This is a genomic window from Paenibacillus sp. MAH-35 (assembly GCF_058135425.1).
In genome coordinates this window covers 23,696-81,366 of record NZ_JBYUPU010000013.1, presented here as the reverse complement: position 1 = coordinate 81,366, position 57,671 = coordinate 23,696, and the positions used below count along the sequence as shown (strand labels likewise).

General features: G+C 56.9%; 37 protein-coding genes (1 of these 37 cut by a window edge). 33 read left to right on the top strand and 4 right to left on the bottom strand.

Translation table 11 applies throughout. The annotated features are described in order from the left end of the window. The 8 genes from AC3Y2E_RS16260 to AC3Y2E_RS16225 all read left to right on the top strand — a co-directional run. On the top strand, window positions 1–552 hold the 3' end of the coding sequence (locus AC3Y2E_RS16260) for an ABC transporter substrate-binding protein (protein WP_379212090.1). Its footprint begins 801 nt before the window's first position; the window shows 552 of its 1,353 coding nt (coding positions 802–1,353); its start codon lies off the left edge, out of view; the stop codon is at window positions 550–552. 42 nt (window positions 553–594) lie between these two features. Next, complete coding sequence (locus AC3Y2E_RS16255; protein WP_379212088.1) at window positions 595–2,877, top strand: tail fiber domain-containing protein; 2,283 nt, start codon at window positions 595–597, stop codon at window positions 2,875–2,877. A gap of 204 nt (window positions 2,878–3,081) precedes the next feature. Continuing rightward, window positions 3,082–3,759 (top strand): response regulator transcription factor, encoded by a 678-nt coding sequence (locus AC3Y2E_RS16250; RefSeq protein WP_379212086.1) that lies wholly within the window; start codon window positions 3,082–3,084, stop codon window positions 3,757–3,759. Continuing rightward, window positions 3,756–5,180 (top strand): HAMP domain-containing sensor histidine kinase, encoded by a 1,425-nt coding sequence (locus AC3Y2E_RS16245; protein ID WP_379212083.1) that lies wholly within the window; start codon window positions 3,756–3,758, stop codon window positions 5,178–5,180. Before AC3Y2E_RS16250 ends, AC3Y2E_RS16245 begins: the two co-directional genes overlap by 4 nt. A gap of 605 nt (window positions 5,181–5,785) precedes the next feature. Next, window positions 5,786–6,889: a Fe(3+) ABC transporter substrate-binding protein gene (locus AC3Y2E_RS16240; RefSeq protein WP_379212081.1), complete on the top strand. Its 1,104-nt coding sequence runs from the start codon at window positions 5,786–5,788 to the stop codon at window positions 6,887–6,889. 13 nt (window positions 6,890–6,902) lie between these two features. Further along, window positions 6,903–8,555 carry an ABC transporter permease gene (locus tag AC3Y2E_RS16235; RefSeq protein WP_379212079.1) on the top strand — a complete coding sequence of 551 codons (1,653 nt, stop codon included), beginning with the start codon at window positions 6,903–6,905 and terminating at the stop codon, window positions 8,553–8,555. Continuing rightward, on the top strand, window positions 8,552–9,208 hold the full coding sequence (locus AC3Y2E_RS16230) for an ABC transporter ATP-binding protein (protein ID WP_379212077.1): 657 nt from the start codon (window positions 8,552–8,554) through the stop codon (window positions 9,206–9,208). The genes AC3Y2E_RS16235 and AC3Y2E_RS16230 overlap by 4 nt, the downstream gene beginning before the upstream one ends. Before the next feature lie 782 nt (window positions 9,209–9,990). Beyond that, the gene (locus AC3Y2E_RS16225) at window positions 9,991–10,848 is read left to right on the top strand and encodes an amidohydrolase family protein (protein ID WP_379212074.1); all 858 of its coding nucleotides are present in this window, start codon (window positions 9,991–9,993) and stop codon (window positions 10,846–10,848) included. 186 nt (window positions 10,849–11,034) lie between these two features. On the opposite strand, the gene AC3Y2E_RS16220 is transcribed toward AC3Y2E_RS16225, so the two are convergent. After that, window positions 11,035–11,715 (bottom strand): hypothetical protein, encoded by a 681-nt coding sequence (locus AC3Y2E_RS16220; protein ID WP_379212072.1) that lies wholly within the window; start codon window positions 11,713–11,715, stop codon window positions 11,035–11,037. 739 nt (window positions 11,716–12,454) lie between these two features. Here AC3Y2E_RS16220 and AC3Y2E_RS16215 point away from each other — a divergent pair. From AC3Y2E_RS16215 to AC3Y2E_RS16200, 4 genes are all read left to right on the top strand, one after another. Continuing rightward, entirely contained in the window at window positions 12,455–13,768 is a 1,314-nt protein-coding gene (locus AC3Y2E_RS16215) for an ABC transporter substrate-binding protein (protein ID WP_379212069.1), read from the top strand. Window positions 13,769–13,983: 215 nt separating this feature from the next. Continuing rightward, window positions 13,984–15,369 (top strand): extracellular solute-binding protein, encoded by a 1,386-nt coding sequence (locus tag AC3Y2E_RS16210; protein ID WP_190925642.1) that lies wholly within the window; start codon window positions 13,984–13,986, stop codon window positions 15,367–15,369. Window positions 15,370–15,555: 186 nt separating this feature from the next. After that, a complete protein-coding gene (locus tag AC3Y2E_RS16205) occupies window positions 15,556–18,717 on the top strand; it encodes an ATP-binding protein (protein ID WP_379212066.1) in 3,162 nt (1,053 codons plus the stop codon). Further along, on the top strand, window positions 18,692–19,825 hold the full coding sequence (locus AC3Y2E_RS16200) for a response regulator (protein WP_379212063.1): 1,134 nt from the start codon (window positions 18,692–18,694) through the stop codon (window positions 19,823–19,825). Before AC3Y2E_RS16205 ends, AC3Y2E_RS16200 begins: the two co-directional genes overlap by 26 nt. A 154-nt stretch (window positions 19,826–19,979) precedes the next feature. On the opposite strand, the gene AC3Y2E_RS16195 is transcribed toward AC3Y2E_RS16200, so the two are convergent. Then, window positions 19,980–22,955 (bottom strand): TIM-barrel domain-containing protein, encoded by a 2,976-nt coding sequence (locus AC3Y2E_RS16195; RefSeq protein WP_379212060.1) that lies wholly within the window; start codon window positions 22,953–22,955, stop codon window positions 19,980–19,982. Between the two features lie 171 nt (window positions 22,956–23,126). Here AC3Y2E_RS16195 and AC3Y2E_RS16190 point away from each other — a divergent pair, with 171 nt between their 5' ends. After that, window positions 23,127–24,482: an ABC transporter substrate-binding protein gene (locus AC3Y2E_RS16190; RefSeq protein WP_379212057.1), complete on the top strand. Its 1,356-nt coding sequence runs from the start codon at window positions 23,127–23,129 to the stop codon at window positions 24,480–24,482. A 1,065-nt stretch (window positions 24,483–25,547) separates the two neighbouring features. Here AC3Y2E_RS16190 and AC3Y2E_RS16185 read toward each other — a convergent pair. Together AC3Y2E_RS16185 and AC3Y2E_RS16180 are read right to left on the bottom strand one after the other, a co-directional pair. Then, window positions 25,548–27,917, bottom strand: coding sequence for a glycoside hydrolase family 31 protein (locus AC3Y2E_RS16185; RefSeq protein ID WP_379212055.1), 2,370 nt, complete (start codon window positions 27,915–27,917; stop codon window positions 25,548–25,550). Between the two features lie 307 nt (window positions 27,918–28,224). After that, the gene (locus AC3Y2E_RS16180; protein WP_379212052.1) at window positions 28,225–30,270 is read right to left on the bottom strand and encodes an ABC transporter ATP-binding protein; all 2,046 of its coding nucleotides are present in this window, start codon (window positions 30,268–30,270) and stop codon (window positions 28,225–28,227) included. A gap of 475 nt (window positions 30,271–30,745) precedes the next feature. Here AC3Y2E_RS16180 and AC3Y2E_RS16175 point away from each other — a divergent pair, with 475 nt between their 5' ends. The 20 genes from AC3Y2E_RS16175 to AC3Y2E_RS16080 form a co-directional block, all read left to right on the top strand. Continuing rightward, window positions 30,746–33,952 carry an alpha-mannosidase gene (locus tag AC3Y2E_RS16175; protein WP_379212049.1) on the top strand — a complete coding sequence of 1,069 codons (3,207 nt, stop codon included), beginning with the start codon at window positions 30,746–30,748 and terminating at the stop codon, window positions 33,950–33,952. A 150-nt stretch (window positions 33,953–34,102) separates the two neighbouring features. After that, window positions 34,103–35,191 carry a bifunctional heptose 7-phosphate kinase/heptose 1-phosphate adenyltransferase gene (locus AC3Y2E_RS16170; RefSeq protein WP_379212047.1) on the top strand — a complete coding sequence of 363 codons (1,089 nt, stop codon included), beginning with the start codon at window positions 34,103–34,105 and terminating at the stop codon, window positions 35,189–35,191. 36 nt (window positions 35,192–35,227) lie between these two features. Continuing rightward, window positions 35,228–36,148, top strand: a complete 921-nt coding sequence (locus AC3Y2E_RS16165; RefSeq protein WP_379212045.1) for a dihydrodipicolinate synthase family protein — start codon at window positions 35,228–35,230, stop codon at window positions 36,146–36,148. A gap of 281 nt (window positions 36,149–36,429) precedes the next feature. Beyond that, window positions 36,430–39,411 (top strand): extracellular solute-binding protein, encoded by a 2,982-nt coding sequence (locus AC3Y2E_RS16160; protein WP_379212042.1) that lies wholly within the window; start codon window positions 36,430–36,432, stop codon window positions 39,409–39,411. Next, complete coding sequence (locus AC3Y2E_RS16155) at window positions 39,408–40,370, top strand: carbohydrate ABC transporter permease (RefSeq protein WP_379212040.1); 963 nt, start codon at window positions 39,408–39,410, stop codon at window positions 40,368–40,370. The genes AC3Y2E_RS16160 and AC3Y2E_RS16155 overlap by 4 nt, the downstream gene beginning before the upstream one ends. Before the next feature lie 4 nt (window positions 40,371–40,374). Continuing rightward, a complete protein-coding gene (locus AC3Y2E_RS16150; RefSeq protein WP_379212037.1) occupies window positions 40,375–41,250 on the top strand; it encodes a carbohydrate ABC transporter permease in 876 nt (291 codons plus the stop codon). A gap of 17 nt (window positions 41,251–41,267) precedes the next feature. After that, window positions 41,268–42,761 carry a hypothetical protein gene (locus AC3Y2E_RS16145; RefSeq protein ID WP_379212035.1) on the top strand — a complete coding sequence of 498 codons (1,494 nt, stop codon included), beginning with the start codon at window positions 41,268–41,270 and terminating at the stop codon, window positions 42,759–42,761. Continuing rightward, window positions 42,758–43,372 (top strand): YIP1 family protein, encoded by a 615-nt coding sequence (locus tag AC3Y2E_RS16140; protein WP_379212033.1) that lies wholly within the window; start codon window positions 42,758–42,760, stop codon window positions 43,370–43,372. Before AC3Y2E_RS16145 ends, AC3Y2E_RS16140 begins: the two co-directional genes overlap by 4 nt. A 14-nt stretch (window positions 43,373–43,386) precedes the next feature. Continuing rightward, window positions 43,387–45,714: a DUF5696 domain-containing protein gene (locus AC3Y2E_RS16135; RefSeq protein ID WP_379212031.1), complete on the top strand. Its 2,328-nt coding sequence runs from the start codon at window positions 43,387–43,389 to the stop codon at window positions 45,712–45,714. After that, window positions 45,711–46,589: a carbohydrate ABC transporter permease gene (locus tag AC3Y2E_RS16130; RefSeq protein ID WP_379212028.1), complete on the top strand. Its 879-nt coding sequence runs from the start codon at window positions 45,711–45,713 to the stop codon at window positions 46,587–46,589. The genes AC3Y2E_RS16135 and AC3Y2E_RS16130 overlap by 4 nt, the downstream gene beginning before the upstream one ends. A gap of 5 nt (window positions 46,590–46,594) precedes the next feature. After that, window positions 46,595–47,593: a carbohydrate ABC transporter permease gene (locus AC3Y2E_RS16125; protein WP_190925605.1), complete on the top strand. Its 999-nt coding sequence runs from the start codon at window positions 46,595–46,597 to the stop codon at window positions 47,591–47,593. A gap of 159 nt (window positions 47,594–47,752) precedes the next feature. After that, complete coding sequence (locus AC3Y2E_RS16120) at window positions 47,753–49,057, top strand: ABC transporter substrate-binding protein (RefSeq protein ID WP_190925603.1); 1,305 nt, start codon at window positions 47,753–47,755, stop codon at window positions 49,055–49,057. A gap of 63 nt (window positions 49,058–49,120) precedes the next feature. Then, the gene (locus AC3Y2E_RS16115) at window positions 49,121–50,446 is read left to right on the top strand and encodes an ABC transporter substrate-binding protein (RefSeq protein ID WP_379212025.1); all 1,326 of its coding nucleotides are present in this window, start codon (window positions 49,121–49,123) and stop codon (window positions 50,444–50,446) included. A 24-nt stretch (window positions 50,447–50,470) separates the two neighbouring features. Next, window positions 50,471–51,508, top strand: a complete 1,038-nt coding sequence (locus AC3Y2E_RS16110; RefSeq protein ID WP_379212023.1) for a Gfo/Idh/MocA family protein — start codon at window positions 50,471–50,473, stop codon at window positions 51,506–51,508. Next, entirely contained in the window at window positions 51,508–52,140 is a 633-nt protein-coding gene (locus AC3Y2E_RS16105) for a histidine phosphatase family protein (RefSeq protein WP_379212021.1), read from the top strand. Before AC3Y2E_RS16110 ends, AC3Y2E_RS16105 begins: the two co-directional genes overlap by 1 nt. A 21-nt stretch (window positions 52,141–52,161) precedes the next feature. After that, a complete protein-coding gene (locus AC3Y2E_RS16100; protein ID WP_379212018.1) occupies window positions 52,162–52,992 on the top strand; it encodes a metallophosphoesterase family protein in 831 nt (276 codons plus the stop codon). 653 nt (window positions 52,993–53,645) lie between these two features. Continuing rightward, the gene (locus AC3Y2E_RS16095; protein WP_379212016.1) at window positions 53,646–54,254 is read left to right on the top strand and encodes a histidine phosphatase family protein; all 609 of its coding nucleotides are present in this window, start codon (window positions 53,646–53,648) and stop codon (window positions 54,252–54,254) included. Window positions 54,255–54,901: 647 nt separating this feature from the next. Continuing rightward, a complete protein-coding gene (locus tag AC3Y2E_RS16090) occupies window positions 54,902–55,162 on the top strand; it encodes a hypothetical protein (RefSeq protein ID WP_379212014.1) in 261 nt (86 codons plus the stop codon). A 61-nt stretch (window positions 55,163–55,223) separates the two neighbouring features. Further along, the gene (locus AC3Y2E_RS16085) at window positions 55,224–57,437 is read left to right on the top strand and encodes a ligand-binding sensor domain-containing protein (RefSeq protein WP_379212012.1); all 2,214 of its coding nucleotides are present in this window, start codon (window positions 55,224–55,226) and stop codon (window positions 57,435–57,437) included. A 29-nt stretch (window positions 57,438–57,466) separates the two neighbouring features. Then, the coding region (locus AC3Y2E_RS16080; protein WP_379212010.1) for a hypothetical protein at window positions 57,467–57,671 on the top strand (205 nt) is incomplete at its 3' end.

The following is a 57,671-nucleotide window of genomic DNA, read 5'->3' as shown; positions in this document are numbered from 1 at the left end:
TCGGATATCAAATCGCTCGGCAACGGCATAAAAGATTTTAACCAAACCCAGACGATCGCCATGATCGCCGGCCTGAACTGGCTCAGCTTTATGAACGACGACAAAATCAAGTCGAGCTTCACGAATTGGGATATGGCTTCCTACCCGGTATTCCCGGAGAAGCCGGGGATCGGCACGCAAATTGACATTCACTTGATGCTGCTTGCCAAAACAAGCAAAAACAAAGAAGCCGCTTTACAGGTCATGAGTACGGTCGTCTCCGACGAAGTGCAGCTGGAGCTTGTGCGCGACGGCAAAATATCGGTGCTGAAGGATAAAAAGTTCGAAGACGAGTTCGGCAAAAATCTTGACATCCTGAAAGGGAAAAACGTGCAAGCCGTATTTAAAACCAAGCCGGCCAAGCCGTTCCCGCCGACGGAATTTGCAGGCAGAGCTTTAAACGACATCACCAATCTGATGGGCAAAATCATTAAAGATCAAGTCGACTTGAACACGGCGCTGCGCCAGTTTGACGAGGAGCAGACGAAGAAGTACGCGGAAGGCCGCAAGTAAACCGGTTTAGGCAACACCCACCCGACAAAGGAGTGATTCGGAATGCCTCGTCAGGATGAAGATCAACGTCAGGAGCTGCCGCCAAGCGGCGGCTCCGCCCCATCGATCAGCCGCAGAAAGCTGCTTGCCGCCGCAGGGCTCGGCGGCGCTGCCTTACTGTCCTCGGAGCTGCTGAAGCTGGAGTTCGCAGAAGCGGAAGCGGGCACGGTCGGGGAGGCGGTTTACGGACATAAAGGCAAGCCTTGGGATAACGGCTTGAGGGAGGAGCTGGCGAATAACGCGGACCCTGCGAAGGGAGCAGCGATGGTCGGCTACAAAGGCCGCACCGTGGCGGATAAGCTAAACGAGCTGGCGAGCGCTGCGGATTGGAACGGCGACGCCCAGCTGGCCGCAGACGCAGCCGGCGGACAAGTCTATTTCGTCCCTCCAGGAGCCGATATCACGGTGGACGTACCCTCGCAGTATCCCGATCTGAATGCGGCGCTGCATGGGATCGAGCGCTGGATGATCCCGTCCAGCTCGGTAGTCCGCATCCGTTTGGCCGCAGGTTCCTATGTGATGCCGGGCGCTACCCGGATTACGCATCCGAACGCCGAGCAGATTCAGATAAAAGGGGCGGATGTAACCTTAACCGCCAAAGCGGTCGGCCAGACGAGCGTGACGGGGACGGCGGGGCATTATCTCGTTACGCTCGCTGTGACGAATTCGGCAAGCTTTGCGGCAGGAGACTGGGTGATGATTCGCAAGACGTCCGGAGACGGCAATCATTACGCCCATGCGGGATTTTGGGAAGTCGTGTCGGCAGGCGCCAATCAGATCACGGTCCGCAACCGCTACCGCCAGTCGGCATTTCCGGCGCATACGCTGGTTTCCGCCGATCTTTACAAGATGGGCACGATTCTTAAATACAACGATACCGACGGGATTGTTGTCAGAGGCTCCAGTGTCGGGCTCCTGGAGGATGTGGGAATCGTCGGCAACATGTACGACTACTGGAATGAAGTCAATGTGACCGGGACGGAGAAAGGCACGCACGGCATCTATGTCGGGTCCAACACGATCGTGAGCGGCTCGGCAGCACCGGGAGGAGAAAATCCGCTAGGTATTTCCGGCGGTTCGATTTCGCTCGGAGAGTTCGTATGCGTGAGCCAGTTCGACCAGCAAGGCCTATGCGTTGCCGGAGGCTCGGGCGTGTACGGGAAAGGTGCCGTATCGACGGGAAACGGCAGAAGAGGGTATTACGTCGGCACCTCCGCCGCGATCGAGATCAAGTTCTGCATAGCCGCCGGAAATTATTTGGACGGCGTGATCGCGGACTACGGCGGCTGTTTTAACACGAGCGCGGCCTTTTTTATCGGCAATCGGCTCGTTGGAGGCTTTGCGTTTAACGGCGGATCGCTGGTGGCTCCGAATACGATTTCGGCAGGCAATGCGGCGAACGGATTCGAGGCCAGGGCGGGAGCCCAGCTCAGCGCGGATAGCGCGACGGCTGTGTACAACAGTTTAAACGGAATTCACGGCGAGTACGGAGGGAGAATATCGTGTACGAATGCGACGGCTTCCTATAACGGCCGGGACGGACTTTCGCTTGCGTTCGGAGCTGTGGCAAGGGCGACAAAGGTCAATGCCAGCCAGAATACGCGGTATGGCGTAATGTGCGACGGAGGTTCGACCGCGGTTGTCACCGGTGCGGCTACGTCCGGCAATGGGACGGCGGACCGGCTGGCGAAGCAGCTGTCCATTATTCAGGACGGTGCGTCCTATACCGCCGGTACGATTGACGGTGTATCACGTCTGACGCTTCGCAGCGGGACTTCGACGGCGGACCAGGCGATAACGGGAGGCGGCGACGTATCGGTTTCTTTGAACGGGACACCGAGGTTTCTGTATAAAGCAAACGGCGACCTGCACCCGACGTCGGACGGCGTTCAAAATCTGGGGCAGCCGGCCAGCCGGTTTAACGATATATACGCGGCCAATGCGGTCATCCAAACGTCGGACGAGCGGCTGAAATACGACATTGAAGCTTCCGACCTGGGACTGGATTTCGTTAACCTGCTTACTCCCGCCAAGTACAAGAGGGCGGACGGGCAAAGCGGGCGCGTCCATTACGGATTAGTTGCGCAGGATGTGGAGAGGGTGATCAGCCGGCTCGGGATGACGGATACCGAGTTTGCCGCCTTGACCCGTTCCTTCCCTCAGGACAATGATGGAGGTTCAACAGGCGAACCGGTTTACGGCTTGCGTTATACCGAGTTTATCGCGCCATTGATTAAGGCCGTGCAGGAGCTGACAAAACGAGTTCAGGAGCTGGAGGGGAGATAACCCGTTTTGAAAACAAAGCGCAGCACCCCGATTCGCGTCGTCCGGTCTGCTTCGTCCGGTCGCCGGGCCGCCCGGGCTTTAAGGACGCGGCCCTCACCGCACCTCCGCCAAAGGTTGATGCGCCCGCCGTTTTCTTATACAATAACAGCAGAATGATGATAACTATTCTCACTTATTGAGACGAACCAAAGGCGGAGCTGCGGAATGAAGACCATTTTGCTGATCGAGGACGAGAGGCGTTTATCGAGATTTATCGAGCTGGAGCTGCGCCACGCTTCGTTCGCGGTGACGACGGCTTACGACGGGTCGTCGGGACTGGACCTCGCCTTGAGAGAGGACTGGGACGTCATCCTGCTCGATCTGATGCTGCCCGGTCTGGACGGGATGGAAGTATGCCGGCGAATCCGTGCCGTCAAGAAAACGCCGATCCTTATATTAACAGCCAGAGACAGTGTCACGGACCGGGTATCGGGCCTCGACAGCGGAGCGGACGACTATATTCCGAAGCCGTTCGCGATCGAGGAGCTGCTGGCGCGGATTCGGGTCGTCTTCCGCAGACAGGAGGACAGAGACGAGAACAACAAAGCGCTGCTGTCGTTCCAGGACCTGAGCGTCAATCTGGATTCCCGCGAGGTGCGCAAGGGAGCCGGGAAGATCGAGCTGACGAAGCGGGAATACGATCTGCTCGTTGCGTTTCTCAGAAACGCGGGCCGGGTGCTGACGCGCGAAACGCTGCTCGACATGGTATGGGGATATGAAGCGGCGGTCGATACGAATGTCGTGGATGTGTATGTCCGTTATTTGCGTAACAAGATCGATGCACCGGGGGAAACGAGCTATATTCAGACGCTCCGGGGTACCGGCTACGTGATGCGAAGATGAGAAAATTAACTCGTACCTGGCTGCATCTCCCGATCAAGTGGAAGCTGACTTTATGGTCGTCCTTGCTGTTGTTTTTGCTGTTCGCGGCGTATAACGCCGTTCAGTACGTGTATGTGGAGCAATGGATGATCAAGCGGGAGAAGACCGGCGTCCAGCAGACGATGCGAGCGGCGCTTAACTATTTCCTGGAAAATGAATTCGCCTTCAAGGGGGCCGATCTGGCCCCGATTCGTGGTTTTCTCGAACGGATAAACGGGCAAAATCAAGGGATTCGCGTGCTCGACGCGAACGGCAGCGTCATCGTGTCCGTCTCGAACGGGTTAAGCGGCGGCTGGGGCGAGACGCCGGGATCGGCAGCGGGCGGCGAGATCGCGGGGACGTGGCAGCGGAGCGATAATCGGCTGATCATGAGAAGCCCGCTCACCATTTTTGAGTTTACCGGCACGATCGAGATTGTCCGCAATACGGAGGACTTCGCCGAATTAATCGCGGCTTTCTCCCGCGTCATGCTGCTGTGCGGGCTTGGAGCCGTTTTTTTGAGCGGGTTCGGAGGCTGGATGCTGGCCCGCCAAGTGCTGAAGCCGCTGCAATCGATGTCCGATACGATCCGCAAGATCAAGCGGAAAGGGCTGCACGAGCGGGTGCCGCTCGGCGGCAATCAGGACGAGATTTATACGCTGATGAGTATGTTCAACAACATGATGGATCAGGTGGAGAGATCGTTTCTCCAGCAAAAGCAGTTCGTTGAAGACGCCTCGCACGAGCTGCGGACGCCGGTCGCGATTATCGAAGGCCATCTGGCGATGCTGCGACGTTGGGGGAAAAACGACCCGGCCATCCTGGAAGAATCGCTGGACGCTTCCATTCACGAGCTGGCCCGGCTCAAGGGGCTCGTTCAGGAGCTGCTCGCTTTGTCGCGCGCGGAAGCGGCGCTTCCCGAAGGGGAACGGCCCGCTGCCGATCCGGCCGAGACGATCCGGCAGATCGTACGGAACAGCGCCGTCGTTTTCCCCGCGTTCCGGTTCGAAGCTGTGACGGACAAGGTAACCGGCGTGGCGGTAGGTATTCCGGAGCAGCAGCTGGAGCAGATTTTGCATATTCTGATCGACAACTCGGTCAAATATTCGCCAGACCGGAAATCGGTCCGGGTGACGGGGACGGTCCGTGACGGGCAAGTGTGCATTCAAGTGTCCGACCAGGGTGCGGGTATCCCCGCAAGCGAGCTGCCTCGCGTCCTCGATCGGTTCTACAGGGTGGACAAGGCCAGGAGCGGGGAGCAGGGCGGCCACGGCCTCGGGCTCGCGATCGCCAAACGGCTGGTCGAACGGTACGACGGCATTATTAAGATCGAAAGCGTGGAGCACGAAGGCACGACAGTGACCGTTGTATTACCGGCAGTACCACCAACTAACGGCAAGTAAAGAGGCTGTCGATTCAATGTGGACGACCAAGTGGAAAGGGAAAAGATTAGCTTCTGGCGAGTTTTGTCAGGAATCCCCTACCTTACATTCCTTATTCAATCAAGGGATTCCGGACAACCTGTTTGAGCAGAAGAAGGTAACTTTTCACTTGGAACGCCCTGCTGTCACTTCTACACAATGAATCGAAAGCTTCAATAAACGCGGGTAGGTAAGTTTCTATAGAAGCTTATCTACTTTTTTTCGTTTTCACATCGTTTTCTCATTTTCATCGGTTACAATGTAAATTGTTCGTTCCAATGGTAATGATATTCATTATCAATGAGAATGAAAAACGGCTGGAGGGAAGCCATGGTACATACAATGCTGACAGGCGAAGGCCGCTCCGATCAAGGAGAAGAAAGCAGCTGTTTGAACGAAAACCCGGAAGAAGTACTCGGGTACGAAACTTGCAGGCCGGCCGCCATTTTTTTTGGCCCTCCACTGAGAATGAATATTATCATCAACGAACATGCTAACTAATTGATTGTTTCTAAATGGAACTTTGCTAGGATCTGCAAAGCGATAAAAACCATTTATCCAACAATAGAAGAATAGGGGTAATAGCGATGAGAAAAAACAAACTTACCGGGGGCCTTGCGCTGCTGACTACGATGGCGATGATTGTGATAGCCGGCTGCGGCGGTGCCCAGACAGGCGGCAGTGCGGCCGACCCGAATGCAGGCAAGCCGGCTGCGGACAACGCCGCCAAAGGCAAGGAACAGGTCGTCAACATCTTTACCGCCCGCCACTATGATGTGGACAGCACTCTTTATGATGCTTTTACGAAGCAAACCGGCATTAAAGTTAATGAAGTAAAAGGGACGGCGGAGGAGCTTGTCGAACGGCTGAAGCGGGAAGGCGCCAGCACGGAGGCGGACCTGTTCGTCACTGTGGACGGCGGCGTGCTCAACTACGCGAAGCAAAACGGCGTCCTGCAGCCGATGATCTCGCAAGCGATCGACAAAAACGTTCCGAAGCAATTCCGCGACAAGGACAATCAGTGGGTCGGAGTCGCTACGCGCGCCCGCGTCATCGTATACGCGAAAGACCGCATCAAGCCGGAGCAGCTGTCCACCTATGAAGATTTGGCCAGCGACAGATGGAAGGGCAAAGTGCTCGTCCGCTCCTCGTCGAGCTTGTACAACCAGTCGCTGCTCGCTTCCTTTATCGAATTAAACGGCGAAGCGAAGGCGGAAGAATGGGCGAAGGGCATCGTGACGAACCTGGCCCGCAAGCCGGAGGGCGGAGACCGCGACCAGGCGAAGGCGATTGCGGCCAAAGTCGGCGACGTTGCGATTATGAACACGTATTACGTCGGCCAAATGCTGAATTCGAAGGATGCTGAGGAAGTGAAAGTCGCGCAAAACATCGGGGTGTTTTTCCCGAACCAGGGCACGACCGGCACTCATCTGAACATCAGCGGCGTCGGCTTGACCAAACACGCCAAAAACAAAGAGAATGCGATCAAGCTGGTCGAGTTCGTTACCGGCAAGGAAGGGCAAACGATGCTGACCAACGGCAGCTTCGAGTTCCCGGTAAACGAGACGGCTGACAAGCCAGAGCTGCTGAAATCGTGGGGAACGTTCAAAACCCAACAGATCGACTTCGGCAAGCTCGGCGATCATAACAAAAAAGCTACCGAACTGTTGAACAAGGTAGGCTGGAAGTAGGCTGGAACTTACTATGAAAGTCAACACGTTATGGCGTACGGTAAAACGGAACAGCAACGCCTGGGTCTTCCTTAGCGTAGCCGGGGCCCTCGCGGCCCTTCTTCCGTCTCTATATATTCTGATTGGCCTCTTCCGGAAGCCGAGCGAAAACTGGCAGCATATCCAGGAGTATTTGCTGCTCGATTACGCGCTCGAATCGTTTCGGCTCGTGCTCGGAACGGCCTTTTTCACCGTGCTGATCGGCGTTACGCTCGCTTGGCTCGTCGCCGCATACGAATTTCCGCTCAGGCGTTTTTTTGCCTGGGCTTTCGTGCTGCCTTTGGCGATCCCGCCTTATATCGCCGCTTACACGTACGGGGATATGCTCAGCTATACCGGGAGCGTTCAGATCTTTTTCCGCAATGTGCTCGGCTGGACGCCGGATCAGAAATATTTCGACATCATGTCCGTTAAGGGCGCCGTCTTCATTTTTACTTTGTTTTTATTTCCGTACGTATACTTGATTACGAAGACGTTTCTGGAGAAGCAAAGCGCCGCTTTTATCGAAAATGCGAGGCTGCTCGGCAAAAATCCGGTTCATATTTTTTTCCGGATCGTGCTGCCGTTGTCGCAAGGGGCGATCGTCGGAGGCGCCAGCCTGGTCGCCTTCGAAGTACTGAACGACTACGGGGTTACGAAGCATTTCGGCATTCAGTCGTTTACGACCGCGATATTCAAGACGTGGTTCGGCATGTCCGACGTCGACTCGGCGCTCCGGCTCGCCGCCCTGCTCATGTGCTTCATCGTCGGCGTGTTCCTGATCGAGCGGCTACTGCGCAGGCGCAGGAGGTACAACTCCTCTACCAGCAAAATGAGGCCGCTGGCGAGAAGAAGGCTGAGAGGGATTCCGGCCGTTGCGGCGGTTATGCTCAGCGGAGTTATTGTCTCGTTCTCCTTCGTCATCCCGGTCGTACAGCTGATCGTGTGGGCGACCTGGACGTACCGGGACGTGCTGAACGCCAAATTCGCCGGACTGCTGTGGAACACTCTGTTCATCTCCGTCGTATCGATCGCGCTGCTTATGCTGGTCGCCGTTATCGTCGCGAACGTCTGCCGTCTGCACCGGACCGGGTATACGCTGGCATTGTCCAAACTGATTTCCATGGGGTATTCGATCCCCGGAGCCGTGCTCTCCATCGGGGTGCTGGCCGTGTTCATCTCGCTCGACAACAAGCTCAGCGGCCTATACGCCGGTCTCGGCTGGGGAGAAGGCAAGCTTGTACTCAGCATGTCGCTGGCGATGCTCGTGTTTGCTTATATCATCCGATTTCTGGCGGTCGGGTTTAACTCGGTAGAAGCCGGATTCGAGAAGATCGGCAACCGGTATTCGGAAGCGTCGCGCCTGCTCGGCATGGGGATGACCCGGACGTTTTTCAAGGTCGATCTGCCGATGATCAAGGGAGCCGTTTTTACCGGATGTATTCTGACGTTTATGGAAATTGTCAAGGAACTGCCGCTGACGCTGCTGCTGCGGCCGTTTAACTTCGATACGCTGGCCACGAAAGCGTACCAGTACGCAAGCGACGAGCAGATCCATCAAGCTTCGGCGCCCTCGCTGCTCATTGTTGCCGTCGGCATGCTGTCCGTCTTTTTTTATCACTGGTTAGGAGAGAAGCGATCCCCATGACCTTTTTTGAGATATCCAACCTTACTTTTCAATACGACAAAGGAAACGAACACGTGCTGAGCGGGTTCTCGATCCAGCTGGAGCAAGGCGAGGTCGTAGGCGTGCTCGGACAGAGCGGCTGCGGGAAAAGTACGCTGCTGCGGTTAATAGCCGGGCTGGAGGCGCCGCGTTCGGGCCGGATCTCGATAGGCGGGACGACGATGGTCGATTCGAATGTATTCGTCAGTCCCGAGTCGCGCGGCGTCGGGATGGTCTTTCAGGATTATGCGTTATTCCCGCATCTGACCGTCGAGAACAACATCCTGTTCGGTCTGCACCGGCTGACGAAAAAAGAGCGGGCGGCTAGACTGGACGAGATGCTCGGCCTCGTGCAGCTTCGCGAATATGCCAAGCGTTACCCTCATGAGCTGAGCGGGGGACAGCAGCAGCGCGTCGCATTCGCCCGGGCGCTCGCGCCGAGGCCGTCCATCCTGCTGATGGATGAGCCGTTCAGCAATCTCGATGCGGATCTGAAGGGCAAAATCCGTGACGAATTGAAGCAGCTGCTGCGAGCGGCCAACATGACCTCGATTCTCGTCACCCACGACAAAGAAGACGCGGATGCGATCTGCGACCGGATCGTCCTGCTGGAGCGCAGAGCCGTGACCGTGTAAGCGGAGCGCATCCGGTCTGTTCCTTCCGTGCGGCACGATTAGGGGCAGGCTGGGAGCCGGTGCAAGCGGGAACTTTAAGGGGAAAGGACCCAGGCGACTTGGCGCAGCAGGTACCCGGGCGGTGCCGACGCATACGAAGTTGGGCGGCCTTGCATGAGGGCTGGTTACATATAGTGCCCGACCGTGCATGGTTTGTATCTGGCCGTTGGTCCGGTTGGCGGCCATACGTTTCATGCATTTGCCGGAATAGCGGAAGAATCATTTCCGTTATTCCGGCAAATATCCGGTTTTGACACGCATAGCGGAAGATTTCTTTCCGCTATTTTCCGTTTTCGGGCCCTTTCTCCCCAATCATGCCGGAATAACGGAACTTTTTGTTCCGCTATGCTGCCCAATCCGTCATCCAGTGATAAATAGCGGAAGTCAGACTTCCATAAGCGCCCGGCGCATCGAACAGACCGTGCCCCGGCGGGCCGCTCCGCTAACCGGGCCTCCGCGCCGGAGGCTGCCACCGCTCCTGCCGTTCGCGGTACTTCGGCTGCACGTGGGGCGGCTTGCCGGCCTGGCAGACGAGCCGTCCGTCCTCCGTCAGTACGGCGACGATAACCTGAATCGCGGCTTCTTTATTTTGCTGGCGGCGTCCGCTTATCGAAATGCCGAGGCTGAAATTGTGCAGCGTTGAAATCGTTTACAGCCCTCCGGGTATCGGGTATGATGAAGCTGACGGCCAACCGGAAAATGAAACCAGCCGGCCATGAACCGGCAAAGGGAGAGCGATCGGCATGATCATCGATTCGCATAATCATCCGAACTATTTGAACATGACTTGCGAGAAAATTGTGGAGAACATGAAGCAATGCGGCATCGACCGGACGTGGCTGCTGACGCTCGAGACGCCGGAGTACGAATACGCTCCAGCCTATCACCGGCTCACATGGGGCGACGAATCGGGCCCGATTCCGTTCAAAAACTGCCTCGCTTGCGTGGAAAAGGAGCCGGATAAGTTCGTGCTCGGCTACGCCCCCGATCCGCGCAAACCGTATGCGCTGGACAAGCTTCACGCCGCGATCGAGTCGTACGGCGTCCGCGTATACGGGGAAATTATGCTGCGCATGATGTATGACAATCCCGATGCGGTGAGCGTCTTCAAGTATTGCGGCAAACGGGGGCTTCCCGTCATCGTGGAAGTGAACTACGGCATCGGGGAGGGCGGCCCGTATGCAGCGAAAGGCTACTGGTACGGGGGCGGCATCGACGCTTTCGAGCGGGCTGTGGCCCAGTGTCCGGATACCGCCTTTCTCGGGCACGGTCCCGGATTCTGGGCGCATATCTCGAACGACGAGCTGTACAAGGAGCACAGCTACCCGTCGGGCCCGGTCGTCCCAGGGGGCAAAGTATACGAGATGATGCGGAAGCACGACAATTTGTACTGCGACCTGTCGGCCGGCTCCGGGCTGAACGCGCTGAAGCGGGATTCCGACTATACGCGGGAATTTCTGATCGAATTCCAGGACCGCGTCTTATACGGACGCGACGACTGGGACAATAACTTGCAGCAGTTTCTGAATACGCTCGGTTTGCCGCAAGACGTGCTGGACAAGGTTTACGCGCGCAATTCCTTGAAGCTTGTGCCTGTATGATCGCATTCAAGTGAATGGAGAACGGGTTCCGCACAACCGTGCCGGCCGATCTGACCGATACCCCGTAACTAGGGTTGGACTCCGTCGAACTGATTCGCTGTACTCTAAAAAAAGCGCCCTCCCCTTGGCTAAGAAGGCCGTCTGGGAGGGCGTTGATCATTATGATGCCGGTGATAGGAAACCGAATTATTTATAGTAGGATGTGCTGAGCGGAATAACAAATCCGCCACCCTTGGAATGAACCTCGACGTAAATCTCAGAGATCCCTCCGATATCCGCTTCTATCGTTGCCATCCCGTCCTGGGCAAGGACCTTTGTCTCTTTGAGCAGCTTGAGCGAGCCGCTCTCATAGATGCTGACCTCGGCGTCCTGATCCAAGGCTGCGACCTGCAGGTACAGCTTCTGATATTTTTTATCAGGGACCAGCATGAAGGAGCCGGCTCCATCCTCCGTATCGGTTTTGGCCTTGTTGTACAGCACTTCCTTGTAGTCTTTGTCCCGGTACGTAGTCCGGCTCGGATCGCTGGTCAAATAATTGCCCGCATCATAGTCCTCCCCTGCGATGGAAACTCCTTCGACCTTCTCGCCGAGCAGCACGGTGGCGGTAGGGGCATCGTAGTCGACAGCCACTTTCAATGCGCCTGCGACAGCGCGGACCGGCAAGTAGGTATTGCCTTCATAGGTGATCGGCAATACGGCATTGCCCTGCTCATCTTTCAATTGGGCTTGTACGCCGTTGACTTTTACTTTCAGATCATGGTTCAAGTACGCCTTAATTTCCTCCAGATTGGCACCGGCGTAGACGCCTGCGCTCGCTCCGACGAGCAGCGATGCTCCGACAATCGAGGCAATCCAAATTTTTTTCATTACGGTTACTCCTCTCCTTGTAAAAGATAGTTGGAAAATTTCTTAAATTCCTTAAACCATACGTCCTGTTCTTTAAAAAGTTTCACTTTTTGTCCCCATTCAAGAAGGGGGAGGTTCGCAAGTAAGATTGGGAGGGCGTTTTCGGTTTCGAAAATCAGTTTTCGCAAACATAAGTCTAAGTGGAAATCATAAGTAAATCACAAGCGGGCGATTTAAAGAAATCGTAAAAATAAGAGCAGAAATAAATAAATCAGCATTGACTTCATAACGGAATGAACCTATAATCACGATATAAAGTAAATCAATAGAGAATCACAAATGATTCTTGTCCTCAAACTTACCTCTTAGACCTCTCATGACGACCCCCGGCAACCATGCTTCAAGTTCCATTTTCATTTCATCAGTTCCCCAAACCGGTCCAAAGAAGAGTGCGAAATCAGCGAGAATAGTTGCTGGTGTTCTTTGTCGAGCCGGAATGGAAGCGGATTCATCAATCGCCCAACAAGAAAGCGCTTCCGAAATTAAAATTTGATCTGTGAACATGTCAACCAAAGAAATCACGAAATGGGTTTTACGATTCTTGTTTCTATCGGAGAATCAGCGCCGCTGCTGCTTGCACGATCGGCTGGCAAAAGAGAAAGGCTGCCGTTTGCACCGGGCCATTCATTGTGGAAACAGCTTCATCCGAAGCTTTTCTAATACAACATACCAGGGGTTAATTAAGAAGGAGGAGTTCGAAATGAAAAGAAAGTCGACCTTATGGCTGTCCATGATGAGCGCCGTCATGCTGATGTCCGCCTGCAGCGGCGAGAAGGCCGCCCAGCCCGGCGGCGGGAAAGATCCGGGTGCCGAGACGCCGCCCGCAGCCGCGCCCAAGGTGAGCACGGATCCGGTAACGCTAAAGTTCGCCATCAACTTTTCCTGGCTGGGCGAAGATGAGCGGAAAATGTACATCGTGGACCCGGTTAAAAGGAAATATCCGCACATTACAATCGAATTCATCAACCTGACGGAGATGGCGCTCGATAAAGTCATCGCCAGCGGCACCGTACCGGATATCGTTCAATCGGCCAACCCGATTATGTATACGTTCTCGGACCTCGGTCTTGAGGATAATATCGAGCCGCTTATTAAAACGCACGGGTTCGACACGTCCAAAATCAACAAGGTCGGACTGGACGCCGTCAAAATCTCCAGCGGCAAAGACTATTTGACCGGCTTGCCTTGGACGATCGCCTTTAACGCGACCTATTACAATAAAGACATTTTCGATAAATTCGGCGTCGCCTATCCGAAGGACGGCATGACGTGGGAAGAGATGAGAGAGCTCGCGAGAAAGGTGACGAGAAAAGAAGGCGAGATCCAGTTCCGCGGGCTGGAGCCCGATGTGCCGAGCCGGATGGCTTCCGTGCTGTCGGCCGGATTCGTCGATCCGAAGACGAGAAAGGCGACGCTCGATACGGAAGGCTGGAAGCGGACGTTCGAGTACATGAAGTCGGTCTACGAAATTCCGGGCAACGAGAAATACGCCTGGGTGCCGAGCGCCTTCGACCAATTTATCAAAAGCCGGACGCTGGCCATGTATCCGGGCCTGAACCATTTCCCCAACTTTAAAGGCGTCGAAAATATGAACTGGGATATCGTCCAGTATCCGCAATTTAAAGACAAGCCGAACACCGGCATGCAGGTGGACGAGTGGATCTTGCACATTACGAAGCAAAGCAAGTACAAAGACCAGGCGTTCCAGGTGCTCGCCTCGATTCTGTCTGAGGACGTGCAGATGGACATGTCGCGCAACGGCCGCTTCCCGATCCTGCAAAACAAGGCGATCCAGGACGAATTCGGCAAAAACATTCCGTACCTGCAGGGCAAAAACTTAAAGGCGATCTTCCTGACGCAGCCGGCCGCACCGGTGCCGCCTAGCAAGGATGGAGCGGCAGGGCAGGCGATCTCGCAGGAAGCGTTCAAGAAAGTGATGAACGGAACGGATATTAACTCGGCTTTGCGCGAAGCGGACGAAGCGCTTAACAAAAAAATAGCGGAATCCAACTAATGCCGGTTGCTGCTGTCGCCTGATTACGGAATCTGCCATCAAAAAAGCTTGCCGGTAGGAACGCAAACGTACCGCGGAATGGAGTAAAATCGGAAGCAGTTCCTCCCGGGCCGGATCGCCTGTCATGTTGTCCAGAAATGTTACGCATGATATGATTTGGAGAAATATCCGTTCTTGTCCAGCATCCGGTTTTGAACTTTCTGGAGGTCAAAAGCATGGAAAGCCGTTCCAGCCGCAAAATGTTCCGCTCCCGATTGGACGACCTCGTCAACACGATTCGTGACGAGATTACTTCCGGGCAACGAGTGCCCGGCGAGTTTCTTCCGTCCGAGAGGGAGTTTTCCAAGCAATATAATCTCAGCAATCTGACCGTCCGCAAAGGACTGGAACAGCTTGTTGCCGAAGGGCTGATCGATAAAATTCCGAGAGTCGGCAATAAGGTGACCGGACCTTCGGCCCGCGAAAGCGGGCCTGCCCTGATCCGGATCGGCTATAACACCTCGATTCCCCGCGAAGCCGGGATCGGTTCGCTGCTGGAGCAGTTCCACGAGCTGCACCCGGACATTCGCGTCGAGGCGATTCCGATTACGAACGAGCACCCGGATGTGATCAAGCAGTTTATGGATAACGGCATCCTTGACGTCATCACGCTGAATTACAATCACTACCGCTACTTTCTGGAGAAGGGATGGGCGAACATCTGGGAGCCGGTGCAATCGGACCCGGACATTTACCCGTTCCTGACAGAGGCGTATACGTCGGGCGGCGAGCAGCACGTCATGCCCTTTATTTTCTCGCCGGTTATTCTTTGCTACAACCGGGAGCATTTTCTGGAAAAAGGCGTGCATGAGCCAGACGGGGGCTGGAAGTGGGAGCGGTTGTTCGACAACGCTGCCAAGCTGGCGATACCGGGCGAGAGACTCGGGTTTTACTACCACTTTCTGTCTGCCAACCGCTGGTCGGTATTTCTGCTGCAGCGCGGCCGGTCGTTCGCGCGGGATGACGGCGGCGAACTGAAGCTGAACGGTACTCCGATGATGGAGGCGTTTCGCTTTTGCCGCGAAGTGCAGGAGCATTTCCCGATCTTGTCGGAGAACATCGCCAACGGCGATTCGGAGCAGCTGTTCATGCAAGGCAAAGTATCGGTCATGATGACGAGTTATTTCCACCTTAATTTTCTGAAGGATAGCCCGATTCCGTTCGATATCGCCCCCGTGCCTCACTTCGGGGACCCGGCTACGCTGCTGATGAGCATCGGCCTCGCCGTCAACCGGAAATCGCCGAACAAGGAAGCGGCTATGACGCTGCTTCGCTACCTGACCTCCTACACCGCACAGCTGGAGATCCGCCGGCATACGTACAGCTTGCCGGCCCTGAAGCCCGCAGCGGAATGGGTCGGGGAGGAGGCCGGTTACCGGCCGTCCCGGTTTTCGCTGTTCCGGGAAATCGTTCCATCGTACCGGTTCTTTACGGAGATGAACATCGGCGAGATCGAGATGCGGATGATCGAGAAGGAAGTGCGCCTGTATTGGGCCGGGCTGGAAAGCGAAGAGACGTTTTGCGCCCGGCTCGAGCGGCTGCTGTCCGCGATCGCGCCGTAAAGCGGGCCGGCGAACGAAGAACGGATGACGGGTCCGGCTTCGAGTACACCCCACCTATATCGACGATCTGGAAACCGGAGGCCCTGCCTCCGGTTTTTCTGCGATTGCGCCGCCAGGCAGGAAGGAATACAGCCGGTCTCTCTCGAAAAAAAGAGGGATGAACAGCTGGCAGGCAAGGAGACTTCGATGAAGAAGCAGTGGATTCTAGTTATCGCGGGGATTGCCCTGGTATTGGCTCTGCCAATCTACAGCCTGATTCAGTTTGCCGTCTCGGTCGACCGGAATCCGCGCTCCGTGCAGGGATGGCTCGATCTGCGCGAGTGGAATTTCCGCAAGGACGGGGAAGTCCGACTGACAGGCGAGTGGGAATTTTACCGGAACCAGCTGTTGACGCCGGACGATTTCGCAGCTGCGGCAGGGACTGGCGGTCAGAAGCCGGAATTGACCGGCATCATGCACCTTCCCGGCAAGTGGGACGATTACATCGCCGAAGAAGGGCAGCCTTCCTCGGCCGGCTATGCGACCTACCGGTTACGGATTATGCTGGGGGAAGGCGAGGATGCGATCTACGGAATCCGGACTACCAATATTCGCTCCGCCAACCGCGTGTTTATGAACGGCAAGGAAGCGGGCGCCAGCGGAGATCCCGGCATATCGGCCGGGCAGGGCAAGTCGGGCAACGTTCCGTACGTGGCCTTCGCTTCGATCCCGGGCGGTCAGGTCGAGATTATTGTCCAGGTGGCGAACTATATCTATTCGCCGGGCGGTTTTTTTTATCCGATGTTATTCGGCGACCAGAAGTCGATTATGGACAGCCGGGAAGAAGCGTTGTTCGGGGATTGGGTCACTGCCGCCGGCTTTCTGATTCCCTGCATCTATTTCCTGGTCCTGCACCGTCTGCGGCGCAAGGAAACGGCGCTGCTTTATTTGGGACTGTTCTGCTGCGCCGCTCTCGTGTACGTGCTGACTCACGGGGAGAAGCTGATGGCGGGACTGATCCCGGGAATGAACTACGAGACGTTCACCCGAATCCAGACGATTTCCTCTGTGTACGTGTATTATTTTCTGCTCCGGTACGTCATGGTCATCGTTCCGTTGTCCTATTCCGGAATCGCTCTTGCGTTATCGCGGATCATGGCTGCAGGCACGATTATCATTGCCGTAGGTTTTCCGGTCATTTGGATTTCCAAGTTCGTTCCGTATGTGGCGATCTCGGTCGTCACGATCGGCTACGTGGTTGCCGCCATGTGGAAAGGAATGCGAAGCCGTTCGGAGGATTCGCTCCTTATGCTGTTAAGCATGCTCAGCATCGTCGTCATGATTGTCGTTTATCTGGTGGACCTGTTGGTCGTGTTCGAGGATCAGATTCTGATTCCGTTCGAGATGCTTTTGTTCGTCACGACACAGGCGCTGCTGCTTGCGAAGCGGTTTGCGAATTCCTTCGTGCAGGTAGAGCAGCTGTCGCAGAGACTGCTTACGCTGGACGGGCTGAAGGATGAGTTTATGGCGAACACATCCCACGAGCTGCGCACGCCGCTGCACGGAATGATCAATATTTCCCAGTCGCTGCTGGAGGGTGCGGCAGGCAAGCTGAACGAGAAGATGTCCTCCGATCTGGCTCTGGTCGTCTCGACCGGGAAACGATTGTCGCTGCTGGTTAACGATATTCTCGATTTCGCCAAGCTGCGGAACGGGCAAATTACGCTCCGCCGTCAATACGTCGATCTCAAGGCGGTATCGCAATCGGTACTGGAAGTAGTCGGACATCTCGCCACCCCGAAAAAAATCCGCTTCGTCCAGCAATGGCCGGAGGAGCTGCCTGGTCTGCATACGGATGAGGACCGGCTCCGCCAGATTTTGTACAACTTGTTCGGCAATGCCATCAAGTTTACGCGGCAGGGCGAGATCCGGATCAGCGCCGCAGCGGAAGACGGTCACGTGCGTATTTCCGTTGCCGATACGGGCGTCGGGATCGAGCCGGAGCGGATGGCCGATATTTTCAAAGCGTTCGACCAGACCGATCCCGTGGAAAGCGATACGGCCAGCCGGGGAACCGGACTTGGGCTGAGCATCTCCAAGAAGCTGGTGGAGCTGGGCGGAGGACGAATCTGGGCCGAATCGGAGCCGGGACGCGGCTCGGTCTTTCACTTTACGCTTCCGGCTGCATCGGACGGACCTCCGGTGACGCCCGAATCCAGAAAGCCGGTTCCCGGCGGGGAGAGCCCTGCCGAAGTTTTCAGGCAAACAGCCGCTTCGGCGGCGGAGCGGGGGACTCGCCAGGAAGGGAGGGAGACTGTCTCCACGGTGCTGCTCGTAGATGACGATCCGGTCAATCTGCAAGTGCTGATCAACCTGCTCGCTCTGGAAAACTACGAAGTCATCGCCGTCGATAACGGACGGGAAGCGCTGGACATCGTCACCTCGGGCCGGCCGGTCGATCTCGTTCTGGCCGATTGGATGATGCCGGAGATGTCGGGACTCGAGCTGAGCCGCGCGATCCGCAGCCGGTATTCGCTATCCGAGCTTCCGGTGCTGATGCTGACGGCCAGACGCCTGCCCGAAGATGTCCGAGTCGGCTTTCAGGCGGGGGTGAACGATTTTCTCGGCAAGCCGGTGGACGCCGACGAGCTGCGCGCCCGTGTACATACGCTGCTTGCGATGCGAAATTCGGTACGTTCCGCGGTATTGTCGGAGCTTGCTTTTTTGCAGGCGCAGATCAAGCCGCACTTTTTGTACAACGCTTTGAATACGATTATCGCCTTCTGCCCGTCCGATCCGGAGCTGGCGACGAGACTGCTCGTCGAGCTGAGCAACTATTTGCGGGCCAGCTTCGATTTCCGCAACAGGGAGCAGCTGACTCCGCTGCATAAAGAGGTCGCGCTGATTCAGTCGTACGTTTCGTTAGAGAAGGCGAGGTTCGATAAACGGCTGAAGGTCGAATACGAGATCGACAACGATTCGCTCGCCATGATCCCTCCGCTTACGATCCAGCCGATCGTCGAAAATGCGATCCGGCACGGCGTCATGCAGAAAGCGTCCGGAGGGACGGTGCTCGTCAAGGTGAAGAACACCGGATCTGCGATCAGCGTAACGGTTGAGGACGACGGGGTAGGCATGACGGAGGAACGGCTCGCTTCCGTGTTGGCAGGCGAGCTTTCCGAAGGAGGTGTCGGCATCCGCAACATCCACGGAAGGCTGCTGACGCTGTACGGGCAGGGACTGCGGATTGAGACCGAGTGGAAGCGCGGGACACGGGTAAGCTTCGAGGTGCCCAAAAGTTTGCCGGCCGCCTGGCGCAAACGGAACAGAGGGGAGAATGCAGATGAAAGCCATTTTGATCGACGATGAAAAGCCGGCGCTTTTGCAGTTGGAGCGGATGATCCAGACAGACGGCCGGGTCAACGTCACGGGGGCCTATATGAACCCCCGCGAAGGCTTCGCCCACCTCGCCAAAGACAAAACCGACATCGTTTTTCTCGATATCGGGATGCCGGAGATGAACGGACTTCAGGCGGGGGAGTACATCCAGCAGATCGATCCCGACATCCGGATCGTATACGTGACGGCGTATGCGGATTATGCGCTGGATGCTTTCGAGCTGAACGCGCTCGATTACGTATTGAAGCCGGTCGATCCGCTTCGCTTCGCCAAAACGATCGCCCGGATCGAAGAAGACGTCGGACGCCGGAGCCTGCGTCCGGCAGCAGTCGTGCAGGAGCCGGCGGTGCTTTGCTTGAAGCGGCTTACGCTGCAGGATGCCGCCGGTGCCGGCGACAGGCTGAAGTGGAGGACGCAAAAAGCGCAGGAACTGCTCGCGTATCTGATCCATATGCGGGGGCAATGGGTGACGAAGGATGCGATTATGGACCAGCTGTGGCCGGAGTATAAGCAGGACAAGGCCATTACGCACTTGCACACGTCGGTATACCAGATCCGGAGGATGCTGAAGGAATGGGGGGCGGTCTCGGCGGGAGTGGAATATTCCCAGGACAGCTACCGCATTATCCTGGACGGGATTGCGACGGACGTAGAGCAATTCGAGCAGGGGGAGGCGGGCGAACCGGTGACGACGGAGAGCGGCTGGCAGCGCAATGACCGGCTGTTGGCCCTCTATCGCGGCGATTATCTCGAGGAGCACGATTACGATTGGGCGAAAGCGGTAAGAGGAGAGCTTTCCCGCCGCTTCGTCCAGCTCAGTCTGCATACGGCCGCGTACGAGCTCGCTACCGGCAGGGAGCGGCTGGCGATCCGCCGGCTCGGGACGGTCCAGGAGAAAGAGCCTTATTCGGAGGAATGCTGTCTGCTCTTCATGAAGGCGTATGCGTCCTTGAAAGATTACGGTTCGCTAATAAGCCATTACGAATCGTTTGTACGGGTGCTGCACACGGACCTCGGAATCGAACCGGACCGCGAGACTGCGGAGGCATACAGACGGTTGGTCCAGGAAATGGCTTGATACATCCGAAAAACGCAAGGAGGCATGCCGTAACCCCCGGACCTAAGGAGGACGGTGCGTGCCGCCTTGCGTTTTATTGTTGGGCTCTATTGCCAGGCAATAACGCTGGGCTGTATCGCTGGGCTGTATCGCCCGGATGTCCGTTGGATTCCGCTTACAGCTTCAGCTCGCCGGGCGTGACTCCCCAATATTTGCGGAAGACGCGGATAAAATAACCGGTATCCTTAAAGCCGACCATGGCGGAAGCGTCGCTGACCTTGCAACCTTGCTCCATCAGCCGTTTCGCGTAGTTCATCTTTTTCTCCATCACATAGTCCGAGAACGATTGCGACGTTTCCTGCTTGAACAGCCGGCTTAAGTGGGAGGCGTTCACATGCAGCCTCTCGGCTGCTACGCTCAGCGTGAAGAACTGTTGGTCCATCTCCTGCTCGACCATATCTTTCAACCGCTGGACGAGCGGATGGACGGACGATTTCCGCATCCTGCCCGAGTATTCCGCTACCCGTACGGCTGCCCGGATCAGCCTGTCGCAGCCTTCCTCTTTCAGCGAGACGGAGTGGAGGTCCAGAAACGAATCGTACTCTTCCCCGACCGCCTCGTTCATCGTCCAGCCTTTGCGTTCCATAAACCGGGCGAGCAGACCGCTGAGATACAGAAAATGTCCGCGGATCTCCCCGGGGGCCGGCGCCGGGCCGAGCCGCTCCTCCAGCAGTTTCTCCATGGCGGCCCTCGTCTTCCGGGGGTCTCCCGTCTCGAGGCCGATCTCCAGCATTTTCTCCGGAACGGGCGGTTCCGCCGGCGAAGCCGCACGCTTAGAGGGCGAACCGGCACCGGATTTTCGCGAGGCGGGAGCGGCGTGGATCAGCTCGATGCGGACCGGCTCCGAATCGTTCTCTTTTTCTTGGACATGCACCGCCACCACTCCGGATAACCGGTCGAACAGCCAGCCGGCGGCTGCGGAGCCTTTTTTGGATCGGGACGTTTCCTTGTACTCGGTTCCGTTTACTTTAACTTTCAACGGCTTGCCTGCGCTGCCGAGATGCAGCAATACTTCGTAGCTTCGGCGGGCCGGCATGCCGTTGTAACGCCCGTTGCGGCAGCCGATCGATACGGACGTCCGGCGGTCGCTGCTTGCGCAAGCAAACTCCGTGAGGGCGAATTCTCCGTTCTCATAGCCGAAAGTAACGCCGTCGTCCTCATACAGCGTAAACCCGCTCTCTCCATGCGGGTACAGATGCAGACTCATCGGTTCGACCGGTTTCTGCCCGATATGATCCATCTCCGGCCACATGGGAAGAATGGTGCCGGCTTTGACGAACAGCGGTCCGCCAGTATCCTGCGGCGCGTCGTATTCCAGATCAAGCGGTCCGATGTAACGTTCGCCTGTCCAATAATCGATCCATGTCCCTTCCGGCAAATAAACCCGGTTCGTAAACGCCGCAACCAGAAAAGCATCGCCGAACATATATTGCATCGTCAGGCTGCGCGCCCTCGGATCGCCTGGATACATCAGCGGCATCGCTCTGACGATCGGCAAACCCGTCCGGGAAGCCGTATGCGCGGCTGAGTAAATGTAAGGAAGCAGCCGGTAGCGAAGCTTCGCATACTTTTTGAATAGATCCCGGAGACCGGTGTCCAGCAGCGCCGGATGTCTCCAGTACGCCCAGCTGTTTACTTTGGAACATGGCTGCAAAAAGCCGAAATGAATGCCTTCCGGAGTGTGGATGTCCATTTCGTACGTCACGCTGGAGATGCCGGATAAACTGTCATTTAAGAGGGTGATCAAGGAGTAGTCCCCGCCGACTCCTTCGCCGAGCCCGCCCGTCCACATCGAAGCAAAGCGTTGGATGCCGGCATATCCGGCAACGGTAAAGATCATAGGGCGTGTCGACGTCTGGCTCCTGAAGCCGTCGTACATCTGCTTCGCAAGCAGCAGCGGATACAGATTGTTCATCTCGCTGTTGCTCATCCCGTTGCTCCACATCTGGTCCGGCAGCCCGAGCAGCTGGCTCATTTCGCTTAGTTTAAATGCGCTTACACCCTGATCTACAAAGGGTTTCAGATGGGCATACCAGCCTTCGTCCAGCTCATCCGGCAGTTCCTCCTGACCAGGCGCGATTCCGCCGCCGACCGGAGCAAGATGACGCTGCGCTAGAGCCTTCTCCTCGTACCGGCTCAGATCGTAGTTGCAGCATAACCATAAACTAAGCTTAAAGCCCATCCCTTTCAGCGTCCCGATAAACGTATGCTGCCCCTTCGGGCTCCAGCCGGGGATATAAAATCGTTCCGGATGCCATCTCTTGGAGGTCGAGTAATCGTAGCGCTTCTCCATCCAGGTCGGCTCCAGGCCGATCAGATCGCAGGGGATTCCTTCCCGGCGGAATTTCAGAGCATCCTCGATCAGTTCGCGGGCATTGGCCTGCTCGTTGCTTATGAAGGATAAACCGTACGCCCAGATCGGAAGAAGCTGCGGTCGTCCGGCAAGCCCCGTATACTCGTCAAGCAGATCTGCATAGCTGCTTCCTGTGAACAGCATATAGTCCAGCTGGTCTCCGGGGATGCAAAAGCGGATCAGGTCGGAATCCGTATGCGCGATATCGATCTCGTGATGAAGTGTCGTATGGATAAATAATCCCCAGCCCCGGCTGCTCATCAGGAACGGGGCCGGTGCGTGCGCTTCCCGTTTCTGGAGCCGCATGTGAGCGAGATGCCCGCGCTTCATCAGCTTGTCGCGGGTTTCGTCGCCGAGTCCGTACAGGAGCTCGTCCGGGTACAGCCGGAAGCTGGCTCCGCAGCAGGACTCCGCCCCGCTATGGGGAGCTGCGATCTGGCGGGTGAGAACTTCGTCGTCCGCCCCGTACAGCGTATAGGTACCCTCGCGGCGGTCTGCCTGGAGAGCGGCGGCTCCGGTCTTTATCGTGATCCGGTCTCCATCTTCTTCTACTTCAATCGCTGCCGGATCGGGGGGCAGACGTACGATTCCGTAACGGACCAGCGGCGGCTCCGGAAAGTGCTCCGTTTCACTCACGCGGATGCGAAACGTGCGGGGGGTAATGGCTTGCAGACGAACATAAGCCCCAGCGGCGGTCCGAAATTGAACATCAGAATGTTCGCGTTGTTCTCCGAGCATGAGATCCCCCCTTAGGACAACTGTAATTTACCGAATATTATAGCATAGAATGCGCATTCCCTCATGAAATTACGATGCTCTGCAATCAGACTCCCTATGTGATGTAAGCGAATACATCGTATAATGGCTCTAATGTCCGAATTAATCATACATCACAGGGGGTAACCATTCATGATGAAAAAGTCTCGCGTTATTCGTCCGCGCACCGTTCTTGTTCCCGCTATTCTTGCGCTTATCCTCTCGGCCTGCAGCTCAGGAGGCGGCACCCCGGCCGCCGGAGAGAAGGACGGGAAGGCGGCTCCGTCCGTTACGGACGATCAGAAAGCGGCCGAGCTTACATTTTACCTTAATTCGATGACCAAGAAAGAATTCGATGAAATTTATGCGCCGATCATCAAGGCTAAATATCCGAATTATGTTTTAAAAACAGCCGAACCGGCGGTCAAAGGACAGGAGATCCAAAATCTCGTCGCAGCCGGCTCCGTGCCCGACATCGTCATCGGTACCAAAGGAACGATCTCTTTTGTAATGGAAGAATACGGGCTGTCGGAGGATATCTCGGAGCTGATCAAAACCCGGAAGTACGATTTGACCCGGATCGAGCCGGTCTTCATCGATGCGATGAAAGGTTACGCCGGCGGCAAAGTGATCGGACTTCCCGTCAACGCCCCGGCCAATGCGCTGCATTACAACAAGACGTTATTCGATAAGTTCGGCGTCGCGTATCCGAAGGACGGCATGACGTGGGACGACGTGTATGAGATTGCCAAAAAGATGACGCGTTTCGAGGACGGCGTCCAGTATCGCGGCTACAGCGAGCGGTGGCATCAAATCTTCATGGAATTCAACCAGTACTCCTTGCCGTATCTCGATCCGAAGGAAGACAAGGCGGCCGTCAATACCGACCAATGGAAAAAGATCGTCGACGGGATCGTTCGGTTCTACAAGCTGCCCGGCTTGAAATTCGACTCCAAAACCGGTTACACCGAGGAGGATTTGAAAGTATTTGAGACCGGCGTCTCCGCCATGACCGTATTTGCCCGGCCGGACAATTACAAAACGTTCGAGTGGGATATCGTATCCGTCCCGACCTATAAGGATAAACCGAACATTGGACTTGCCGGAAGCGCGCGCTATTTCTTCATCACGAACACGAGCAAGGAGAAGGAGGCGGCTTTTAACGTCATGTCGCATCTGACTTCGGACGAGGTGCTGCTAAAGCTGTCCAAGGTGGGAATCGCTCCGCCGCTGGCCCAAATGCCGGAAGAGATGAAGAAAGCGTTCAACCAGGACAATCCGCTTTACCAAGGAAAACACGTCACCTCGTTTTTCTACAACAAGCCGGCTCCGGAGCCTCCGATCCGAGCGGCGGGCCTGACGCCTTTCACCAAATCGCAATCCATCTTAATCGGCGAAGTGATGAAAATGATCGTCGAAGGCAGCGAGGTTGATGCCAACACGGCTTTACGGACGGCCGAGGAGCTGATCAACAAAGGGATCTCCGAAGCGAAAGCGGCCAAGAAGTAAGGCGGGGCAGCGCTTACCCTTGCCTTTACCCGAATGCGGCGGCTGGTAATTGAAATTGAAATTGGAGGCCTGCGGATGTCCGCAGGCTTTTGATTTGTGCGGAATCGCGAGTGCAGCGAGTCCGGGAGGGAAGGCGGACCGGAGCAGGGAACCGAGCCGCAAGATTAAGGTATGGACCGGCTGCAGCCAGAGCCGCAGCCTTGCCGCATATCAGCCCCGAATAAATCTAGTAAAAAATGGATAATAGACCCAATTGCGCCTTCGCTCACGCCAAGAGTGCCCCTTAAGATCCGGGAAAGGATTGGAACTGGTATCAGTTTAGGGCCGCTAAGGCCCTCATGGCGTTCGTTACGGACCTTTTTTGGAATTAACGGTCTCTAGCGAGGCTGTCGATTCATTGTGGACAACCAAGTGGAAAGGGAAAAGATTACCTTCTGGCGAGTTTTGTCTGGAATCCCCTACCTTACAATCCTTATTCAATCAAGGGATTCCGGACAACCTGTCTGAGCAGAAGAAGGTAACTTTTCACTTGGAACGGCCTTTCTAACACTTCTACACAATGAATCGACAGCCTCGATAGGAGCTCTTATTTGAGGGTAAACTCTCCCAATCGTTGATTTTGATAAAAATAGGAGGTGCAAACATCTCTTATTAGATCTAAAAGGGTAATTTTCCAAAAATAAGAGCTGCTAAAACCTCTTATTGTTTGTTGAAGAGTCGAATGGACGAGTAGATCAAAGTCATGGTGATACACCTAAGTCTTGCAGGGATTGGCTGTACGCAGAAAACCGTTGTTTACTCTACTAGAGCGACCAGAGCTACCTGAGTCAACGAGCAGACTGAGCAGACTGAGCTACCAGAGCTACCAGAGCTACCAGAGCTACCAGAGCTACCTGAGCTACCTGAGCTAACTGAGCTATCCGAGCTACCTGAGCTAACTAAGCTACCCGAACCCCCGGCTTGATTCCGCCGATGCCCTTGCCCGAACAAAACCACCAGATTCCCCGGTAGGGTGAAATCTGGTGGTTGATGTCGTCATAAAGCGGCTCTGCCGGGGGCGTCGGCTCACTTCTGCAGAAGCTCGACGGTCACGCCCGCCAGCCTCGCCGGGTCCTCGGTTACGAGCAAGCGGACGACCGCTGCTTCATCGTCATACGTCCATGCGGTCGCCGGGCTTTCCGCCGATTGTTCCTCGCCGGATGTCCGCTTCGGCTCCTCCTGCCACGGCTGGTCGTTGACCGTGACCTGTGCAGGCTTTGTGCTCACATGCACGAACAGCTCGAATGTGCGGGTGTCCGGCATCCCCTCATAGCGGCCTTCCCGGGGGCCGATCCCGATAACGGTGCGCCCGCCGGCGTGCTGGCTCCGGATGCGGGTGACCGCCACCTGCTCCTCCAAATACCGGTACGTCGCCCCGTCGTCCTCGTAAAGCGTAAACTCGCTGTCTCCGTACGGGTAGACGCGCAGTCCGATCCGCTCCAGCGAAACTTCGCCGACATAGTCCATCTCCGGCCATTCGGGCAAAATGGCGCCGGCGCGGATGAAGAGCGGTCCGCCGGCATGGCCGGGAACGCTCACTTGCAGCTCTTGTCCGCCGGTATGCCGGGCGCCGGTCCAATAGTCGATCCATTCGCCGGCAGGCAAATAGATTGTCTCCGTAAAGGCGCCAACCAGCAGCGAATCGCCGAACAGGTACTGCTGCAGCAAATTGGCGCAATTCGGATCGTCCGGGTAAGCAAGCGGCATCGCGCGAACGATCGGCAGTCCGGTCCGGGCGGCGGTATGGGCTGCGGAATAAATGTAAGGCAGCAGCCGGTAGCGAAGCTTGGCGTACAGCTTGAACATCTGCAGCTGTTTCTTGTCGAGCAGCCAAGGGTGGCGCCAGTAAGCCCAGCTGTTCACCTGCGACCATGGCTGCAAAAATCCGAAGTGAATGCCAGCCGGAGTGAAAACCTCCATGTCGCAGCTCGTATTCGTATGTCCCGACAATCCGTGATTCAGAACGGATACGAGCGGCCTCGGACCGCCGCCGGTATCTCCCGCCCAGGTGGCCGCATAGCGCTGGATGCCCGCATATCCGCCGGCCGAGTAGATCATCGACCGCCGCCCGGTCTGCTCCTTGAAGCCGGTATGCATTTGCTTGCCGAGCAGCAGCGGGTACAGATTGTGCATGGCGTTGTCGTCCAGCCCGTTGCCCCATTTCCGGTCGGGGTGCTCCAGCGTCTGGTTGGCGGCGTCCATCTTAAACGCGGCGACTCCCTGGTCGACGAATTTCTGCAGGTGGGCGAACCACGGCTCTTCCGGCTTCGTGATTTTATCCATGTAGGTTGGCTCCTGCAGCCGCGTATCCTGCTCGTAATCGTCCGGGTGCAAGTCGGCGGGGCCGGTGTCCGCCGGTCCGGCTTCATCTGTTCCTCCAGCCAGACGTTCCTCATGGTGCGTCAAATCGTAGTCGCAGCACAGCCATAAGCTCAGCTTGAACCCTTGCCTCTCCAGCGCCCCGATAAAGGTGCCGGGTCCTTGATTCGCCCAATCAGGGAGATAAAAGCGCTCGGGATGCCAACTCTTGTTCAGCGAGTAGTCGTAACGGTGCTCCATCCATCCCGGCTCCAGCCCGATCAGGTCGCACGGAATCCCTTCCCTGCGGAATTGAACCGCATCGTCGAGCATCTCCCGGGCGGTTGCCTGCTGGTTGCAGACGAAAGTCAGTCCGTAAGCCCAGATCGGCAGCAGCTGAGGCTTGCCGGTCAAGTTCGTATAATGATCGAGCAGACCCGCGTAGCTGTCCGCTGCGATCAGATAAAAGTCCAGCTCGCCGCTGCGTCCCCAGAACCTCAATTTATCTGCCACCGTCTTGCCGATATCGACCGAATGGCGGGAGGTCGTGTTGACGAACAATCCCCAGCCTTTGCTGCTCATCAAATACGGTATCGGCGCATACGACTTCACGTTGAGCACCCACATGTCGAAGCGGTGTCCCCGCTGCTCGATCCGGTCTCGGGTGACATCGCCCAGCCCGTAGAAACGCTCATCCTCGGACAGGACGAATTCCGCTCCAAATCCGCTGCGGGTCGACCAAGGAGGGACGGAACTGGCGGTCAGCATCGTCCCGTCCGGCTTCCTTAAGCATACGGTGCCGCTGCCAGTATCGATGTTGAGCATGGCGCCGGCCGTCCGGATCGTCAGCCGTTGTCCGTCCCGGTCCGTCTCGTAATCCGCCTCATAATCCGTCTCGCCGTCCGGATGGGTAATAACGCCGTAACGGACGAGCGGCGGCTCCGGAAACGCGTCTGACTCGCTTAGCCGGACCCGGAACGTGTGCGGAGCGACGGGTTCGATTCGCATATACCCGCCGCCGCTCACCTGAAACTGGATAAACTTATGCGGCCGGGCTCCCTTTGCGGTATGTGGAACAAATGCAGATGGTGTCGACATTCGGTTACCCCTTTCCCTTGGATAGGCTCATTATAGGCGGAATCCGTCCGGGGAAAGTAGGCAATTCGGTTGCATCTTATCGTAATCTGATGCGTTCCTGTCGGATTATAGCGTACCGCTCTGAACCGTTTCATGTCCCGCCTGTGCATAAAGCCGCATCCGCCAAGTTGTGGACAAGCGCTTCTGTGGATATGTGGATGAAACTCGGAATATTAACGGGATAAAGGATTTTTACCCTGTAGATAGTGTGCATAAATTTGTGTATAAGTGTATGAAAAATGTCGGATCGCGCCGCTGCTTTGTCGAATCAAACGGTGACCGGAGCAGGCTGTTGAGCCTGGGCCGCCGCTGCCGAAGCCGTCGCCGAAGCTGCCGCCACCTCGGCGATTTCCAGCCCTTCGGGCCGCATCGCCTTTAACTGCTTCTCGTACAGCTCGCGGTACAAGCCGCCTTTCTGGAGCAATTGCTCGTGCGTACCGTGTTCGGCAATATGGCCGTTGTCCATGACGAGAATGATGTCGGCTCTGACGACGGTGGCGAGCCGGTGCGCAATAATGAAGGTGGTGCGGTTTTTCATCAGATTGTCGAGCGCCTCGGTGACGACCGCTTCCGATTCCGCATCCAGGGCGGACGTCGCTTCGTCGAGAATTAATATTTTCGGATCTTTGAGCAGCGCCCGCGCGATCGCCAGCCGCTGCTTCTGGCCGCCCGACAGCCGCAGTCCGCGTTCCCCGAGCACGGTGCTGTAGCCTTTCTCCCATTTCATAATAAAGTCATGGGCGTTGGCTGCCTTGGCCGCTTCCATTACTTCGTCCATCGAGGCTTCCGGCCGTCCGTAGACGATATTGTCATAGACGGTTCCGGAGAATAAGATATTATCCTGAAGCACGACCGCAATCTGCTTCCTCAAGTCGTGCAAATCGTATTCCTTAATGTCCCGTCCGTCGAGATACAACGTCCCCTGATCGGCATCGTAAAACCGCGGGATGAAATTGATCAGCGTTGATTTGCCCGCACCGCTCGGGCCGACCAGAGCGACGACCTGACCGGGCTTCGCGTGAAAGCTGATCGATTCGAGCGCGGTCCGTGATTCGACCGTTGTCGGCAGTACGGTCGGATTCGTCTTGGGCGGATACCAGTAGAACGATCGATCCGGCTTTTGCAGCTCGACCAGATCGGGATCGTTATGGACCGTATCGGTTCTCGGGGCCGGAAGCTCCGTCTCGTACGTAAACGAAACGTTTTTGAACCGGATATCGCCTTGGCACGATTTGAGCGGCAGCGCATTATCCTTGTTGCGCACGTCCGGCTCGACGTCGAGCAGCTCGAAGATTCGCTCGATATTGGTCATCGCATTTTGAACCGTGACGTTCACGTCGGCGAAACGCTGGATCGGCCCGTACATTTGACCGAGGAAAGCCTGGAACGCAATCAGGGAACCGATGCTCATCTCGCCGTTCAGTACGAACGCCCCGCCGACCGCCCAAGTGATGAGCGTGCCGGAATGCCCGACGATTTCGCTGATCCGCCCCAGCAGGTTGGACAGCAGCTGAGCGGCCAGCGAATGGTTGATATGACGGCCGGTCTGCTTGTCGAACCGCTCAAGCTCCGTATGTTCCCCGTTAAACGACTGGACGACCTTCATCCCCGAGATTCTCTCGACGAGCACGCCGGATATGCGCTCCATCTGACGGTTCACCGCCCGCGACGCGTACCGGATCCGGATGTTCAGGTTCGTGAACGACAAGTAGTAGATCGGCAGCAGCCAGAGCGACAGCAGGGCGAGATGCCAGTTCAAGGAGAACAGGAAGAAGGCAGCAAAAATAACCATGACCAGATCGAACAGCACATTGATCACAGTATTTCCTACCAAATTTTGCGCTCCGTTGACATCGTGAATGACCCGGGACAACAACCCGCCAACCTGCTGGTTATCATAAAACCGCTGCGACATTTTCTGGATGTGCTCATACACTTGCCTTCTTACAAAAGCAACCATCTGGCTTCCCAGCCGCGCCGTGAGCAGGCTTTTGAAAAACGAAACGACGACGCTCATCGCATAAATCGAGGCGAAAATAACGACGACTTTTTTCAGCGTCCAACCGGAATCCGACTGACCCAGCACATCGTCGATCAAAATTTTGGTCAGCCACGGACTTGACAGCGGCACGACATACTGGAGCATGCCCAGTGCGACGATCGCCGCCAAGTAGTGCCAATAAGGCTTGACGAATTGCAAATACCTCCGGATCAGCTTCTTCTTGGATGTCTCCGTGCTTGTACTCGTCCCCGTCCCTGTCCCCGTTCCCGTTCGCGTACCCTTACCCGTTCCTGAATCGCCGCCAGTGCTCATGGCTCTTCCTCCCCTTGGTCCATCCATCCGTCTTTTTTTAGGTGATTACCGGCAAATACGAACGTGTGTGCGATTTGCCACATTTTCCCCCACATTTTATAACCATACGGGGTAATTGTTAAGAACGGTTGAAGGGGGGGAGACGCTTTATTACGTCAGCTTCGTGAACAAACGATGCTTTATCCCATCATTTCATCGAATTCCTTACTATTTTGCAAATATAGCCCGCGGGTGCCGAAAACGGATGTTTGCTCGGTCCGTAATGTGTAGTTTTCGTAAAAATGAAATTATCTTTGTGAATAAAAAAATACGAAATATGGCGGAAAACGGCGCCACAGGCGGCTAAATTCAAGGAGCCCGCGGACAAGTCCGGCCAGATTTCAGGGAAAAAACCGGAAAAAACACTTTACAAAATCGAGAGTTATCTTTATGATTAAATTAATTAAATTCAGGATCGATTTTATAGGAGGGGCCTATGCTTCTAACGTTCGAAAAGCTGAAGAAACGAATCGCGCAACTGGACCAGTACCGCTATCTCGATCATCGTGAAATACCGTCTTACCGGATGTGGATCGACCGGCAAGCCGAGGTCGGCGCCATGCCGCCGGATCATGCGGAGTGGGGGGGCATAACGGTAGGCGAGCGGTGGAGCGGCTACGACCTGACGGCGTGGCTGAAGGCCGACGTTTTCGTTCCTCCGGAATGGTCGGGCCGGACTGTGGTCGGCTTGTTCGACTTCGGGAAAACCGGGGCCGGCTACAACTCGGGGTTCGAATCGCTCCTGTATGTGAACGGCTCGCCTTATCAGGGAGTCGGCAGCAATCATAAAGAAGTATTTTTCTCCGAATCGTTCGTCGGGCAGAAGGTCGAGCTTCTATTTAAAATATGGAGCGGATTAAACGGGGAGTCGGGACTGAAGACCGATCTGGAGCACCGCTTCACGATGTCGGCTCTCGCCTTGCTGGACACGGAAACGGACGATCTGTACTATACGGCGTTCGCGGTATGGCATACGGTCAAGGTGCTGCCGGAGAACAGCTGGGAGAAGCAGGCGCTGTTGAAAGCGCTTGACCGCTCGCTGCTGCTGCTCGATTGGCGGGTGCCGGGCGACGAGGCGTTTTACGCCAGCGTCCGGGAAGCGAACGCGAAGCTGAAGGCCGAGCTGGACGCTCTGCCGAAGTTCCATCCCGTTACGGTCCGCTGTATCGGCCACACGCATATCGACGTAGCCTGGCTGTGGCAGCTGAAACATACGAGGGAGAAGGCGGCGCGCTCATTCTCGACCGTGCTCCGTCTGATGGAGCAGTTCCCGGATTATGTGTTTCTGCAGACGCAGCCTCAGCTGTACGAATATATCGAGCACGATTATCCGGAGCTGTTCGCGAAGATCAAGGAACGGGTCAGCGAAGGCCGCTGGGAAGCGGGCGGCGCGATGTGGCTCGAGTCGGACTGTAACATTCCATCCGGCGAATCGCTTGTCCGCCAGCTGCTGTACGGGATGCGTTATTTCGAGGAGAAATTCGGCGCCAAATGCGAGTATTTATGGCTGCCTGACGTATTCGGCTACAGCTGGGCGCTGCCGCAAATTTTGCAGAAAAGCGGTCTGAAACATTTCATGACGACGAAAATCAGCTGGAACGTCTATAACCGGTTTCCGCACGATACGTTTTACTGGCGGGGGATCGACGGCACCGAGATCTTGACGCATTACATTACGACGCCGGACCCGGACTTGGCCGACAGCCCGTTCACCCGGTTTTACACGTACAACGGCCAAGTGCTTCCCGCGACGCTCATCGGAATCTGGAACAATTACCGCGACAAGGAAATCAACGACTCCGAGCTGCTGCTCTCATACGGCTGGGGGGACGGCGGAGGCGGGCCTACGCGGACGATGCTCGAGCTGCGCAGACGGCTGGAGAACATGCCGGGCTTGCCGAAGGCGACGACAGGGCGGGCCGACGAGTTTTTCAACAAGCTGGAGAGCACGGTCTCGTCGACGGACCGCTATGTGCACCGGTGGGACGGAGAGCTGTACCTGGAGCTGCACCGCGGGACTTACACATCGCAAGGGTACGTGAAGCGGATGAACCGGCGGATGGAGTTCAAGCTCCGTGATGCGGAGATCGTCGCCAGCTTCGGCAGCCCGCTGGCAGGGTATGCGTCATATCCGCAGGAGCAGCTTTATGACAGCTGGAAAATCGTGCTGCGCAACCAGTTCCACGATATTTTGCCGGGGTCGTCGATTACGGCGGTGTACGAGGATTGCCGGGTGGAATATGCCGAGGCCGATCAGCTGGCACAAGAGGCATTGACGGGCGGTGTCGCCCGGATCGCTTCCTTCGTAGGCGGGGACGAACGTCCGGGCTGGATCGTGATCAACTCGCTGCCCTGGAGCCGCAGCGAACTGGTCCAGCTTCCGTGGGAAGCGCGGTTCGCAGGCAAGTGCTGGCGCGATGCCGAGGGCAATCTCGTAAGCGCCGAGCGGGTCAGCGGCCTGGATGACGGGGACTGCCTGCAGCTGCGGGTGAACGCCATACCGGCGATGGGGTATACGACGATCCGGATGGAGGATGCCGCTGCTCCGGCTGCGGCGGAAGCCCCGGCCTTCACGTTCGAAGGACGCTCGGTATCGACGCCGTTTTACGAGATCGAATGGAACGAAGCGGGACAGATCGCCAGACTGTACGATAAACGGACCGGCCGGGAAGTGCTCGCCGCAGGCGAGACGGGCAACCGGTTCGACGTGCACGAGGATAAGCCGGTCAAACACGACAACTGGGAGATCGACATCTTCTATACCGAGAAAGTGCGCCGCGTCACCGATATCCGCACGTTCGAGGTGCTGGAGAACGGGCCGATGCGGGCGGTCATCCGCTTCGTCTGGCAATACGGCAAGACGACGATCCGTCAGGACGTGTTGTTGTATGCGCACGATCCGCGCATCGATTTCTCCACCTGGGTAGACTGGCAGGAGCGGGAAACCTTGCTGAAGGTTGCGTTCCCGGTGAACGTGAGGGCGACCGCAGCCACCTACGAGATTCAGTTCGGTCACGTACAGCGGCCTACACACTGGAATACGAGCTGGGACTTCGCGCGGTTCGAGTCGTGCGCGCACAAGTGGGTCGATTTGTCCGAGCGGGGCTTCGGCGTCAGCATGATGAACGATTGCAAGTACGGCCACGACATCCGCGACAACGTGATGAGAATCACGCTGCTCAAATCGTCGAACAAACCCGATCCCGAATGCGACAAGGGCGAGCACGTCTTCACCTACGCGCTGCTTCCGCACGACGGAGACTGGTTCGCGGCGGGGACTGTGGAGCAGGCTCACCGGCTCAACGTGCCGGTCCTGGCCGCCGCCCTGCCGGTAGGCGGTACGGAAGCCGCGTCAGCGGCGCTTCCTGCGGCACTCAGCCTGATCAGCGTCAGCGGCGATCACGTGATGATCGACACGGTGAAGAAGGCGGAGGATTCCGACGAATGGATCGTGCGCTGTTACGAGTACGGAGGCAAGCGGGGAGAAGTCACGTTCCAGGTTCACTATAGCTTGAGCAAAGCCGAGGAAGTCAATCTGTCGGAGCTGGAGCCGGTTGCGGTAGAGCATGGCGAGCATCACTTTAACGCTTATTTCAAACCGTTCGAGCTGAAGACGTTCCGGCTGGCGCTGAGCGCAGACTAGTTCAAATTCAGAGCGAAAGATGAGGGTTGAAAAGGAGAGCCGGCCACTGGCCAACATCTTTTCATCCCATAGGCTAAGCTCTGAAATTGCACTGGAAGAACGACCGCCGGATGCGTCCAAGACGAGGGTGGGAAGGGAGACAATCATTCGATGGAAGAGGAATTATTGAGTTTATCTTCCGTTCCACAATATAGCGGATTGACCCGCGGGCGGGTTATCGAGATTTTGGACCGCATCTCTACGTTAAAAGCGGGGGTAGTGGGAGACGGATGTCTCGATATGTACTGGCATGCCGACATGACGGTCAGCGAGCTGTCGCGCGAGACGCCGCATCATAACTTGCCGGTGATCCGGGAGCAGTTCGCTCCCGGCGCCGCCGGCAACGTGGCGGCTAATTTCCGCGAGCTGGGCTGCGCCGAAGTAAGCTTCTGCTCCATCGTCGGCGACGACTGGCGGGGGGCGCTGCTCAAGGAAGCGTTCCGCAACCGCGGGATCGACGATTCGTATATGCTGGCCGATCCGAACCGGGTCACCCCGGCTTACTGCAAGACGATCCTGCACGGCCTGCAGGATGCACAACAGGAAGCGCCGCGCATCGATTTCATCAACATGGACGCCCCTTACGAGGTGATGCAGCGGAGGCTCGTGGCGGAGCTGGACCGGATGGCCGCCAAGGTCGATATCATCGGCGCAACCGATCAGCTCAAGAGCGGAGCGATCGGCACGGCACTGCGCGACCGGCTCCGGTACTGGGCGGGCAAAGGCAAGACGGTCGTCATCGACAGCCGGGAGAATATCGGCAAGTACCGGGGAGTGATCGTGAAGCCCAATGAGCTGGAAGCGCTGCGCTGGTGTTACGGCAGCCTGAAATTCCATCCGTCCTCGGAGCACGAGATTATGAAAGCCGGCATGCGGCTCGCCAGAAGTGTGGAAGCTCCGTGCTGCGTGACGATGGGGGAGAAGGGGGCGCTCTGGTTCGAGAACGGCCACGTGACGCATATCCCGACCGCTGCCGTTGCGCCGCCGATCGATATCGTCGGTGCAGGCGACTCGTTTACGGCTGCGTTCCTGTCCGCGCTTGGCGCCGGCTGCGCCGGACCGGAAGCGGCGGCGTTCGCGCATCTCGCCGCGGCGGTGTCCGTCCGGAAGCTGGGTCGCGCTGGATCGGCAACGCCGCAAGAAATATTGAACCGATTCGACGAAACCGCCAAGCTCCTCAAAACGTACCAATCGCAATAAAAGGTTCCGGCTTCAATAGCAGAAGGAGATGGAGTTATGTCCATACAAGCATCGGCAAACGGGAAGCAACAGGAACGGTTCGAAGGCGTGCATGCGCTGCTGCTCACCCCTTTTGCGCCGAGCAAAGAGATCGATTGGAGTCTGTACGACCGCTACGTGGATTGGCAGCTGTCCCATGAGCCTCATGCGCTGTTCGCCGTCTGCGGCAGCAGCGAGATGGAATGCCTGACGCTGCAGGAACGTCTGGAGCTGGCCCGCCGCGCCGCCGCGAGAGCGGGGCGCACGCCGGTGGTAGCGACCGGCAACGTGCAGGCTGACCCGGATGAACATGCGGAGGAACTGCAGCGCATGGCCGAGACCGGGGTCTCCGGCATCGTGCTGATTCCACCGGGCTCGATGGGAGAAGACCAGAGCAGGCTCGAGTATTATTTCGCCCGGTTGGCGGAGCAGTCGCCGCTGCCGGTCTTTTTGTACGAATGTCCGCTAGCTTCCCCGCGGTTTGTAGAGGCGGCTGTGTACGGGCGCCTCGTGTCGCAGCACGGAGTTGCGGGCATTAAGGATACGACCTGCACACCCGAAGGCATTCGAGCGAAAATTGAAAGCGCTACCGGGGGAATCGTGTTCCAGGCGAATATGTCCTATCTGACGGATGCGGTGCGCGGGGGTGCAAGGGGAATTATGGCTACGACCTCGGCGGCGGCGGCCGACGTGCTGCTCGCTTACTGGCGGGCGGAACAGGCCGGGGATACGGAAGAGGCGGACCGGCTGCACGAGCTGCTAGTCTTCCTCGACGGCGTGCTCGGCAAAGGGTATCCGGCGACGGCCAAATATTTGGCTTCCTTGCGGGGCGTTCCGTTGGAGCCGCTTACACGGAAAGGGAAAAGCGCCAACGAATCGGCCAAACGGGGAATGGCGGTATGGCTGAGAGCGGCGGAGCGGATCATGAAGGAAACGTAAACCGAGGCTAAAATTTACAAGGGATTAACATGCATTCCAGCCATTCTCGTACTATAATTTAATCATTAAGGAAAGTTTGAGGGCTAAGCTTGCACGCGGCGCTCATGCGCCTGTGGCAAGCGGCTTGCTCCGGATAAAGAATGTCGATCTTCGCCGATATCGCTAAACGAAGGTATACATTCTTTAACGAGTAAGAAAATGGGCCGGGGTACATCTAGGATCAGGAATTAAGTTTTCAAGAAGGAAGAAATATCCCGAGTTTGCTTGTTGGGGGGAGTGTCATGCTCAAGGTGCTTCGCAAAAACTTGGTAACCCTGTTGGCGGCCGCCCTGCTCATCGCAGCGTTCGTCTGGTGGTACCAATCCCGGGGATTTAGCGATACGGCGATGGCCGGCGTGCCGGAATACGGTGATGTGGACCAGCGCTCGATTCTCGCCGAGGGCGATATCGGCTCCAGGCTGGAGCCTTCGTATCTGGCTTATTACCAGAAAACCGGCGATGACGGAGCGAAGGATACGAAAGGCCACCAGATCGTCGTGAAGGGGGCCGATTATACCGCGATCAGCGGCTCCGGGGCTTCCCGGCAGCGCGATCCGGAAGGACGCAGAGGAGACGTGGCCGCTCTGACCGCGGAAGGCGGCTGGGTGGAGTACGAGGTGGATATCCCTGAGTCCGGATTTTATCAGATGGGCATTCTGTATTACGCGATGAAGGAAAAAGGAGCGTCCATCCAGCGCAGCGTCCGGATCGACGGCGAATATCCGTTCTTCCAGTCGAAGCGGATCGTGTTCCAGCGGATGTGGAAGGAAGCGGCTCCGACCCGGTTCGACGAGATGGGCAACGAGTTCAATCCGAAGCAAGAGGAAGTATTCGGCTGGCAGTACCGGGAATTCCGCGATCCGGAAGCGCGGGCGGAGGAACCGTTCCGCTATTACCTGACCAAGGGCAAGCACAAAATCCGGATCGAGCATACCCGCGAGTCGGCTGCGATCGGCGAGCTTCGCGTATTTTCGCCGGTTGTTATCCCGACCTATGCGGAGGTGCTGGAAACTTACAAACAGCGGAGCTACAAGGAAATCAGCAACAGCCTGATCAAAGTGCAGGCGGAAGACGCCAAGCTGAAGTCCGATCCGACGCTGCGCCGCAAAGATAACCGCGAGCCGGCGACCGAGCCGTTCAACCGGAGCGCCACGCTGCTGAATACGATCGGGGGAAGCTCCTGGCGTGACGGCGGACAGTGGATCGAATGGGAGATCGAAGTGCCGGAATCGGGCCTGTATCAGATTGGCTCACGGTTTCTCGCTTCCTGGCTGAATGAAATTCCGGTTCAGCGGACCGTAACGATTGACGGGGTAGTACCCTTCAAGGAAATGAACGCCGTCGACTTCCCGTATTCCCAGCGGTGGCAGGTGAGCGGATTGGGCGGGGGCGACACTCCTTATCTGTATTACTTGGAGAAGGGCAAGCACAATCTCCGCATGGAAGTGCAGGTCGGCCAGCTCGGTCAAGTGTTCGAGCGGATTCAGGACGTCTCGCAGCGGCTGTCTTACTTGAGCCGGGAAATCATCATGGTCATCGGAACGAATCCCGATCCGAACCGGGAATGGGAGCTCGAGCGGAATATTCCGAACCTGGTGCCGCGGCTTCATCTGATGGCGCTTGATCTGCAGAAGGCGATTGAGAGCATGTACGAGATGGGAACCGAGAAAGGCAGTCCGGAGCTCGCCTCGATCGCCACCGCCCGCGACCTGTTCGTCGATCTGGCGGCGAATACCGACAGCATCGCGAGCCGGTCCGACAAGTTGTCCGACACACAGTCGCAGCTGAGCGGCTGGATTACGTCGATGAACAAGCAAAGGCTTCAGCTCGACTACCTGATCGTGAAATCGCCGGACCAGCCTTGGCCGAAAGCGACGGCAGGCCTCGCGACGAAGCTCGGTGTCGGCATGTACGACTTCTTCACCTCGTTCACCAAAGATTACCGGAGTATCGGGATCACCGGCGGAGAAGATGAGGGAGAGCCGCTGAAAGTATGGGTCGCCCGCGGCCGCGACTGGGCGCAAATTATTAAGCAGATGGCCGACGAAGATTTTACGACCGCTACCGGCATCAACGTCGATATCAACGTCATCCCGGCCGGCGCGATGAATCTGCTGATGCTCGCTGTTACTTCCGGGAAGGCGCCGGACGTCGCTCTCGGGGTCGAGCCGGTCATCCCGATCGATTTCGCGCTGCGGGACGGCTTGAAGAACTTAAGCGATTACCCTGACTATCAGGAAGTGGCGAACCGCTTCCGCCCGGGGGCGCTCATTCCTTACCGGTTCCAGGGCGGCAACTACGCTCTGCCGGAAAACCAGAACTTCTCGATGATGTTTTACCGCAAAGACATCCTGCAGGAGCTCGGCATTACGAAAATTCCGCAAACGTGGCAGGAAGTCATGGACATCATCCCGACGCTGCAGCGCCACGGGATGGACTTCTTCTACTCCCACAGCACGGCCGGCGCGATAAGCGAATTCGCTCCTTTCCTGTTCCAGCAGGGAGGGGACTTCTACCGCGAAGGCGGGAAGTCGTCCGCGCTGGACTCGGCCGAGGCGCTGGCGGCGATGAAGATGTGGACGGGGTTATATACGAACTACAAGATCAGCAAGGAAGCAAGTTTCTATAACCGGTTCCGCTCCGGGGAGATGCCGATCGGCGTAGCCGACTACTCCACATACGTGCAGCTCATGACCGCGGCTCCGGAACTGACGGGCTGGTGGGAGATGCTGCCGATGCCGGGGATTCAGCGTCCGGACGGCAAGATCGACCGGTCGGTTGGCGGCGCTTCGCAGACGGGAATCATTTTCAAAAACACGAAAAAGTCTCAGGAAGCATGGGAGTTTCTGAAATGGTGGGTCAGCGCGCCGGTGCAAGAGCGGTTCGGAACCGAACTGGAAGCGCTGATGGGCGTCGAAGCCCGCTGGAATACAGCCAACGTCGAGGCGCTGATGAACTTGCCTTGGCCGCAAAAAGATATCGAAGCGATCCTCGAGCAGTGGGAATGGTTCCGGGAAAGAGAAATCGTGCCCGGCGACTACTTGACTACCCGGTATGTCAACAACATCTGGAACGAGATCGTGCTTAAAGGGAAAAACGTCCGCGAAGCGATGGAGGACGGCGTGAAGGAAGTCAATCGCGAGCTGAAGAAAAAACGCGAAGAATTCGGGCTCGACCGGGAGACGGTCGGCATGCGAACCGATAAGGAGGTGGGGAGCCGATGAGCGAAGCCATAACTCGCCAGGCGGTAGAGAAGACGAAAAAGACGAAGGCCCAAGCGGGCGCAAATCCGGGCCTGTGGACGCGCATCGTCCGCCACCGCACCTCCTTTCTGTTCCTGTCGCCGTTTTTTATCCTGTTCTTCATCTTTACGGTCGTACCGGTATTCACCGCAGTGTTCCTCAGCATGACCTACTATAACATTCTGGAGCCGCCCCGCTGGATCGGATTGACCAATTACCGCAATCTGTTCCTTGACGACGACATCTTCCTGAAGGCCATCGCCAATACGCTGATGTTCGCCGTATTTACAGGGCCGATCGGGTACTTCATGTCCTTCATTCTGGCTTGGCTGATCAGTCAGATTCCGCAGAAATACCGGTTTTTGTATACGCTGTGCTTTTATACGCCGGCGATTACAAGCTCGATCGCGATGTCCGTCGTCTGGCTGTACTTGTTTTCCGGCGACCGGTACGGGCTGATCAACTATTGGCTGATCAAGCTCGGGGTCCTCACCGAACCGTTCATCTGGCTGCAGGACGTCCAGACGATATTGCCGGTCATCATCCTAGTATCTCTGTGGATGAGCATGGGGACAGGGTTCCTCGCATTCCTCGCCGGACTCGCCAACGTGCCGCGCGATCTGTACGAAGCGGGAGTCATCGACGGGGTGCGGTACCGCTGGCAGGAGCTGTGGTACATCACGCTCCCTTCGATGAAGCCGATGCTGCTGTTCGGAGCGGTCATCACGGTCGTTAACGCGCTGCAGGTGTCCGAGATCAGCGCACAGCTAGCCGGCTCTCCGAGTACGTTGTACGCGGGGCATATGATTTTGAACCATCTCGACGACTACGCGTTCGTACGGTTCGATATGGGATACGCCTCGGCGATTGCCGTCGTGCTGTTCCTGATGATGGTCGGCCTGAACCGATTCATCTTTAATATACTCGGGGAAAGGGATTGATCGGATGTCCAGCCGCGCTGCGCTGATCAAGGGGGGCAGGTTCGATTGGAGCGGGATGATCCTGTACTCCGTCATGACCGTGTTCGCCCTGCTGATGGTGATGCCGCTTATTTACTTGATTACAACGGCGTTTAAGCCGCTGTCCGAACTGTTTTTGTTTCCGCCGCGATTTTTCGTTATGAATCCGACGATGCGCAATTTTTTCGACTTGTTCGCGGCCACGGAAGCTTCTGTCGTTCCGTTCTCGCGTTACGTCTTCAACAGCTTGTTCGTCGCGATTGCCATCGTGGCTGCCGGCGTATTCATCAGCGCGATGGCGGCTTATCCGCTCAGCAAGCATAAGACGATGCCTTTTCGCGAGCCGCTGTTCAAGCTGATCGTGCTGGCGCTGATGTTCGCCCCGCAGGTGACGCAAATTCCGCAGTATATCATCATGTCGCGGAGCGGCACGATGGATACGTACTTCGCGCTCATCTTGCCCGGGCTGGCCGCGCCGATGGGACTGTTCCTGATGAAGCAGTATCTCGATTCCGTCCCCGACGCGCTGCTCGAAGCGGCCCGGATGGACGGCGCGGGAGAATGGCGGACGTTCATCTATGTCGTCATGCCGATGCTGATGCCGGCGGTGGCGACGATGACGCTGCTGACCTTTATCGGCGCCTGGAACAACGCCGGTCCGGCGATGCTGTACACGACGACGGATCAGATGAAAACCTTGCCCTACGCGATCGGAACGATCAGCGGAGGGGCGGGATCGGTAGCCAGGGTAGGCGCGCTGGCGGCCGCAAGTTTGCTCATGATCATCCCGACGCTGGTCATGTTTATCGTCACCCAACGAAGAGTGATGGAGACGATGGCTCATTCCGGGATCAAAGCATAGGAGGGATCACTTTGAAGATGAGCCGAACCGTCGCGCTCATACTCGCTGCAGTTTTGCTCTCCGTCCTGGCTGCGCCGTCAGCTTACGCCGTGACTCCTTACAGCGGGTACGTGTACGACCATAAAGACAATCCGGTCCCATCCTTGAACGGATACGTATATTTGGATTCCATCGACGGATACGACGGGCAGTCCGGTCCGTTCAAGGCGCCGCAGCATTTATTCGTCGCGGCGGACGACTCCTTGTACGTCGTCGACTCGGGCAACAACCGTGTCGTCCATCTGTCCGGCGACAACCGCCTGCTCCGGGTGTTCGGTACGGACGAAGGGGAAGGAAAGCTGAACAGTCCGAAAGGGGTATTCGTCACCGATGACGGAACCGTTTATGTAGCGGATACGAAAAACAGCCGGATCGCCGTCTTCGATCCCGCAGGCAAGTTCGTGCGGGATTACCGCGATCCGAAAAACCCGCTGCTCGGCGACAAATTCCAGTTCGTCCCCTCCAAGCTCGTCGTCGATAAGCGCGGCTATATGTTCGTCGTCGTTGACGGTTTGTATCAGGGGCTGATGCAGCTCGACCCGAACGGGGAGTTCGCCGGTTTCTTCGGAGCGAACCACGTGCCCTTCAGTGTGACGCGAATCATTACGAGATTGATTGCGACGAAAGAGCAAAAAGCGCAAATGGCTACGGAGAAGCCGCCCGAGTTCTCCAACCTGTTTCAAGACCGGGACGGCTTCATCTATACGACGACGCTCGGCATCGACACGCTGCAGGCGAAACGGCTGAGCGCCGTGGGCGTCGACACGCTGAACGCCCAGGAATCGGCCTTAGGCCGCTACGGCGACACCCGCTTCCGCGTCATCACGGACAGCAAAGGCAAGCAGCAGGAGCGCAAGCATGTGTTCGTCAGCGTAACGGTCGATAACCAGGGATTCATTACGGTGCTCGACCAGATGACCGGCAAGGCGTTCCAGTACGACAGCCTAGGCAATCTGCTCTTCGTGTTCGGCGGGATCGGATCGCAGGACGGCCTGATGATTACGCCTTCCAGCATCGCCGTTAACTCCAGGGGCGTCATCTATATCGCCGACGAGACGCGAAACCGGATCGACCGTTTCCGCACGACCGAATTCGGCGATCTCGTTCACCGGGCGTCGGTCCTGTACTCGGACGGTCTGTACGAGCAATCGAAGGAACCGTGGATGGATGTGCTGAAGCGCAACAGCAACTACAATTTGGCGTACTTGGCGATCGGCAAGGCGTTATACAAGCAGGAACAGTACAAGGAAGCGATGGAATACTTCAAAACCGCGCGCTCCTACAGGGAATATTCGCTCGCTTACCTGGAGCACCGCAAAAACTATATGCGCGAACACTTTGTATGGTTTGTCGCCGGAGTGATCCTGTTCGCCGTCGTCTTCCGGATGTTCCTCGGCTGGCGCCGCCGCCGGAAGGTGCGGATGAATCAACAGTTTTATGCGGTCCGGCGGACGGAAGGAGGCGCGCCATGAGCTTTTTGAATATGACCAAACAAGTGCTCGCGCACCCGATCGATTTCTACAACGATTTGCAGGAACCGGGACGGGCGCGAATCCGCGACGGCATCCTGATGATCGCCCTCGTGATCGCCTTCCGGATGATCTCCCTGCTGTTATCGAGCATTTTGTACCAGCAGCGCGAGGCATTCGAGATCTCGTTCGTGACCGAAGCCGTCTCGATTATTGTGCTGTGGTTGACATGGTCCGTCTCCAACTGGGGGGTCAGCACGATTCAGGACGGAGAAGGGCGGTTCAAGGAGATTCTGGTCGGCAGCGCTTACGCTCTGGCGCCATACGCCCTGCTGATCATCCCGATCTCGCTGCTGACGAACGTGATGACGCTTCAGGAGATGCCCGTTTACGTCTTTCTGAGCGGATTCCTGTTCGTATGGGTCGCTTTTCTGCTCATTATGAAGGTGAAGATCATCCATGATTTTACGCTGTATAAACTGATCTTTATTCTGCTTCTGACCATCGTCGGCATGCTGATCATCTGGTTCATCTTCATCATGATTTACGGGCTCGTCAATCAGGCGTTCAATTTCGTGTTCGGCATCGTAAAAGAGCTGAATCTGAGGATGTAGAGGAGGGGGAGGGTATGTTAAAACGAATTGCGCGGATCTGCTTTCATACGATCCTGATTGGCACACTGCTCGGAGCCGCTCTCTCCTACGACTATAAATTGACGCAGGAAGCCAAAAGAGCCAAGGCAGCGCGCGACGCGGGAGTGAAAACGGAAAAAGAGACGTTTTTGAACAGTTGTACGAATACGAACGACGAAGGACCGATTCAAATGGTCGGCCTGGACGGCCGCTCCAGCAAGGAAATTAAAAAAGTGGCGAGCAACGGGAGCCTGGCGATGTACTACGACGAGAGCAAGGGGATGGTTTACCTCGAATCCCCGGCGACTGGCAAGCGCTGGTACACATACCCGGAAAATCAGGAAGGAATCGCGAGCCATCAGAAGCCGATCGTGGAAAATCCGGTGACGCTCCGCTATACGCAAGGAACATCGGCTTCCCCGACCTACCCGTTCAAGGAAGCCGGGACGCTTACTCCGGCGCTGATCGACGGCGGGGTACGGGTGAACTACAAGCTGATCTCGCTTGGCATCAGTTTTGCCATGGAATACAAGCTGACCCCGGACGGCTTCGAAGTGAACGTCCCGTTCGATTCAATCGTCGAGGAGAACAAGTGTAAAGTGGTCAGTATCGAACCGCTGCCTTACTTCGGTTCGGGACATCCGAGCGAGAACGGTTTCGTGTTTTATCCGGACGGAGCCGGCGCGCTGATGGAGTTCAAGAAAGAGCATCTGGAATACTACGATCAGTTTTACCAATCGATTTACGGCGGCGACGAGGCGTTCGACAGCCAGACGAAAAGCGTCGTCACGAAAAATCCGAAGGAAGACATTTACTCCGATCCGCAGGAACGGGTGGCGCTGCCCGTCTTCGGCATCAAGCGCGGCGACCAGGGCTTCGTCGGCATCGTTACGGAAGGCGAACACGACGCGAATATTATCGCCGCTCCTTCCGGCTACCAGAACGTAGACATCTACCGCTCGTCGGTCGAATTCACGTACCGGAGCAGTGACAGCATATTCATCGGGGATTCCGGCGAAGTTCCGTTCTTCCAGGGCACGATGCTGGAAGGCGAGCGCAAAGTCCGGTACGTGCTGCTCGAAGGAGACAAAAGCGGATACGTGGGCATGGCGCAAGCGTACCGCGACCACTTGATCAAAGACAAAGGCGTGAAGCCGGTCCGTCAGGAGCAGCTTCCGCTGCGGCTTCATCTGGTCGGCGGCGTCGTCCGCGACGAGATTATCGGCAGCACCTATATCGGGATGACGACGTTTGCGCAGGCCAAGGAAACGATCGACCGTTTCGCCGCCCAAGGCGTGAACCGGCTGGAGCTGGTGCTGGAAGGCTGGTCTGACGGGGGCGTGTACGGCAAGCAGCCGCAGCATTTCCCGGTAGCCGGCAAGCTTGGCGGCGACGACGGACTTACGAGTCTGATCGAATACGCCAAATCCAAACAAATTCCGGTGTATCTGGATGCGAACTATGTGTTGCCTTTCGCCCCCAAAGGCGACTACCGGGCGTCGCGGGACGCGATCTACGGGATGAAGCGGGAAGTGCTGACGTTTTACGATCCGCATCCGGCCACCCTTCAGGTGAAGCGGGGAACTTCGTACCATATGCTCAATCCGGGCGTAGCCGTGAACGACTACTTGAAGCCGGAGCTTGCCCGGTATGCCGGGCTGGACGTCAGCGGACTGCGGCTGAACTATATGGGCGAGAAGCTGTACAGCGATCTGCGGGTATCGTCGCCGATGTACCGCAAGCAGACGATCGGGCTGTGGCAGGAGGCGATGGAGCTTACCCGGAAGCAGCTCGGCAGCGTAGCGGTAACCGGTGGCAACGCGTATACGTTCGGGTTCGCCGACCGGATTGATGGGGCTCCGGCCGATTCGAGCCACTACACGTACGAGGACGCCACTGTACCGTTTTACCAGATTGCGCTGCACGGCCTGATCCCGTATTCCTCGGAAGCCGGAAACCTGCGCGAAGATCCGAAGAAGTCGTTTCTGCGTATGGTCGAATACGGAGCCGTGCCGAAATATCAGCTGACGCATGAAAACTCCTCCAAGCTGAAACGGACGCCGATGGACGGCTTGTTCAGCTCGGATGCGGACACTTGGCTCGAACCTGCGGCCGAAGAATACCGCAAGGCGGCGGAAGCGTTAAACAAAGTCGTGGATGCGACGATTACAGGGCATGAGCGCGTCATGCAGGACGTATACCGGACGACTTACAGCAACGGGGTAACCATCGTCGTCAACTACGGGCAGCTGTCCCGGACCGTGAACGGTGTTACGGTCAGTCCCGGCGGGTTTTCCGTCGTACAGGGAGGGAGCGGACGATGAAAACAAAGCTGCGACTGTCGCTGCGTACGCGGACGATGTTTGAAGGATACGCCTTCGTATCGTTATGGGTGATCGGGTTCGCCGTCTTTATGGCGATGCCCCTCATCGAATCGATCATCTATTCGTTTCAGGATTTGAAGCTGACCGGAGGGAAGCTCGCTTCCACTCCGGTAGGCCTCAAGCATTACCGCCACGCCTTCACGGTCGACGTCGACTTGCTGCCGACGCTGCAGACGACGATGGTGAAGATGATCGTGCACGTGCCGCTGATCCTCATCTTCTCGATGTTCAGCGCGCTGCTGCTCAATCGACCGATGAAGGGGCGGGTCTTCTTCCGGGGCGTCTTCTTCCTGCCGGTCATTATCGCTACCGGCCAGACGCTGTCGACGCTGACGAAGCAGGGGGCGGCGACGCTGCCGATCTTCCAGCAGGCCGGGCTTAAGGAGACGCTGGCCGAATACATCCCACTGCAGCTGCTGAACCCGCTGCTGACGATGATGGATTCGCTCACCCTCGTCATGTGGGGCGCGGGCGTGCCGATCCTGATCCTGCTCGCCGGGCTGCAGACCGTATCGCCTGCGCTGTACGAAGCGGCGAAGTGCGACGGAGCGACCGGGTGGGAGAGCTTCTGGAAGATTACGTTCCCGATGCTCATGCCGATGCTGTTCATCAGCACCTTGTTCTCGATCGTCGACTCGTTCACCTCGGTGACGAACGAGATGATGCGGTTTATTTACGAGCTGATCTTCAATAAGTTCAACTTCGCTTACGGCGCGGCCGTCGGCTGGATCTACTCCATCTGCATATTCGTCATCATCGGCATCGTGTTTTTCCTGTTCCGCAATACTACGGCACTGTCGCAGGAAAGGAGGTAGCGTCAATGAAGGAAGCGCAGGTCACTCTTGCCTACAAAAAGAAATCGCCCGGTTGGACGCAATCCGCCTTGCCGCTCTGGAAGACGTCGGGAGCACGCCGGACTGCGGACATCACGACCGGGGTGTTCCATTACGTGATCATCCTCAGCTTATCGTTCGTCTTCCTGTATCCGGTGCTGTTCATGATCAGTCAGTCGCTGATGACGGCGCGGGATGCGGCCGACGGCACGGTACAGTGGATTCCGAAAGGAATCAGCTTCGAGAACTTCGCCTTCGCCTTCCGGGGCATGGGGTTTATGGAACATTTCATCAACAGCATCATCTTGTCCGTCGGCGGCGCCTTGCTTCATCTGGTGGGCTGCTCGATCGCGGGTTACGGGTTCGCGCGTTACCGGTTCCCGGGTTATACGGTGCTGATCGTGCTGCTGCTGTTCACCTTTCTCGTGCCGCCGCAAGCGATCGTCGTCCCGCTGTACTTGTTGTTCAGCCGGCTGAACTGGCTGAATACGTACAGTCCGCTGCTCATTCCGAACTTGTTCGGGCACGGGCTGCGCGGCGCCTTGTTCGTCATGGTGTTCATGCAGTTTTTCCGCGGCTTGCCGCATCAGATGGAAGAAGCGGCGCGCATCGACGGCGCGGGGGCGTTCCGCACGTTCCTGTCGATCATGCTGCCGATGGCGAAGCCGGCCATCCTCGTCGTGTTCCTGTTCTCGATCGTCTGGCACTGGAACGATTCGTACTTTCCCGATCTGTACTTGAAGAAGACGAATACGTTCACGCTGAATCAGATGCTGGGCAACTTCCGGGAGTCCAACTTCGGTCAGCAGAAAGAGGCGATTTCCGAGAGCGGCGACGCGAAGGACGGAATCGGGCAGCTGCCGACGAACCATGAGAAGATGATGGCGGGCGCGCTTATGACGATTCTGCCGATTCTGATCTTGTATCTGTACACGCAGAGGTATTTCGTGGAAAGTGTCGAGAGGACCGGAATAGCCGGCGAATAACCGGTATCGAGAGGGGGGATGCGCGGCGGCGAACAAGCCGCAATTCGCTTGAGAGGTTCATTCATAAGCGGGTCTGTGTCATGAAGCAAACGTGGGTCTAGTAATGCAAGCCAGGGGTACTGAATGGGTTAGGAACTATACGGTGAAGGAGCGAAAAAAATGAAGCGTTTTGTTTTGCTCTCGGCGATCGCACTGCTTGCGATCGGATTAAGCGGCTGCGGAGGCAAGGACGAGGAGCTCGGGAACGTTGGCAAGGATAACCCGGAGGCCGCGAAGGATATTAAAGGAGATTTGCTCGTGTGGGGATCTTCCGCCGGCGATACCGTAAATGAGCTGTTTCAGAAAAAATATCCGAACGTCAAGCTTATTCTCGATACACCGAGCAAGCACGAGGATGCCACCATCGTTGCTCTGGCCGCAGGCAGCGGCGCACCGGACGTCGTCGAATTGTCGCAGGCCCATTACTGGAAATTCCGGACGGTCGACGGCCTTGAGAATTTGCTGGCGGCTCCGTACAATGCCGTCGATCTGAGAAAAGATTTCGTCGACGGTGCCTGGAAGATGTCGACGACGCTTGACGGCAAGAAGCTGTTCGGCATTCCGTGGCGGTATACGCCTTACGTCATGTTTTATCGCGCTGATATATTCGAGCAGAACGGTTTCCCTTCCGATCCGAAGGAAGTCGGAAAGTATGTTTCCGATCCGGAGCAGTTTTTCAGCATGGCGATGAAAATGAGAAGCAAAGGACATTATTTCTTCCGCAGCCTGGGTAATATGTCCACGTTTACCGTCGGCGACACGTTCTTCAATAGCAAGATGGAATATATCCGCAATACCGAGTCTTACGTCAAATCGCTCGATTATCTCAAGCGCGCCAACCAACTGCAGCTCGTCTTCAGCGGAACGAAAGAGGAAACGGATCAGGCGGTCAACAACGGACGTCTCGTCGCTTACTTCGGAGGGCTCTACCGCGTCTCCACGTTCCAGGACGGCTCGAAGTCGGAAGCTTACGGCAAATGGAAAGTGACGACGACTCCATTCGGCCAAGTGTACGGGCAAGGGTATGGCACCTACTCGATCCCTTCTCAAAGCAAAAACAAGGAAGCGGCTTGGGAATATATCAAGTTCATTACGATGGGCGAAGAAGCTTTGAAGGAAAACCTGAAAACGGCGCAAATCTCGCCATACCGTCCGTCGTGGAATTTGCCCGAGTTCAAGGACACGAAAGATCCGGCGTTCGGCGGTCAGAACACGCTGGCGTTCGGCGCCTCGATTATGGACGGCATGAAGTACGAACCGATGGTCAAGGCGGACGACAGCGCATCGGACGTCTGGGATGAGATCGTAGACGAAGGGCTGAAGAAAAATATGGATTCCCGGGCTCTGATGCAGCAAGCCCAGGAAGCGATCGAGAAAAAGCTGGCGGCGGAAATTGCCGAGATGAAAAAATTTGTTGCGAAATAAGCGCAGTGTCGGCGGAAACTTGATTATCGTTTTATCCCAAACTCGTAAAGGGGAGCGAGAACGATGCATGGAGTTAAGCGAATGAAGCTGATCGCAAGCTTGTTGTTCATCTCATTAACGGTCAGCGCGTGCGGAGGGTCGGGCGGTTCGGAGAAAACGCCCGCGGACGAGGCGAAGGCGGCTGTCGCCAAAAAGGAGCTGTCCGGTACGCTAGTCGTCTGGGGCGATAGTCCGGCTGTCTCTGAAGCGTTCATGAAATTGCACCCGAATGTGAAAATCGAATCCAGCGCTCCGAAGGAGCATGTCGACGCCGTCGTCGTCGCGCTGGCCGCAGGCAACGGAGCGCCCGATGTGGCGCGCGTGTGGGAAGCCCATCTGTGGAAGTTCGGGACGGCCAGCGGGCTGGAAGATTTGTATGCACCGCCGTACAACGCCAAGGAACTGGAGAAGGACTTCCTGCCGGCGGCATGGAACTTGTCCAAATCGATGGACGAGAAACGGCTGATCGGCCTTCCGTACACGTATTCTCCTTATGTCATGCTGTACCGGAACGACATTTTCGAGCAGAACGGCTTCCCGAGCAAGCCTGACGAGGTGAGCAAGTTCGTCTCCGATCCGGAAAATTTCTTCGACATGGCGAAGAAGTTAAGACAGAAAGGTCACTACATGTTCAGACGGCTGAGCGAAGTGACGGACATCGCCGCTCCGCATACGAGCTTCTACGATCGCTCGATGAAATATCTCCGCAACGGGGACACATACGTCAAAGCGATCGATTTCGCCAAGCGTGCCGCACAGCTCGATCTCGCCTTTACCGCTTCGAAAGAAGAGACGGACCAAGCGCTCAACAGCGGCAAGCTGATCACGTATTTCAACCTGCTTGGCTCGCTGGGCAGCTTTTATGAAAAAGGCGGCAACAAAGCGGACAATTTCGGGAATTGGCGGTTGGCGCAGCTGCCGCTCGGCTCGGCAAAAGGCTGGGGCTTCGACGTCTACGTCATTCCGTCGCAAGGCAAAAACAAGGAAGCGGCATGGGAATACGCGAAGTTTGCTGCTATGTCCGAGGTTGCGACCGAGGAATATGTGAAGTCGCTGCGCTTGTCCCCGTATATGCCGTCCTGGGAACTGCCGGCCGTGAAAAACAATTCGATCGCCGGGTTCGGCGGACAAAATGCGGCCGCTTTCGGAGTCGAAGCGATCAAGAAGTCGCAAATGTCGCCGCGCACTCCCGCCTATGCGGACGCCTCCAAGATCTGGGCGGAAATGCTGGAGGAAGGCATTAAGAAAAACCAGGATTCCCGCGCCATCTTGACGCAAATCGAGGAAACGATGGAACGGCAGCTGAACGGCCTGAAGGCGGACATTCAGAAATCGCTCGGCACCAAGTAACAGATAAAGGAGGAGAGAGCAGCTGTGGGGAAATTGAAAATCGGCATTATCGGCGGCGGAGGCATCGCTCAGGCGGCGCATATCGCCAACTACAAAAAACACGCCGACCGGGTTGAGCTCGTAGCGATCGCCGACGTTAACGAGCAGACGCTAAGGTATAACGCCGAGGCGCACGGATTCGCCCATACGTTTACCGATTACAACGAGATGTTCGCGCAGGTGGAGCTCGACGCGGTCAGTGTCTGCACCCCGAACAAGTTCCATGCACCGGCCGCCATCGCGGCGCTCCGCGCGGGCTGCCATGTGCTGTGCGAGAAGCCGCCGGCGATGACCGCCGCGGAGGCGGTCGAGATGGAGCTTGCCGCGGAAGCGTCCGGCAAAATACTCGCTTACGGATTTAACAACCGGTATAAGGGTAGGGCGCAGTATATCAAACGTTTTATCGACAACGGGGAGATTGGCGACATCTATGCGGGGCGGGTTACGGCCATGCGCCGCAACGGGATTCCCGGAGGCGTGTTCGTCAACAAAGAGCTGCAGGGCGGCGGTCCGTTGATCGATATCGGCGTTCATATGCTCGATCTGGCTTTATGGTACATGAACTTTCCAAAGCCGGTGCAGGTCATGGGGGCTACGTACCAGGAGCTCGGCACCAAACCGTTCGAGACGGTTCCCACGCCGTGGGATTACCGGAACTACACGGTGGAGGACTTGGCTATGGGCATGGTCCGCTTCGAGAACGGAGCGACTCTCCTGATCGAGTCAAGCTTTATCGTGCATATGCCGAACCATACGAACAACACTGTTCTGCTGCACGGGACGAAAGGGGGCTGCGATTTCAAGACCGGAGCCGTCTTCCAGAACAAATTCGGCACCGTCGTGGATATTACGGCTCCGAAGCTGCCCGATCCCGATTCGCATCAGCTTCAGCTCGAAGCGTTTATCGATGCGCTGGAAGGCAAGGGCGAGATGCTGTCGACCCCTCGTCAAGGCGTCATCGTCCAACAAATCTTGGAAGCTCTCTACCGTTCGGCGGAGACGGGGGAAGCGGTGAACGTGTAATGGAGCTGTTTATTATCCGACACGGTCAATCCGTTGGCAATACGTGCAAGGAGGATATGCCCGACTGCGACTTGACGGAGCTGGGCTTGCGGCAGGCCGAGTATGTGGCGGAGTGCATGAAGGGAGCGGACCTGACGCATATCGTCTCCAGTCCGCTCGTGCGCGCGCTGCAGACGGCGCAGCCGCTGGCCCGGTCCAGCGGCTTGCAGATCCGGGTATGGATCGACGCTTACGAGGTGCGCGACCGCGGTCTGTATCGCGGCCCAACGGCGCAGGAGCTGGAGCGTGCGTACCCGGGGATCGTTATCGAGGACGAGGTGGAGCCGGACGGCTGGCTGTATGCCGGCGACGAGACGCCGGAGATGGGCCACCGGCGGGCGCTGGCCGTGCTCGGGCGTCTGCGCCGCGAGTTCCCGGGAGACGAACGGGTCGCGCTGTTCGCCCACGGCGGGTTCAACCGGTTTCTGCTGCGCGCCGCGCTCGGGCTCGATCACCAAAGCGCCGTCCGCTTCGAGGAAAGCAACGGCAGCATCTACTGGCTGAGCTTGCAGGAGACGGAGATCGTCGTCAGGTATGTCGGGGGACCGTGGCCTTTATTTACGCAGGAGGGCCCTGCGGCTACCAAGGTGTGAAGCGTGCGGGGAATAGCTGGAATGAAGCCGGGAACCGGCCGCTCGGGTGGTGTTGCCGCCCGGCCGGCCGGCCGGTTATATGTGGACGGACGTGCGGCACCGGCCTGCAAGCGGCCGATGCGGGGAAGAGAGGGAGAACGATTGAAGGCACTCGTCTTATCTGACGTACATGCCAATATTTATGCCCTTGAAGCCGTATGGAGCAAGGAGAACGACAGCGATATCGTCTATTGCGCCGGTGATTTGGTCGATTACGGACCTTTTCCGGGAGAAGTGATCGCCTGGATGCGCGAACATAATGCCGTATGCGTGCAAGGGAATCACGACCGCAAAGTCGCCGCGCTGTATCGCCGGCCGGATCAGCTGAAGGATACGCCGGACGGGGAATGGAAATGGAAGCACGATAACGCCGGCAAGCTGGGCGAGGACGACATCACGTTTTTGGAGCGGCTTCCGGAATCGGTCTCCTTTTGGATGGACGGTTTCGGTTATCGGATGCAGCATCTGTACTACAAATACGAGACGATCGAAAGCTTGCATCAGTTTGACGAATACTGGCGGTCGCATGCGGAAGAGAAGGTACGGGAAGCGGAGCACCGGCGGCTGATCTTCGGTCATACGCACCGGAGAGCCGTTCATTATCTTGGCGACCGGGAGCTGTGGCTGAACCCGGGCAGCGTGTCTTACCGGAGGAAGGACGATCCGTCCAAGGACGCCCACTATATGACGATCACGGACGGCCGCATCGAGATGAAAAGCGTCGAATACGATCGTTCCCCGCTGCTGGCGGCAACGAAGGCGACGCGGCTCTGCGCGGGCGAGCTGGAGGCGGGATTGCGGTTTTTCGGGTGATCCGGAGCGGGTTGTTGGCTGGTGGATTGCGATTGTTGGAGTATTCCGGGGCGAGTTGCGGGCTGGATTGTGATGGATCTAGGGGGCCGGACTGCCAGGGTCGAATGGGGAGGCCGGGCTGCCCAGCAGGACATATTGAGTTGTATCGTCGAGTAACAACATGGTTAGCCATAGGAGTTGGAGCATCGAATCGTACCATGATTTTCAGAAGAATTGAAGTATAAATTGCAGAATGATTTGTAGCATGAATTGCAGGATGAATCGCGGCATGAATTGTACAGCGAATTGAAGAATGAATCGCAAAATTAATTGTAGATTGAACTGCCTTCGCAGAATGAATTGCTGAGTGAATTGCTTTCGCAAAATGAATCGCAGAATAAATTGCTTTCGCAAAATGAAATGTAAAGTGAACTGCACCAGCTGTTGCAATAACTAAATTGGAATAGCGATCTGCTACCATGAATTGCACATCGATGCACCTTTATTGATCATCCTCCCGGCAGCCGCATTATGACCCTACACCACCACGATACGGGGCACTTCCTATTGAATAATCGAGGAGATTATCCTTTTTCTTTTTCAAGTGGGTTAATTGGTTTGGTGTCGATCGGCACGATAGATTCGAAAATAGTTTAGTAGACGGGGAGGCCGTTATGGATTTATTTCTGATTCGCCACGGGCAGTCGATCGGCAATACCGTTTCTTACGATATGGCTGACGGAGAACTGACCGAGCTCGGCCGCAGTCAGGCCGAAAAAGTAAGAGCAGGCATGGAAGGAGCCGGTCTGACGCATATCGTCTCCAGCCCGCTGATGCGCGCGATTGAGACGGCGCAGCCGCTGGCACGGACGACCGGGCTGCCAATCCGCGTCTGGATTGAGACGTTCGAAGTGCGTTCCAAAGGGGAGTACCGGGGACCCTCCGAGCAGGAGCTGAAACGGATGTACCCGGAAGTTGATCTCGAAGACGAGGTGGAGCCCGAGGGATGGTATTGCGCGGGCAATGAGGACGAAGCGATGGGCCACGACCGGGCGTTGCGCATCCTGGAGCGGCTTCGCCGGGAGTTCCCGGGCGACGAGCGGGTGGCGCTGTTTTCGCACAGCGGGTTTAACCGCCGGTTGTTGTGCGCGGCGCTCGGCCTCGACCATCGCAGCGACGTCCGTTTCCTGCAAAGCAACGGGACGATGTACTGGCTGCACTTCGGCGAACAGGGGCTTGATCTGAGGTACATCGGCGATTTCCAACCGCTTTTCTCCAAGTGAGCGCTAAGGCAGGGCGCGGCTGAGCAGGACGTCCATGGAATAAGAGCTTCTAGCACCTCTTATTTCGGCCTCAAACGCAGATTTTGGTGGGATAAGAGCTTTTAGCAGCTCTTATTATGCCGGTATGGGCGGGAATCGCGGGAAGTCGAGGAAATAAGAGCTTCCAGCATATCTTATTTCGGGCTCGAACGCGGATTTGGGAGTAATAAGAGTCTCAAACGTCTTCTATTACGCCGAATGGGGCAGGAAGTACGCCAATTTTGGGTGTATGGGGCTACTGGAAGTATGTCAATTTGGGTTTTTGGGTATATAGGGCCGTTGGAAGTATGCCAAGTTTGGGCAGGATTGGTTAGTTGATTAGTTAGCTGGTTGGTTAGTTGAGGGGATAAGAGTCTCTAGCACGTCTTATAATTGGCCCCGAACGCGGATTTTGAGGAAATAGGAGTCTTTATGCAGCTCTTATAACGCCGGTTTGGGTCGGAATCGTGAGAAGTCGAGGAAATAAGAGCTTCCAGCATATCTTATTTCGGGCTCGAATGCGGATTTGGAAGTAATAAGAGTCTCAAACGTCCCCTATTACGCCGAATGGAGCAGGAAGTACGCCAAGTTTTGGGTGAATGGGGCAGGAAGTACGCTAATTTAGGTGTATGGGCCGCTGGAAGTATGCTGGATTATGGATGTGCGGGGATGCGGAAGTACGCCAAGTTTGCGCCAAGGACGGCGAGAATCGTTCGCGTGCGAACCCGAACCCGTATCCAAATCCGAATCCGAATCCGAACCCGAACCCGAACCCGAACCCGAACCCGAACCCGAACCCGAACCCGAACCCGAACCCGAACCCGAATCCGCAGCGGGACGACTATTACCGAATGTTACCTGGAAATGTACTCGACACGCTTCAGCATTAGAGGAATCGAGCTGTTGTTTGCGATCATTAGTTTACATATTCATTCCCGGAGGAGGCGTAAGATGAATAATCAGGCTAGGGCGACCTTTTTGCTGGGCCGCTACCCCCAATTGGAGCGAACGTTGTATACGACCCGGCAAGGGCTGCCTTCGGATGAAGCGAATACCGTAGCGCTGGCAGACGGTACCGTATGGGCCGGGACGTCTGCCGGTCTCGCCAGGCTGAGCGGCGACGGTTGGGAGGCGGTCGACGGCGGCCGCGAGGATGGCCCTCCGGCGGGAGAAGCGGTCTCGATGCTGTTTGCGGACCGCGAAGGGAGCTTGTGGGTGTCGGCTGGAGACGCGCTGTATCGCTTACGGCGAGGGAAGTGGAGCCAGGACGGACCGGATGGCCGGGTTGTCGCGATGACGCAGGACGACGACGGCGCCTATTGGGCGGCGACGCCGGAAGCGCTGTACCGCTCCGGGACGAAAAGCTGGGAGCGGATAGCGGCGTTCGGCCGTGCGCAGGTGCGGGACATTGCCGTCTTCGGTCAGGGCAACGTTTACGCGTCGACCGATTCGGGGCTGTTCGCCCTTTCCGGCAAGCGGCCGCACTGGTTTAAGATGGAGGCCAGAGACGGCGGCATCGATACCGACGACCTGCGCGGCCTGTCCGCCGACAAGTGGGGCCATCTGTGGATCGCCTCCGATAAAGGCATATGCATCCACGACAATACGGATTTGTTTTACAAGCTGGACGGCTCCAAAGGTCTCGCCTACGAAGACGTGCGCGTCATCGTCCGGGGCGGGGACGGAGCGCGGTGGTTCGGCACGTCACGCGGGGCGATCCGGCTGCTAGACGGGCAGATGCGCTATTTCGCCTCCAAACGATGGCTGCCTCACGACGAGGTCCGTGCCATCGCCCTGGAGCCTGACGGGACGGCCTGGTTTGCCACGGCCGGCGGCGTCGGCCGTATCGCAGCGCGCTGGATGACGCTCGAAGAGAAGGCGGACCATATCGATCGGATGGTCGAGCGGTACGAGACCCGTTACGACTATGTCACCCGGCGCGGCTTGAAGGAAGAGGGCAATATCGAAAGCGGCAGCGTCCGGATCTCCGACAACGACGGGTTGTGGACGTCCGATTACGTAGCGGCCCAAAGCTACCGTTACGCCGTAACCGGCGACGAGCGCGCGAAGGCGAAGGCGAAGCGCTCCATGCACGCGGTGATGCGTCTGCTGGCGGTTACCGGCAGGCCGGGATTTTTTGCCCGCTCGATCTGCCACCGGACGGAAGCGCAGTTTGGCAAGCACCGGGAAAATCCCGAATGGCGCCTGTCGCCGGACGGTGAATGGGAATGGAAGGGAGACACGTCGAGCGACGAGCTTACCGGACATTTTTACGCGTATTCGATCTATTACGATCTGGTTGCGGACGAAGACGACAAGCGGCTGATCCGGGAAAGCGTCCGGGCGATTATGGATCACGTGCTCGAACACGACTACTGCCTGACCGATGTGGACGGTTTGCCGACGACCTGGGCGGTATGGACGCCGGAGAAATTGAACCGCGACGCGAAATGGCTCGACCAGCGCGGAATCAACTCGCTGCAACTGCTTTCGTTTTTGAAGACGGCTTCGCATGTAACGGGCGACGAAAAGTACGAGCGGACTTACCGCGAATTGGTTACCCGTTATCATTACGGCATGAACACGCTGGAGCAAAAACGGACCTACCTCGGCGAAGCGAGCAGCATCGACGACAATCTCGGCTTCCATGCGTACGTTCCGCTGCTCCTGTACGAGACCGATCCGGACCTGCGGGCTTTGTATATGATGAGTCTGGAGCACCATTGGCAGTTCGAGCGGCGGGAACGGTCCCCGTTCTGGAACTCGGTGTACGGCGGGTTGACCGGGAAAGCGTGCGATATCGAAAACGCGGTGCAGACGCTGGCGGAGATGCCGCTCGACATGATCCACTGGAAGGTCGTCAACAGCCACCGGGCCGATATCCGGTTCCATCCGGAGCTGCAGCGCCACGGCTACAAGCTGCTGAGCGAGCCGCTGCCGTACGAGGAACGTCCGATGCACCGCTGGGACAAAACGCCTTATATTTGCGACGCAGGCGACGGACATTTGCTGGAGGACGGAACCGTTTATTTGCACCCGTACTGGTTGGCGCGGTATTTCAAGCTTATCGACGAATCGCCGAAGCCGGTCGAAACGGCGCCTGAGCAAAGCGAGCCGGCTCCCGTACACTCGCAGCAGGAACACGAGACGGAGGCAGCAAGATAACCCGAGCCCGCTTCAGGGCGGCTATACGGATGAAGCGGTCGGAACATCGCAAGCGGACCGGCGGCAAGGGAATTATCATGGGCGGGCCAAAAGCCAAAAGCCAAAAACCAAAAGCCAAAAACCAAAAGCCAAAAACCAAAAGCCAAAAACCAAAAGCCAAAAACCAAAAGCCAAAAACCAAAAGCCAAAAACCAAAAGCCAAAAACCAAAAGCCAAAAACCAAAAGCCAAAAAC

Excerpts from the sequence above, each read along its gene's own strand:
- AC3Y2E_RS16255 (WP_379212088.1), top strand. The coding sequence starts at position 595 with ATGCCTCGTCAGGATGAAGATCAACGTCAGGAGCTGCCGCCAAGCGGC.
- AC3Y2E_RS16250 (WP_379212086.1), top strand. The coding sequence starts at position 3,082 with ATGAAGACCATTTTGCTGATCGAGGACGAGAGGCGTTTATCGAGATTT.
- AC3Y2E_RS16245 (WP_379212083.1), top strand. The coding sequence starts at position 3,756 with ATGAGAAAATTAACTCGTACCTGGCTGCATCTCCCGATCAAGTGGAAG.
- AC3Y2E_RS16240 (WP_379212081.1), top strand. The coding sequence starts at position 5,786 with ATGAGAAAAAACAAACTTACCGGGGGCCTTGCGCTGCTGACTACGATG.
- AC3Y2E_RS16235 (WP_379212079.1), top strand. The coding sequence starts at position 6,903 with ATGAAAGTCAACACGTTATGGCGTACGGTAAAACGGAACAGCAACGCC.
- AC3Y2E_RS16230 (WP_379212077.1), top strand. The coding sequence starts at position 8,552 with ATGACCTTTTTTGAGATATCCAACCTTACTTTTCAATACGACAAAGGA.
- AC3Y2E_RS16225 (WP_379212074.1), top strand. The coding sequence starts at position 9,991 with ATGATCATCGATTCGCATAATCATCCGAACTATTTGAACATGACTTGC.
- AC3Y2E_RS16220 (WP_379212072.1), bottom strand. The coding sequence starts at position 11,715 with ATGAAAAAAATTTGGATTGCCTCGATTGTCGGAGCATCGCTGCTCGTC.
- AC3Y2E_RS16215 (WP_379212069.1), top strand. The coding sequence starts at position 12,455 with ATGAAAAGAAAGTCGACCTTATGGCTGTCCATGATGAGCGCCGTCATG.
- AC3Y2E_RS16210 (WP_190925642.1), top strand. The coding sequence starts at position 13,984 with ATGGAAAGCCGTTCCAGCCGCAAAATGTTCCGCTCCCGATTGGACGAC.
- AC3Y2E_RS16205 (WP_379212066.1), top strand. The coding sequence starts at position 15,556 with ATGAAGAAGCAGTGGATTCTAGTTATCGCGGGGATTGCCCTGGTATTG.
- AC3Y2E_RS16200 (WP_379212063.1), top strand. The coding sequence starts at position 18,692 with ATGAAAGCCATTTTGATCGACGATGAAAAGCCGGCGCTTTTGCAGTTG.
- AC3Y2E_RS16195 (WP_379212060.1), bottom strand. The coding sequence starts at position 22,955 with ATGCTCGGAGAACAACGCGAACATTCTGATGTTCAATTTCGGACCGCC.
- AC3Y2E_RS16190 (WP_379212057.1), top strand. The coding sequence starts at position 23,127 with ATGATGAAAAAGTCTCGCGTTATTCGTCCGCGCACCGTTCTTGTTCCC.
- AC3Y2E_RS16185 (WP_379212055.1), bottom strand. The coding sequence starts at position 27,917 with ATGTCGACACCATCTGCATTTGTTCCACATACCGCAAAGGGAGCCCGG.
- AC3Y2E_RS16180 (WP_379212052.1), bottom strand. The coding sequence starts at position 30,270 with ATGAGCACTGGCGGCGATTCAGGAACGGGTAAGGGTACGCGAACGGGA.
- AC3Y2E_RS16175 (WP_379212049.1), top strand. The coding sequence starts at position 30,746 with ATGCTTCTAACGTTCGAAAAGCTGAAGAAACGAATCGCGCAACTGGAC.
- AC3Y2E_RS16170 (WP_379212047.1), top strand. The coding sequence starts at position 34,103 with ATGGAAGAGGAATTATTGAGTTTATCTTCCGTTCCACAATATAGCGGA.
- AC3Y2E_RS16165 (WP_379212045.1), top strand. The coding sequence starts at position 35,228 with ATGTCCATACAAGCATCGGCAAACGGGAAGCAACAGGAACGGTTCGAA.
- AC3Y2E_RS16160 (WP_379212042.1), top strand. The coding sequence starts at position 36,430 with ATGCTCAAGGTGCTTCGCAAAAACTTGGTAACCCTGTTGGCGGCCGCC.
- AC3Y2E_RS16155 (WP_379212040.1), top strand. The coding sequence starts at position 39,408 with ATGAGCGAAGCCATAACTCGCCAGGCGGTAGAGAAGACGAAAAAGACG.
- AC3Y2E_RS16150 (WP_379212037.1), top strand. The coding sequence starts at position 40,375 with ATGTCCAGCCGCGCTGCGCTGATCAAGGGGGGCAGGTTCGATTGGAGC.
- AC3Y2E_RS16145 (WP_379212035.1), top strand. The coding sequence starts at position 41,268 with ATGAGCCGAACCGTCGCGCTCATACTCGCTGCAGTTTTGCTCTCCGTC.
- AC3Y2E_RS16140 (WP_379212033.1), top strand. The coding sequence starts at position 42,758 with ATGAGCTTTTTGAATATGACCAAACAAGTGCTCGCGCACCCGATCGAT.
- AC3Y2E_RS16135 (WP_379212031.1), top strand. The coding sequence starts at position 43,387 with ATGTTAAAACGAATTGCGCGGATCTGCTTTCATACGATCCTGATTGGC.
- AC3Y2E_RS16130 (WP_379212028.1), top strand. The coding sequence starts at position 45,711 with ATGAAAACAAAGCTGCGACTGTCGCTGCGTACGCGGACGATGTTTGAA.
- AC3Y2E_RS16125 (WP_190925605.1), top strand. The coding sequence starts at position 46,595 with ATGAAGGAAGCGCAGGTCACTCTTGCCTACAAAAAGAAATCGCCCGGT.
- AC3Y2E_RS16120 (WP_190925603.1), top strand. The coding sequence starts at position 47,753 with ATGAAGCGTTTTGTTTTGCTCTCGGCGATCGCACTGCTTGCGATCGGA.
- AC3Y2E_RS16115 (WP_379212025.1), top strand. The coding sequence starts at position 49,121 with ATGCATGGAGTTAAGCGAATGAAGCTGATCGCAAGCTTGTTGTTCATC.
- AC3Y2E_RS16105 (WP_379212021.1), top strand. The coding sequence starts at position 51,508 with ATGGAGCTGTTTATTATCCGACACGGTCAATCCGTTGGCAATACGTGC.
- AC3Y2E_RS16100 (WP_379212018.1), top strand. The coding sequence starts at position 52,162 with ATGAAGCCGGGAACCGGCCGCTCGGGTGGTGTTGCCGCCCGGCCGGCC.
- AC3Y2E_RS16095 (WP_379212016.1), top strand. The coding sequence starts at position 53,646 with ATGGATTTATTTCTGATTCGCCACGGGCAGTCGATCGGCAATACCGTT.
- AC3Y2E_RS16090 (WP_379212014.1), top strand. The coding sequence starts at position 54,902 with ATGGGCCGCTGGAAGTATGCTGGATTATGGATGTGCGGGGATGCGGAA.
- AC3Y2E_RS16085 (WP_379212012.1), top strand. The coding sequence starts at position 55,224 with ATGAATAATCAGGCTAGGGCGACCTTTTTGCTGGGCCGCTACCCCCAA.